Annotated in this window: 50 protein-coding genes (2 of these 50 running past the window's edge); 13 read left to right on the forward strand and 37 right to left on the reverse strand. The window is 65.2% G+C overall.

Going from position 1 to position 57671, the window contains the following annotated elements; genetic code table 11:
* Positions 1-559, reverse strand: the 5' portion of a protein-coding gene (locus VL52_RS02490; protein WP_021478731.1) for a DedA family protein. 59 nt of this gene lie to the left of the window's left edge; the window shows 559 of its 618 coding nt (coding positions 1-559); the start codon lies at positions 557-559; the stop codon falls past the left edge of the window.
* Between the two features lie 113 nt (positions 560-672).
* On the opposite strand from VL52_RS02490, the gene alr reads away from it, so the two are divergent.
* A complete protein-coding gene (gene alr, locus VL52_RS02495; RefSeq protein WP_046155560.1) occupies positions 673-1746 on the forward strand; it encodes an alanine racemase in 1074 nt (357 codons plus the stop codon).
* On the opposite strand, the gene VL52_RS23065 is transcribed toward alr, so the two are convergent.
* From VL52_RS23065 to rlmE, 6 genes are all read right to left on the reverse strand, one after another.
* Positions 1712-2248, reverse strand: coding sequence for a rhomboid family intramembrane serine protease (locus VL52_RS23065; RefSeq protein WP_052717297.1), 537 nt, complete (start codon positions 2246-2248; stop codon positions 1712-1714). The genes alr and VL52_RS23065 overlap by 35 nt on opposite strands.
* A complete protein-coding gene (locus VL52_RS02505) occupies positions 2245-4167 on the reverse strand; it encodes an ExeM/NucH family extracellular endonuclease (protein WP_052729061.1) in 1923 nt (640 codons plus the stop codon). Before VL52_RS02505 ends, VL52_RS23065 begins: the two co-directional genes overlap by 4 nt.
* Before the next feature lie 146 nt (positions 4168-4313).
* Complete coding sequence (glmM, locus tag VL52_RS02510; RefSeq protein WP_046155561.1) at positions 4314-5651, reverse strand: phosphoglucosamine mutase; 1338 nt, start codon at positions 5649-5651, stop codon at positions 4314-4316.
* Between the two features lie 87 nt (positions 5652-5738).
* Positions 5739-6575 carry a dihydropteroate synthase gene (folP, locus tag VL52_RS02515; protein WP_046155615.1) on the reverse strand — a complete coding sequence of 279 codons (837 nt, stop codon included), beginning with the start codon at positions 6573-6575 and terminating at the stop codon, positions 5739-5741.
* A gap of 100 nt (positions 6576-6675) precedes the next feature.
* On the reverse strand, positions 6676-8589 hold the full coding sequence (gene ftsH, locus VL52_RS02520; protein ID WP_046155562.1) for an ATP-dependent zinc metalloprotease FtsH: 1914 nt from the start codon (positions 8587-8589) through the stop codon (positions 6676-6678).
* A gap of 81 nt (positions 8590-8670) precedes the next feature.
* A complete protein-coding gene (gene rlmE, locus VL52_RS02525) occupies positions 8671-9288 on the reverse strand; it encodes a 23S rRNA (uridine(2552)-2'-O)-methyltransferase RlmE (protein ID WP_046155563.1) in 618 nt (205 codons plus the stop codon).
* A 155-nt stretch (positions 9289-9443) separates the two neighbouring features.
* On the opposite strand from rlmE, the gene yhbY reads away from it, so the two are divergent.
* Positions 9444-9764 carry a ribosome assembly RNA-binding protein YhbY gene (gene yhbY, locus VL52_RS02530; protein ID WP_021478723.1) on the forward strand — a complete coding sequence of 107 codons (321 nt, stop codon included), beginning with the start codon at positions 9444-9446 and terminating at the stop codon, positions 9762-9764.
* A gap of 61 nt (positions 9765-9825) precedes the next feature.
* On the opposite strand, the gene VL52_RS02535 is transcribed toward yhbY, so the two are convergent.
* The 20 genes from VL52_RS02535 to VL52_RS02630 form a co-directional block, all read right to left on the reverse strand.
* Complete coding sequence (locus tag VL52_RS02535) at positions 9826-10254, reverse strand: DUF4149 domain-containing protein (RefSeq protein ID WP_021478722.1); 429 nt, start codon at positions 10252-10254, stop codon at positions 9826-9828.
* A 68-nt stretch (positions 10255-10322) separates the two neighbouring features.
* Positions 10323-10799, reverse strand: coding sequence for a transcription elongation factor GreA (gene greA, locus VL52_RS02540; protein ID WP_046155565.1), 477 nt, complete (start codon positions 10797-10799; stop codon positions 10323-10325).
* A 142-nt stretch (positions 10800-10941) separates the two neighbouring features.
* Positions 10942-14151 (reverse strand): carbamoyl-phosphate synthase large subunit, encoded by a 3210-nt coding sequence (gene carB / locus VL52_RS02545; RefSeq protein WP_046155566.1) that lies wholly within the window; start codon positions 14149-14151, stop codon positions 10942-10944.
* 76 nt (positions 14152-14227) lie between these two features.
* Entirely contained in the window at positions 14228-14878 is a 651-nt protein-coding gene (gene leuE, locus VL52_RS02550) for a leucine efflux protein LeuE (RefSeq protein ID WP_046155567.1), read from the reverse strand.
* 15 nt (positions 14879-14893) lie between these two features.
* Complete coding sequence (carA, locus tag VL52_RS02555; protein ID WP_046155568.1) at positions 14894-16021, reverse strand: glutamine-hydrolyzing carbamoyl-phosphate synthase small subunit; 1128 nt, start codon at positions 16019-16021, stop codon at positions 14894-14896.
* A 201-nt stretch (positions 16022-16222) separates the two neighbouring features.
* Positions 16223-16972: a type II secretion system protein N gene (locus tag VL52_RS02560; protein ID WP_082113585.1), complete on the reverse strand. Its 750-nt coding sequence runs from the start codon at positions 16970-16972 to the stop codon at positions 16223-16225.
* Positions 16969-17478 carry a type II secretion system protein M gene (locus tag VL52_RS23070; RefSeq protein WP_052717299.1) on the reverse strand — a complete coding sequence of 170 codons (510 nt, stop codon included), beginning with the start codon at positions 17476-17478 and terminating at the stop codon, positions 16969-16971. The genes VL52_RS02560 and VL52_RS23070 overlap by 4 nt, the downstream gene beginning before the upstream one ends.
* Positions 17479-17480: 2 nt before the next feature.
* Entirely contained in the window at positions 17481-18671 is a 1191-nt protein-coding gene (gspL, locus tag VL52_RS02570) for a type II secretion system protein GspL (protein WP_046155570.1), read from the reverse strand.
* Complete coding sequence (gene gspK, locus VL52_RS02575; RefSeq protein WP_160298905.1) at positions 18628-19617, reverse strand: type II secretion system minor pseudopilin GspK; 990 nt, start codon at positions 19615-19617, stop codon at positions 18628-18630. Before gspK ends, gspL begins: the two co-directional genes overlap by 44 nt.
* Positions 19614-20198: a type II secretion system protein GspJ gene (locus VL52_RS02580; RefSeq protein ID WP_046155572.1), complete on the reverse strand. Its 585-nt coding sequence runs from the start codon at positions 20196-20198 to the stop codon at positions 19614-19616. Before VL52_RS02580 ends, gspK begins: the two co-directional genes overlap by 4 nt.
* Positions 20195-20575: a type II secretion system minor pseudopilin GspI gene (gene gspI / locus VL52_RS02585; protein ID WP_046155573.1), complete on the reverse strand. Its 381-nt coding sequence runs from the start codon at positions 20573-20575 to the stop codon at positions 20195-20197. Before gspI ends, VL52_RS02580 begins: the two co-directional genes overlap by 4 nt.
* Entirely contained in the window at positions 20572-21048 is a 477-nt protein-coding gene (locus VL52_RS02590; protein WP_115617776.1) for a prepilin-type N-terminal cleavage/methylation domain-containing protein, read from the reverse strand. The genes gspI and VL52_RS02590 overlap by 4 nt, the downstream gene beginning before the upstream one ends.
* A 23-nt stretch (positions 21049-21071) precedes the next feature.
* Entirely contained in the window at positions 21072-21515 is a 444-nt protein-coding gene (gene gspG / locus VL52_RS02595; protein ID WP_144410143.1) for a type II secretion system major pseudopilin GspG, read from the reverse strand.
* A 95-nt stretch (positions 21516-21610) separates the two neighbouring features.
* Positions 21611-22822, reverse strand: a complete 1212-nt coding sequence (gene gspF / locus VL52_RS02600; protein ID WP_046155574.1) for a type II secretion system inner membrane protein GspF — start codon at positions 22820-22822, stop codon at positions 21611-21613.
* The gene (gspE, locus tag VL52_RS02605) at positions 22822-24282 is read right to left on the reverse strand and encodes a type II secretion system ATPase GspE (RefSeq protein ID WP_046155575.1); all 1461 of its coding nucleotides are present in this window, start codon (positions 24280-24282) and stop codon (positions 22822-22824) included. Before gspE ends, gspF begins: the two co-directional genes overlap by 1 nt.
* A complete protein-coding gene (gene gspD, locus VL52_RS02610; protein WP_046155576.1) occupies positions 24279-26426 on the reverse strand; it encodes a type II secretion system secretin GspD in 2148 nt (715 codons plus the stop codon). The genes gspE and gspD overlap by 4 nt, the downstream gene beginning before the upstream one ends.
* Positions 26427-26435: 9 nt before the next feature.
* Complete coding sequence (locus VL52_RS02615; RefSeq protein WP_046155577.1) at positions 26436-27047, reverse strand: type II secretion system protein N; 612 nt, start codon at positions 27045-27047, stop codon at positions 26436-26438.
* Between the two features lie 294 nt (positions 27048-27341).
* A complete protein-coding gene (locus tag VL52_RS02620; protein ID WP_046155578.1) occupies positions 27342-29123 on the reverse strand; it encodes an acyl-CoA dehydrogenase in 1782 nt (593 codons plus the stop codon).
* 152 nt (positions 29124-29275) lie between these two features.
* Positions 29276-30208 (reverse strand): electron transfer flavoprotein subunit alpha/FixB family protein, encoded by a 933-nt coding sequence (locus VL52_RS02625; RefSeq protein ID WP_046155579.1) that lies wholly within the window; start codon positions 30206-30208, stop codon positions 29276-29278.
* 3 nt (positions 30209-30211) lie between these two features.
* Positions 30212-30961 (reverse strand): electron transfer flavoprotein subunit beta/FixA family protein, encoded by a 750-nt coding sequence (locus VL52_RS02630; protein WP_021479161.1) that lies wholly within the window; start codon positions 30959-30961, stop codon positions 30212-30214.
* 240 nt (positions 30962-31201) lie between these two features.
* Here VL52_RS02630 and VL52_RS02635 point away from each other — a divergent pair, with 240 nt between their 5' ends.
* Positions 31202-31618, forward strand: a complete 417-nt coding sequence (locus tag VL52_RS02635; protein WP_046155580.1) for a MaoC family dehydratase — start codon at positions 31202-31204, stop codon at positions 31616-31618.
* A gap of 2 nt (positions 31619-31620) precedes the next feature.
* On the opposite strand, the gene queG is transcribed toward VL52_RS02635, so the two are convergent.
* Positions 31621-32658, reverse strand: coding sequence for a tRNA epoxyqueuosine(34) reductase QueG (gene queG, locus VL52_RS02640; RefSeq protein ID WP_326980815.1), 1038 nt, complete (start codon positions 32656-32658; stop codon positions 31621-31623).
* Between the two features lie 37 nt (positions 32659-32695).
* Between queG and tsaE the strand changes: the two genes are divergently transcribed.
* Complete coding sequence (gene tsaE / locus VL52_RS02645) at positions 32696-33190, forward strand: tRNA (adenosine(37)-N6)-threonylcarbamoyltransferase complex ATPase subunit type 1 TsaE (protein ID WP_046155582.1); 495 nt, start codon at positions 32696-32698, stop codon at positions 33188-33190.
* Positions 33148-34389 (forward strand): N-acetylmuramoyl-L-alanine amidase, encoded by a 1242-nt coding sequence (locus VL52_RS02650; protein ID WP_021479157.1) that lies wholly within the window; start codon positions 33148-33150, stop codon positions 34387-34389. The genes tsaE and VL52_RS02650 overlap by 43 nt, the downstream gene beginning before the upstream one ends.
* A 67-nt stretch (positions 34390-34456) precedes the next feature.
* Here VL52_RS02650 and yacG read toward each other — a convergent pair whose 3' ends face one another.
* The 9 genes from yacG to VL52_RS02695 form a co-directional block, all read right to left on the reverse strand.
* Entirely contained in the window at positions 34457-34648 is a 192-nt protein-coding gene (gene yacG, locus VL52_RS02655; RefSeq protein ID WP_046155619.1) for a DNA gyrase inhibitor YacG, read from the reverse strand.
* 5 nt (positions 34649-34653) lie between these two features.
* Positions 34654-35412 carry a cell division protein ZapD gene (gene zapD, locus VL52_RS02660; protein WP_031297029.1) on the reverse strand — a complete coding sequence of 253 codons (759 nt, stop codon included), beginning with the start codon at positions 35410-35412 and terminating at the stop codon, positions 34654-34656.
* Positions 35413-35448: 36 nt separating this feature from the next.
* Complete coding sequence (coaE, locus tag VL52_RS02665; protein ID WP_046155583.1) at positions 35449-36063, reverse strand: dephospho-CoA kinase; 615 nt, start codon at positions 36061-36063, stop codon at positions 35449-35451.
* Positions 36048-36968 carry a prepilin peptidase gene (locus VL52_RS02670; RefSeq protein ID WP_046155584.1) on the reverse strand — a complete coding sequence of 307 codons (921 nt, stop codon included), beginning with the start codon at positions 36966-36968 and terminating at the stop codon, positions 36048-36050. The genes coaE and VL52_RS02670 overlap by 16 nt, the downstream gene beginning before the upstream one ends.
* Positions 36968-38191, reverse strand: coding sequence for a type II secretion system F family protein (locus tag VL52_RS02675; protein WP_046155585.1), 1224 nt, complete (start codon positions 38189-38191; stop codon positions 36968-36970). The genes VL52_RS02670 and VL52_RS02675 overlap by 1 nt, the downstream gene beginning before the upstream one ends.
* A 37-nt stretch (positions 38192-38228) precedes the next feature.
* A complete protein-coding gene (gene pilB, locus VL52_RS02680; protein WP_046155586.1) occupies positions 38229-39935 on the reverse strand; it encodes a type IV-A pilus assembly ATPase PilB in 1707 nt (568 codons plus the stop codon).
* A gap of 168 nt (positions 39936-40103) precedes the next feature.
* Entirely contained in the window at positions 40104-41225 is a 1122-nt protein-coding gene (locus tag VL52_RS02685; RefSeq protein ID WP_046155587.1) for a porin, read from the reverse strand.
* A gap of 398 nt (positions 41226-41623) precedes the next feature.
* On the reverse strand, positions 41624-41944 hold the full coding sequence (locus VL52_RS02690) for a ComEA family DNA-binding protein (RefSeq protein WP_021479149.1): 321 nt from the start codon (positions 41942-41944) through the stop codon (positions 41624-41626).
* A gap of 66 nt (positions 41945-42010) precedes the next feature.
* Positions 42011-42832: a cytochrome C assembly family protein gene (locus VL52_RS02695; RefSeq protein ID WP_046155588.1), complete on the reverse strand. Its 822-nt coding sequence runs from the start codon at positions 42830-42832 to the stop codon at positions 42011-42013.
* 111 nt (positions 42833-42943) lie between these two features.
* Between VL52_RS02695 and ffh the strand changes: the two genes are divergently transcribed.
* The 8 genes from ffh to fdnG all read left to right on the forward strand — a co-directional run.
* The gene (ffh, locus tag VL52_RS02700) at positions 42944-44299 is read left to right on the forward strand and encodes a signal recognition particle protein (RefSeq protein WP_046155589.1); all 1356 of its coding nucleotides are present in this window, start codon (positions 42944-42946) and stop codon (positions 44297-44299) included.
* Positions 44300-44346: 47 nt separating this feature from the next.
* Positions 44347-45255, forward strand: coding sequence for an ATP-grasp domain-containing protein (locus tag VL52_RS02705; RefSeq protein ID WP_046155590.1), 909 nt, complete (start codon positions 44347-44349; stop codon positions 45253-45255).
* 59 nt (positions 45256-45314) lie between these two features.
* On the forward strand, positions 45315-46685 hold the full coding sequence (gene purB, locus VL52_RS02710; protein WP_046155591.1) for an adenylosuccinate lyase: 1371 nt from the start codon (positions 45315-45317) through the stop codon (positions 46683-46685).
* Between the two features lie 268 nt (positions 46686-46953).
* Complete coding sequence (locus VL52_RS02715) at positions 46954-49119, forward strand: hypothetical protein (RefSeq protein ID WP_046155592.1); 2166 nt, start codon at positions 46954-46956, stop codon at positions 49117-49119.
* A 377-nt stretch (positions 49120-49496) separates the two neighbouring features.
* Positions 49497-52679 (forward strand): efflux RND transporter permease subunit, encoded by a 3183-nt coding sequence (locus VL52_RS02720; RefSeq protein ID WP_046155593.1) that lies wholly within the window; start codon positions 49497-49499, stop codon positions 52677-52679.
* Between the two features lies 1 nt (position 52680).
* Positions 52681-53841: an efflux RND transporter periplasmic adaptor subunit gene (locus VL52_RS02725; protein WP_046155594.1), complete on the forward strand. Its 1161-nt coding sequence runs from the start codon at positions 52681-52683 to the stop codon at positions 53839-53841.
* Positions 53842-53845: 4 nt separating this feature from the next.
* Positions 53846-55267 (forward strand): efflux transporter outer membrane subunit, encoded by a 1422-nt coding sequence (locus tag VL52_RS02730; RefSeq protein WP_046155595.1) that lies wholly within the window; start codon positions 53846-53848, stop codon positions 55265-55267.
* Between the two features lie 288 nt (positions 55268-55555).
* On the forward strand, positions 55556-57671 hold the 5' portion of the coding sequence (gene fdnG, locus VL52_RS02735; RefSeq protein ID WP_082113590.1) for a formate dehydrogenase-N subunit alpha. The gene runs 941 nt beyond the window's last position; only the first 2116 of its 3057 coding nucleotides appear in the window; its start codon is at positions 55556-55558; its stop codon lies off the right edge, out of view.

A 57671-nucleotide genomic window follows, 5' to 3' on the forward strand; every position in this document is an offset into this window, starting at 1 on the left:
ACAGCACCGCCACCACGGTGAGGATGCCCGCCTGGCCGCGATGCACCATCATCATCAGCCAGTCGCGGTTGGCCGCGCCGTAATAGCCGAGATACACCCAGACCGGCACCGAGATCAGCGCGGCGAAGCCGTCCATCATCAGGAAGCGCCAGTAGGACACGCGCCGGGTCATGCCGGCGGTGATGAAGATCGGAGAGCGCAGCCCTGGCAGGAAGCGGGCGACGAACAGCACCCAGTTGCCGTATTTCTCGAACTTCTCCTGCACCGCCTCGAAGCGCTCTTTGGTCAGGATGCGGGCGATGGGCTTGAAGCGCAGCACCTTGTGACCGAAGATGCGTCCGGCCAGGAACATGATGCCGTCGCCGACCAGCACGCCCGCCATGCCGACCACGAACATGTAGTGCACATTGGCGTAGCCCAGGCCGGAAATCACGCCGCCGGCCACCAAAGTGATGTCCTCCGGAATCGGCACGCCGAAACCGCAAATCAACAGCACCGCAAACACGGCCACGTAGCCGTAACCAGCGAAAAAGTCGAGAAGTATCTGCAGAGTATCCATCTAGTATTCCGTCCGCCGGCTTTATTCCAAATCGTCGCAATCAAGCGGCTGGGCGGCTAATGTCCATGCACGGAGGTGTATAATAGCACACCTCTCGTACACGCTTTCTTGACATGACACGCCCTATCCGGCTGGAGATTTCCCTCCCGGCCATCCGCCACAATTTCCTGCTTACCCGCCAGCACTCCCAGGCCCGCAGCCTGTTCGCCGTGATCAAGGCCAATGCCTACGGCCACGGCGTATTGGACACTGCAAAGGCGTTGGCCGATCTGGCCGACGGTTTTGCCCTGCTCAATATCGAAGACGCGGTGCTGCTGCGCGAGGCGGGCATCGATCGCCCGATCGCGCTGCTGGAAGGTCCGTTCGACGCGGCCGAGGCCGCCGCGATGGCCGACTACCGCCTCGGCGGCGCCGTCCACTCACAACAACAGATGGACTGGCTGGCCAAAGGTTCCGCCGACCGGCCGGTGGAGGTCTGGCTGAAGGTCAACAGCGGCATGAACCGGCTGGGCTTCCGCCCGGAAGACGCCGCCGCCGCCCAAGCCCGGCTGCAAACGCTGCCGGGCGCGCGGCTGACCGCCATCATGACCCATTTCGCCACCGCCGACGAAGACTACGGCGTGGCCGAGCAATGGAGCCGCTTCGAACCGACGGCCGCCGCCAGCGGCCTGAAGGTCTGCGCCGCCAACTCCGCGGCGCTGCTGCGCCACCCGCACACCCATGGCGACATCGGCCGGCCCGGCATCGTGCTGTACGGCGCGTCGCCGTTCGAGAACGAAACCGGCGCCGACCTCGGCCTGCAACCCTCGATGACGCTGTCGGCCGACATCATCGCCGTGCAGCAGCTGCAGCCCGGCGATGCCATCGGCTACGGCCGCCGCTTCGTCGCCGACCGCCCGATGCGCATCGGCGTGGTTGCCTGCGGCTACGCCGACGGCTATCCGCGGGTGGCCGCCAACGGCGCGCCGGCAGCGATAGACGGCCGACCGTGCCAACTGGCTGGCCGGGTGTCGATGGACATGCTGACCGTGGACATCAGCCATCTGCCCCAGGCCGGCGTCGGCAGCCGAGTGGAGCTGTGGGGACCGAACGCGCCGATCGAAAGGGTGGCCGCCGCCGCCGGCACCATCAGCTATGAGCTGATGAGCGCGGTCATGCCGCGGGTGCCGCGCGTCGCGCTCGGCTGAAGCCGGCCAGCAGCAGCGGCGCCAGCAAGGCGCCGCCGACATGGGCGGACCAGAGCACCGGTTCGCCGCCCGGCCCCAGGTTAGGCCACAGCCCCTGCCACGCCAGGCGCAGCAGCAGCGCTGCCGCCAGCCAAAGTCCAGCGGTCTCGCGCCGCTTCAGCCAAGCGACCGCCGCCCACCAGCCGTAGACTACGCCCGACGCGCCGAGAAACGGCTGAGGCTCGGGCAAGGCCAGCTGCTGCAGCGCGATCAGCCAGGGCAGCAACAGCGCCAGCGCGCACAGCGGCCAGGCCGCGCGCCGGCCGCCCAGGCCTGCCAGCAACAGCAGGCTGGCGCTGTTCAACGCCGCGTGCCGCCAGTCGGCGTGCACCCAGCTGGCGGTGAAGGCCCGCCACCACTCGCCGCCGGCAACGGGATCGAACAACCAGCGCCGCGCCGCTTCGCCCCAAGGCGTCAGCAGTGGCAGCAGCGCAGGCAGCAGGCTGGCCGGCGGCAGCCTCACTTGCGGCGTCGCCAGGCCAGCAGGCTCGCCAATCCCAGCATGCCCAGCGCCAGCGCATCCGCGCCGGCGATCGGCACCAGTTGCAGGTCGACATACAAGGGGTCGTGATCGGACGAGCGGTAGGCGTCGGGCGCGTAGTAATTCTGCCGCTGGGCGGCGGACTTGAACTCGCTGCTGTATTCCAGCGCGGTCGGCTCGTCGGCGTTGATGTGCCATTCGCCGGCGGCGGCCACCCACTTCGTCAGCGCGGCGTCGGCCAGCGCGTGATCGAGGTTGCCGGACTCGCCCTGGTACACATAGGAATAAGCATCCTTCTGGAAGCGCGCCAGCAGGTTGGACAAGCCGCCATCCTCGAAGACGCGGATCGGATCTTCCTTGGCGTAGGCGTTCATGTCGCCCATCACCAGCAAGCCATCCTTGGCGGATGCGCCACGCTGCTTCGCCCACCGCACGAGGTCCTGCGCCGCCTGCACGCGGGTCAGATTGCAATTGCCCTGGCCATCCCCGGTATCCGCGTCGGGCGCGCCGTTCACCTTGACCTGCTCGCAGCTGCTGCCCTTGGACTTCAAATGATTGACCACCAGCGTCAACTTCTTGCCGTCGGCGGCGAAAGTCTGCGCCAGGCTGAGGCGGTTCTTGGCCGGATCGCCCACCGTCAGCGCCTTGGCGGCGCCATCGGGCCTCACCCGCGACGGGCGGTAGAGCATGCCGGTGGTGATGGCGTCGGTGCCGATCCTGGGCAGGCCGGGATCGACGAAGCGGTACTGCTTGTCCGCGTCCTGTCCCGCGTTCAGCGCGTCGACCAGTTCCTTGACCGCCGATTGCGGCCCGAAACCGTCGTTTTCCAACTCCATCAGGCCCAGCACGTCGGCATCCAGCCGGCGGATGGCGCTGACTATCTTGGCCTTCTGCCGCAGGAAGTCGTCGCGGGTCTTGGCGCCGCGCTCGGTCGGAAAGCCGCCGCCCAGGCCGTCGCCGTTGAAGAAATTGAGCACGTTGAAGCTGGCCACCCGCAGCTGGCCGGCCTTGCGTGCCGGGGCCCCCGCGCGGGGATTGGCGGCGGAAACCTGCGGCAGATACAACGGCTGGACGCGGTAGGCGCCGTTGCTGAACGACACCACGCCGGTCAGGCCGTCCAGGCGGTCCCCCACCCGCAGGGTGTTGGCGGCGGACAGGCCGCCCGGCCCCGGCAGCCAGGCGTCGGCGTTCTGCCAGGTCTTGCCGTCGTCCAGCAGCAGGCGGTCGCGCGGATTGGCCGCGCGCAGCGCCTGAGCCTCAGCGCTGCCGGGGCGGTATAGCTGGGTCGGCACCCACTGGCGCGCCTGGCTGGACAGCGCCAGCTCGCCGTAGCGGCCGTAGTTGTAGCTGTCGACGACGAACAGCGGCTGCTTGAACTTGACGACCATGCCGGCCAGCGACTCCAGCTGGGCCGCGCCGCCGCTCAAGGGCAGCCGCAGGCTCACCGGAGCCAGCTCTCCCTGGTAGCCGCACAGCTGCACATCGGCCGCGGCCGACGGCTGCAGCTGGGTCTCGGTGCGCGCGTCGCCCTTGCGGCCGAACTCCAGCACCTTGCCGCGCACGCCGACCGCGTCGCCGGCCCTCAACGCCGGCAACGCCAGCTTGCCGGTGTAAACATAGATGCCCTCGGAAGTAGCCGGATCAGCGTCCTGATTCTGCGGCGCTTCCTGGATGAAGAAGCCCACCGGGCCGTCCTTGCCGTACAGCAGGCTGCTGACCACGCCCTGCACGGCGACGGTCTTGCCCTGCATCGGGCTCTGCGGACCGTTGCCCTGAACCTGGTGGATGCGCGCGTCGGGCAAGCTGCAGGCTGCCTGCGCCTGCAGGCCGGCCAGCGCCAGCGAAGCGGCGATGGCGGCGATGGCGGCGCGGGAAAGGGGGAATGCGGGTATTGTTCTCATCCTTTTGTCATCCTGAGTAGAGGTGCGGCAATTTTATCCACAGATTGATGACATTCAAGTTTATTATTATCGGATAGCAAATTTTTGACACAAAAAATGCCAACCTGTACAGGTTGGCATTTTTGTCGGTCCGCTGCGCGGAACGATCAGGAAGCGATCTTCTCGATCGCCGAGGCGATGGCTTTGGCCCAGGTGTCGGCCAGCGCCTTGTCGTCGGCCTCCACCATCACCCTCACCACCGGCTCGGTGCCGGACGGACGCAGCACCACGCGGCCGCGGCCGCTCAGCGCGACTTCAGCCTCGGCCAGCGGCGCGGCGGAAGCGCCTTTCCAGTCGCAACCGTTGTGACGGACATTGATCAGCGTCTGCGGGAAAGGCTGCCAGTCGGCGCAGATGTCGGCCAGGCCCGTGCCCAGCTGCTGCACCGCAGCCAACACCTGCAGGCTGGAGATGATGCCGTCGCCAGTGCTGTGCTTGTCCAGGCACAGGATGTGGCCGGAGGCTTCGCCGCCCACCTGCCAGCCATCGGCATGCAGCATTTCCAGCACGTAGCGATCGCCGACCTTGGCGCGGCCGAAGGGCACATCCTGCTTTTGCAGCGCCAGCTCCATCGCCATATTGGTCATCACGGTGCCGACCACGCCGCCCTTCAGCTCGCCGCGCGCCGCGCGCGCCTTGGCGATCACGTAGATCAGCTGGTCGCCATCGTAGATGCGGCCGGCAGCGTCCACCATGATCAGGCGGTCGCCGTCGCCGTCCAGCGCGATGCCGAAGTCGGCCTGGTGTTCCAGCACCGCCACCTGCAGCGTCTTGGGATAGGTGGCGCCCACCTTGTCGTTGATGTTGTAGCCATTGGGCTCGCAGCCGATTTCCACCAACTCGGCGCCCAGCTCGTGAAACACCTTGGGCGCGATATGGTAAGTGGCACCGTTGGCGCAATCGACCACCAGCTTCAGCCCCTTCAGGCTGAGCTCGTTGGGGAAAGTGCTCTTGCAGAATTCGATGTAGCGCTCGGCCGCGCCGTCGATGCGGCGGGCCCGGCCCAGCTCCAGCGACGGGTTGGTGGCCATAGGCTGTTCCAGCATAGCCTCGATCTCCAGCTCCAGCCCGTCGTCCAGCTTGTTGCCGCCTTCGGCGAAGAACTTGATGCCGTTATCCTGGAACGGATTGTGGGAAGCGGAAATCATCACCCCGGCTTCCAGCCGCAGCGCGCGGGTCAGATAGGCGATGCCCGGCGTCGGCAGCGGGCCGGTCAGCAGCACGTTGACGCCGGCGGCGGTGAAGCCCGCCTGCAGCGCCGCTTCCAGCATATAGCCGGAAATGCGCGTGTCCTTGCCGATCAGCACCGTGGGGCGGCTGTCCTTGTCATGGTTGACCAGCACGCGGCCGGCCGCGTAACCCAGCTTCATCACGAATTCCGGCGTGATCGGAAATTTGCCGACCTCGCCGCGCACGCCATCGGTGCCGAAATATTTGCGACTCATTCAGTATTCTCTGTATCGGTTCAGGGCCTTGGCAGGCGCGATGCCCGCCATTTTGCCACTACCGCCGGGGGGAAAACCAGCGTCAAATCAACAATCCCGCAGCGCCTGCCACAGCTGCAGCGCCTGGCGCGTCGCCTTGACGTCGTGCACGCGTATCACCGCCGCGCCGCGCCGCGCCGACTCCAGCGCCGCGGCGACGCTGGCGCCCAGCCTTTCCGACGGCGCGTCCTCGCCGGTGATCGCGCCCAGCATCGACTTGCGCGACAAGCCCACCAGCAGCGGCGCCCCGGCGATGCGCTCGATCTCGTCCAGCCGCTTGAGCAAAGCCAGATTGTGCTCCAACGTCTTGCCGAAACCAAAGCCGGGATCGACCAGCAGCCGCTCGCGGGCGATGCCGGCGTCCAGGCACAGCTGGAGACGGCGTTTCAGGTAATCGGCCACCTCGGCCACCACGTCGGCGTACTCGGGCCGATTCTGCATCGTGTCCGGATTGCCCTGCTTGTGCATCAGGCAGACCGCGGCGCGGCTGGCGGCGGCCAGCGGCAGCGCGCCCTCGTCCTCCAGCGCCGACACGTCGTTGATCAGATCCACCGCACCAAGCCGCAGCGCTTCCCGCATCACCTCGGCGCGGCGGGTATCCAGCGACAGCGGCGCGCCGATGCCGCGCAGTTTCTCCAGCACCGGCATCACCCGCGCCATCTCTTCCTCCGGGCTGACGAAGGGCGCGCCGGGCCGCGTCGATTCGCCGCCGATGTCGAGGATATCCGCGCCCTCGGCCAGCATCGCCTCGGCGCGCGCGAGCGCATCGTCGACGCGGTTGAAGCGGCCGCCATCGGAGAAGGAATCCGGCGTGACGTTGAGAATGCCCATCACCAAGGGGCGGGACAGATCGAGCGAGAAACGCCCGCAAAGCAAGGTTTTCATCATGATTCTCGTTCCTGACGCTCCTGGCCAACACAACGAGGAGCGGAAAGAAAACCGGGCAAGCCCGCGAAGGCTTGCCCGGTTATGGCGGATGCGGCGATCAGACTTCCTGGGCCGGATCGGAAGTCGCCTCGACAGGAGCGGTCGGCTCGGCCGGCTTGTCTTCCGGCTTGGCGGCGAAACTGCTGCCCGGCTTGGGCGGACGCGGCGGCTTGCCTTCCATGATGTCGTTGATCTGGTCGGCGTCTATGGTTTCCAGCTCCAGAAGCGCGGCGGTCATCGCCTCCACCTTGTCGCGGTTCTCTTCCAGCAGACGGCGCGCCAGCGCGTATTGCTCGTCGATGATGCGGCGGATTTCCTGGTCCACTTGCTGCATCGTCGCTTCCGACAGGTTCTTGTGCGTGGTGATCGAGCGGCCGAGGAACACTTCGCCCTCGTTCTCGCCGTACACCATCGGACCCAGCTTGTCGGACATGCCGTAGCGGGTGACCATGTCGCGCGCCATTTGCGTCGCGCGCTCGAAGTCGTTGCTGGCGCCGGTGGTCATCTGGTTCATGAACAGCTCTTCGGCGATGCGGCCGCCGAACAGGATGGCCAGCCTATCCATCAGGTAACCGCGGTCATAGGCGAAGCGGTCCTGCTCCGGCAGCTGCATGGTGACGCCCAGTGCGCGGCCGCGCGGAATGATGGTGACCTTGTGCACCGGGTCGGACTTCGGCAGCAGCTTGGCGACGACGGCGTGGCCGGACTCATGGTAGGCGGTGTTGCGCTTCTCCTCCTCGGTCATCACCATGCTGCGGCGCTCGGCGCCCATCATGATCTTGTCCTTGGCGGATTCCAGGTCTTCCATGTCCACCAGGCGCTTGTTGCGGCGGGCGGCGAACAGGGCGGCCTCGTTGATCAGGTTGGCGAGGTCGGCGCCGGAGAAGCCCGGCGTGCCGCGCGCGATCACCTCGGCGTTGACGTCGGCGGCGATCGGCACCTTGCGCATGTGCACGTTCAGGATCTGCTCGCGGCCGCGGATGTCCGGCAACGGCACCACCACCTGGCGGTCGAAGCGGCCCGGACGCTGCAGCGCCGGGTCCAGCACGTCCGGACGGTTGGTCGCGGCGATCACAATCACGGTGGAATTGGTGTCGAAGCCGTCCATCTCAACCAGAAGCTGGTTCAGCGTCTGCTCGCGCTCATCGTTGCCGCCGCCGAGACCGGCGCCGCGCTGACGGCCGACCGCGTCGATCTCATCGATGAAGATGATGCAGGGCGAGTTCTTCTTCGCCTGCTCGAACATGTCGCGCACGCGGGCCGCGCCCACGCCGACGAACATTTCGACGAAGTCGGAGCCGGAGATGCTGAAGAACGGCACCTTGGCCTCGCCGGCGATGGCCTTGGCCAGCAGCGTCTTGCCGGTGCCGGGAGAGCCGGCCAGCAGGATGCCGCGCGGGATGCGGCCGCCCAGGCTCTGGTAGCGGGAAGGATCGCGCAGGTAATCGACGATCTCCTTCACCTCCTCCTTGGCCTCGTCGCAGCCCGCCACGTCGGCGAACACCACGGTGTTGGCGTCCTGGTCCAGCATGCGCGCCTTGCTCTTGCCGAACGAGAACGCGCCGCCCTTGCCACCGCCCTGCATCTGGCGCATGAAGAACACCCACACGCCGATCAAGAGCAGCATCGGGAACCAGCTGATGAAGATGCTCATCAGCATCGACGGCTCTTCCTCCGGCTTGGCGGAGAAGCGCACGTTGTTCTTGATCAGGTCGTCGACCAGCTGCGGGTCATACGGCGCGAAAGTGGAGAACGCGGTGCCGTCGGTCAGTTTGCCCTTCAACCACTGGCCGCGCAAAGGATGCCCCTCGATGGTCAGGGATTGCACCTTGCCCGACTCGACATCGCTGACGAACTGCGAGTACTCGAGCTGGTTCTGGGTGTCCTGGCGCTTATTGAACTGATTGAAGACGGTCATCAGAACCAAGCCGATGATCACCCAGATGGCGATGTTTTTGCCGATATTGTTCACGAGTGGCGGACTCCTCTGTGCCCTGACTTTTTGGTTGCTTGTATTGAATGGCTACGATTGTACGCTGCGCGCCCTTTTATGTCAGCGGCGCCCCTTGCCCAGCAGATAGATTTCACTGGAACGGTCCCGCGACGCCTTGGGCTTGCGCGTCACCACCTCGTCGAACAGCTCTCGCATGGCCTTGAGATAGGACTGGAAATCGCTTCCCTGGAACACTTTGACGAGAAAATGTCCGCCGGGTTTCAAATGATCGCGCGCAAATTCCAACGCCAGCTCGCATAGCAGGAAACTCCTGGCCTGGTCGATGGCGCTCATGCCTGACATATTGGGCGCCATATCTGAAATTACAAGATCAAGCTCGCGTCCGCCCAACAATTGCTCGAATTCGCGCAAAACCTCTTCCTCGCGGAAGTCGCCCTGGATGAAATCGACGCCGGGCACAGGATCCATCTCCAGGATGTCCAGCGCGAACACCTTGCCCGAATCGCCGACGATGCGCGCCGCCACCTGCGACCAGCTGCCCGGCGTGGAGCCCAGATCGGCCAGCACGGTGCCGGGACGGATCAGCTTGTCCTTGTCGTTGATTTCCAGCAGCTTGTAGGCTGCGCGGGCGCGGTAGCCGTCCTTTTGCGCCATGTTCACATAGGGATCGTTGACGTGCTCCTGCAACCAGCTGTTGCTGCTCTTGCTTCTTGCCATACGCGGCGGTGCTTTCTGTCGGTTCAATCGTCAGGATAGCCGATGCGCGCCGGGCGGCGCGCTATCCTGTTGTTTTTCGGTTATTTCAGCCCCAAACTTTGGGCCTGGAGCCAAATTCTAGTAGAATCGCGTTTTGCTTTGAATTCCATGTTTCCATGAAAATTGACATCAAGCCGTTTCAGCGCAAGTACCTGCAGGGTCTGGCGCACGGCATCGACCCGGTGGTGATGGTAGGCAACAACGGCCTGACCGAGTCCGTGGTGCGCGAAATCGCCATCAGCCTGGACGCCCACGAACTGATCAAGGTGCGCGTGCAAGGCGACGACCGCGAAGCCCGCATCGCCATGTTCGAGCAGATCTGCGAAGAACTGGGTTGCGCCCCGGTGCAGCACATCGGCAAGCTGCTGGTGCTGTGGCGCCCCAGCGACAAGGCTCGCATCGCGCTGCCGAAGAACAAGCAGGCGATGAAGGGCTGAGCCCTCCCGCCTGGCGGATGAAAAAAAGCGGTGGCCCAGCCACCGCTTTTTTATTGCGCCGTCACTCGCTGCGCCAGATATAGGCGAGACCGAGCACGCTCTGCACCAGGTAAATCAGGCTGGAAATCGCATGCCAGGTGGCGAAGCCGCCGCCGAACAGCCCTTCGGCCGCGTGGTTCATCTGCTGCTTCAAGGTGACGATGATGGGCGCGACGCCGAACTGGTTGATCAACGTGCACGCCAGCATCCCTACGATCAGCCAGAACGCGCCCTGCTTCAGGCCCGCCACCCCGTTGCGCCATACCTGGTCGACCAGCAGGAACACCCCGCACACCAGTCCAACCCAGGCGATGGCCGCGAACAGGCGCCCCGCCACCATGCCGGCGGTCGCCGCGTCCAGAGACTTGAACAGCACCGGCGCCACGATCAGGCCGATCACCCACAAACCGCCAATCCATAAGGTCTTGGCCACTGCACGCAAGCCGTCCATTTTCACCCCCATGCTCGGCAACAGACGCGGCCGATGAAAAACGCGCGGTCAAGGCCGCGCGGTCCGGATCAGATGTATTTGACGTCGAGCACTTCGTACTCGCGGATGCCGCCCGGGGCCACTACTTCGGCCACGTCGCCCGCTTCCTTGCCGATCAGCGCGCGCGAGATCGGAGAATTGACCGACACCTTGCACACCTTGATGTCGGCCTCGTCGTCGCCGACGATCTGGTAGGTGACGCTCTCTTCGGTTTCCAGGTCCATCAGATCGACCGTGGCGCCGAATACCACGCGGCCGTCGGCGTCCAGCTCGGACGGATCGATGATCACGGCATTGGACAGCTTGCCTTCCAGCTCGGCGATGCGGCCTTCCACGAAGGCCTGGCGTTCCTTGGCCGCGTCGTACTCGGCATTTTCCGACAGGTCGCCATGCGAGCGAGCCTCGGCGATCGCCTCGATCACCGACGGGCGCTCCACGCTCTTCAAGCGTTGCAGCTCTTCCTTCAGAAGCTCGGCGCCGCGTACAGTCAACGGGACTTTGATCATTACAGTATTCTCCACAGGCGGTTGTCCGCCTTCATCAAAAGCACAAGCCGCCGTACGGGACGGCGGCTTGCGCGAGCGGGTTTGAGCGGAATTGTAACGGCAAATCGCTTCCGCATCAAAGCCTACCGGCGGCCACTCCCTTTCAGCCGGCGATCTGCGCGTGCAGCTGCTGCACGCTGTACACATCGAAGGATTCGGCGTGCTTCAGGCCCACGCACACCGCCTTGGCGGCGGACAGCGTGGTGTACTGCGGCACGCGCGCCTGCAGCGCGGAGCGGCGGATCGAATGGCTGTCCTGGATCGCTGTGCGCTGCTCGTCCACGGTATTGATCACCAGATCCACCTCGCCGTTCTTGATCATGTCGACGATGTGCGGACGGCCCTCGTTCACCTTGTTGACCACTTGCACGATCAGGCCGGCATCGGTCAGGTGCTTGGCGGTGCCCCGCGTCGCGCAGACGCCGAAGCCCAGCCGCTGCAGCTCGCGCGCCACGTCGACGACGCCATTCTTGTCGGAGTCGCGCACCGACAGGAACACCTTGCCGGTTTTGGGCAGGCGGTCGCCCGCGCCCAGCTGCGCCTTGACGTAGGCTTCGGCGAAAGTCTTGCCGACACCCATCACCTCGCCGGTGGACTTCATTTCCGGTCCCAGGATGGTGTCCACGCCGGGGAACTTGATGAAGGGGAACACGGCTTCCTTCACCGCGTAGAACGGCGGGATCACCTCCTTGGTGAAACCCTGCTCGACCAGGCTGATGCCGGCCATCGCGCGGGCGGCGATCTTGGCCAGCGGCGCGGAGGTCACCTTGGAGACGAAGGGCACGGTGCGCGAAGCGCGCGGGTTCACTTCCAGCACGTAGATGGTGTCGCCCTGAATGGCGAACTGCACGTTCATCAGGCCGACCACGTTCAGCGCGCGGGCCATCGCCTCGGTCTGGCGGCGGATTTCGTCCTGCAGCGCCGGGAACAGACTGTAGGCCGGCAGCGAGCAGGCGGAGTCGCCGGAGTGGACGCCGGCCTGCTCCACGTGCTGCATGATGCCGCCGATCACCACGGTCTCGCCGTCGGACACGCAGTCGACGTCCACTTCGATGGCGTCGTTGAGGAAGCGGTCCAGCAGCACCGGGCTGTCGTTCGACACCTTCACCGCCTCGCGCATGTAGCGTTCCAGGTCGGCCGGCTCATGGACGATCTCCATCGCGCGGCCGCCCAATACGTAAGACGGGCGCACCACCAGCGGGTAGCCGATTTCGTCAGCCAGCTTCATCGCTTCGGCCGGCGCGCGCGCGGTGCGGTTCGGCGGCTGCTTCAGGCCCAGCTCGTTCAACAGCTTCTGGAAGCGCTCGCGGTCCTCGGCGGCATCGATCATGTCAGGCGTGGTGCCGATGATGGGCACACCGTTGGCTTCCAGCGCGCGCGCCAGTTTCAGCGGGGTCTGGCCGCCGTACTGGACGATGACGCCGAACGGCTTCTCGATGCGGCAGATCTCCAGCACGTCTTCCAGCGTCAGCGGCTCGAAATACAGGCGGTCGGAGGTGTCGTAGTCGGTGGACACGGTTTCCGGGTTGCAGTTGACCATGATGGTCTCGAAGCCGGATTCGCGCAGGCTCAATGCCGCATGCACGCAGCAGTAGTCGAACTCGATGCCCTGGCCGATGCGGTTGGGCCCGCCGCCCAGCACCATCACCTTCTTGCGGTCGGACGGATTGGACTCGCACTCTTCCTCGTAGCTGGAGTACATGTAGGCGGTGTTGGTGGCGAACTCGGCGGCGCAGGTGTCTACGCGCTTGTACACCGGGTGCAGGTTCAGCGCCCAGCGCTTGGCGCGCACCGCGGCCTGGTCGGAGCCCAACAGCTCGCCCAAACGGCGGTCGGAGAAGCCCTTGCGCTTCAGGCGACGCAGCTCGGCGTAGTCCATGTCCTCGATCTGGCGGCCGGCCAGCGCCTGTTCCTCGCCGATGATGTCCTCGATCTGGGCCAGGAACCACGGATCGATCTTGCTGACCGCGTGGATGTCGTCGCGGCTCATGCCGATGCGGAAGCCGTCGGCCACGTACAGGATGCGCTCCGGTCCCGGCGCGCCCAGCTCGTGGCGGATGGCGGCTTCGTCGGAGGTCACCGAGTCGAAGCCGGCCAGGCCGGTTTCCAAACCGCGCAGGGCTTTTTGCATCGATTCCTGCAGCGTGCGGCCCATGGCCATCACCTCGCCCACCGACTTCATCTGGGTGGTCAGGCGGTCGTCGGCCTGCGGGAATTTCTCGAAGGCGAAGCGCGGAATCTTGGTGACCACGTAGTCGATCGACGGTTCGAACGAAGCCGGGGTGGCGCCGCCGGTGATGTCGTTCTTCAGTTCGTCCAGCGTGAAGCCCACCGCCAGCTTGGCGGCGATCTTGGCGATCGGGAAGCCGGTGGCCTTGGACGCCAGCGCGGAGGAACGGCTGACGCGCGGGTTCATCTCGATGACGATCATCTCGCCGGTGGCCGGATTGGTGGCGAACTGCACGTTGGAGCCGCCGGTGTCCACGCCGATCTCGCGCAGCACCGCCAAGGAGGCGTTGCGCATGATCTGGTATTCCTTGTCGGTCAGCGTCTGCGCCGGCGCCACGGTGATGGAGTCGCCGGTGTGCACGCCCATCGGGTCGAAGTTTTCGATCGAACAGATGATGATGCAGTTGTCGTTCTTGTCGCGAACGACTTCCATCTCGTATTCCTTCCAGCCCAGCACCGACTGCTCGATCAGCAACTCATGAGTGGGGGAAGCTTCGAACCCGCGCTCGCAGATCGCCAGGAACTCTTCCTTGTTGTAGGCGATGCCGCCGCCGGAGCCGCCCATGGTGAAGGACGGGCGGATCAGCGTGGGGAAACCCACCTTGGCCTGCGCCTCCAGCGACTCTTCCATGGTGTGGCAGACGAAGGACAGCGGGCAGGACAGGCCGATCTTGGCCATCGCTTCCTTGAAACGGCCGCGGTCCTCCGCCTTGTCGATGGCGTCTTCGGTGGCGCCGATCAGCTCCACTTTATATTTTTCGAGCACGCCGTGCTTGGCCAGGTCCAGCGCGCAATTCAGCGCGGTCTGGCCGCCCATGGTCGGCAGGATGGCGTCCGGACGCTCCTTGGCGATGATCTTTTCCACCACAGCCCAGCTGATGGGCTCGATGTAGGTGACATCGGCCATGTCCGGGTCGGTCATGATGGTAGCCGGGTTGGAGTTGACCAGGATGACTTTGTAGCCCTCCTCGCGCAGCGCCTTGCAAGCCTGGGCGCCGGAATAGTCGAACTCGCAGGCCTGGCCGATGACGATCGGGCCGGCGCCAATGATCAGAATGCTTTTGATGTCGGTACGCTTTGGCATGGCTTCTACTCTTTGATGACTTGTATTTTTCCGGCCGCGCCCCCTCCCCGGCGGCGCGGCATGTTTACTTTCGACCTTACAGGCTGGCCGCCGCCAGCTTGGCGCCGAACCCGACGAACACCGCGCCCACCGAGCCGCCCAGCGCCGCCGTCAGCTTGCGGCGGCGGCGGAAGGCCGCGGCCAGCTTGTCGCCCAGCAGGATCAGCATCGACAGGTTGGCGATGCTGCAGCACTGGACGATGGCGCCCAGCGCGGCGAAGGTGACCGCCGGGTGCGGGTAGGCCGGATCGACAAACTGCACGAAGAAGGACACGAAGAACAAGATGGCCTTCGGGTTCATCAGGCTGATCAGCAGCGCCTTGCGGTACGGGTGGCCGCCGGACAGCGCCGACGCCTTGGCCGGCGACTCGTCGCCGCGGCGCGCGCGGCGCCAGGCCAGGATGCCGGACTTCAGCATATTGACGCCCAGCCAGGCCAGATAGCCGCCACCGATGTACTTGACCACCGCGAACAGCGCCGGGTTGGCCTGCAGCAGGCCGGCCGCGCCGGTGGCCGCCAGCGTCATCAGGATGAAGTCGCCGCTGACCACACCGCCCGCCGCGGCGAAACCGGCGCGCTTGCCGCGTTGCGCCGCCACAGACAGCACATACATGGCGTTCGGCCCCGGCAACAGGATGACGATCAGCGTGCCGATCAGGTAGGTGGTAAGGTCGGTAATGCCCAACATGATTCGACTCCGCCCTTACTGCCGCGCGGCCATCGCGTCGATGAAACGGTCGAACAGATAAGCCACGTCCTCCGGCCCCGGGCTGGCTTCCGGGTGGCCCTGGAACGAGAAGGCCGGGCGGTCGGTCAGCGCGATGCCCTGCACCGTGCCGTCGAACAGCGAGCGGTGGGTGACGCGGACATTGGCCGGCAGGCTGGTCTCATCCACCTGGAAGCCGTGGTTCTGGCTGGTGATCATCACGCGGCCGCTGTCCAGATCCTGCACCGGATGGTTGGCGCCGTGGTGGCCGAATTTCATCTTGGAAGTGGCGGCGCCGGTGGCCAGGCCCAAGAGCTGGTGGCCCAGACAGATGCCGAACACCGGCAGTTTGGTCTCCAGGATGTCGCGGATCGCGGCAATCGCGTAGTCGCACGGCTCCGGATCACCGGGGCCGTTGGACAGGAATACGCCATGCGGATTCATCGCCAGCACATCGGCGGCCGGCGTTTGCGCCGGCACGATGGTCAGCTGGCAACCGCGCTCGGCCAGCATGCGCAGGATGTTGTGCTTGACGCCGAAGTCGTAGGCCACGACGTGGTAGCGGGTGGACGACTGCACTTGGTAGCCCGCGCCCAGCTTCCATTGCTTCTCGGTCCAGGCGTACGGTTTCTGGCAGCTGACGACCTTGGCCAGATCCTGGCCGGCCATGCTGCCGAAGCCGCGCGCCAGTTCCAGGGCCTTGGCCTCGTCGATGTCCCCGGCCATGATGCAGCCAGCCTGGGCGCCCTTCTCGCGCAGGATGCGCGTCAGCTTGCGGGTGTCGATGTCGGCGATCGCCACCAGCTTGTGCTTCTTCAGGTAATCGGACAGCGAATCTTCGGCGCGGAAGTTGCTGTGCAAGAGCGGCAGATCGCGAATGATCAGCCCTGATGCAAAAACGGCGCGGGATTCGGTGTCTTCCGAATTCGCGCCGACATTGCCGATGTGCGGATAAGTGAGTGTGACGATCTGCCTGGTATAGGAGGGATCCGTCAGGATCTCCTGGTAACCGGTGATGGCGGTATTGAATACCACCTCGCCGACCGTGTGGCCGGCGGCACCGATAGCACTACCTCTGAAAAGCGTGCCGTCAGCCAAGACAAGGATTGCGGGGAGGTTTGACACTGGCTGGCTCCTGTTGCATTGCTCGGGCGCTTACACAAAAACCGGCTGAGCCGGTTTCGTTTGCACACCCTGGGATTTTCAAAATTCTTATGTGAATAACGGGACTCGGCGCCTGCGCCTGTCCCGTTTGGTTAAACCTTTCTATAATACCGCGCATTTTGCACTTGCACAATACGACAGGCGCCATTTTTCAAAAAAACGTCACATACCCGGCTTCACCTGCCAGCTGACGCTGGTCGGGCCGGCCGGTTGGCCCAGCATCAGCATCAAGGGCTTCAACGCATCGTACTTGTCCTGCGGGCTGTCGGCTGTGCCTGCCATGTGGAAAGTGCCGCCGGCCGGCAACGCGCCCTGGCCGCTGAGCATCAGCGGCCCTTCCAGCGTCGACAGATTCAGGTTCAGCCCCTGGCCCGTGCCGGCGACATCCAGCTGGTAGCTGCCGAAGGGCAGCACCGTGGTCAACGGCGACGACGCGCCGCGCCAAGCGATCTGCACGGCGCCGCTGACGTCCTTGCCCTGGCGCGCCAGCTGCGGAATGTTCAGCTGCAGCTCGCCGCCCAGCCGCGCCGCCTGCCAAGTCTTGGACAGATCGGCCAGCGCCGCCACCGGCAGCGACAGCGCGAGCCCCCTGACCTCCTGCTTGCCGAAGCCCAGCTGCAGCATGCCCGGCTGGCCGGCGCTGTCCAGATGCCAGACCAGCAGGCCGGACAGCAAGGCCTTGGGCTGCCATTTCCACGCCAGCGGACTCATGTTGCGCACCTCGCCGGCCTGCCCTAGGTAGACCAGCTTCGCGCCGCCGTCCCAGACCGTGCCCCTGGCTTCGCTGACGCCCCAACGCCCATCGCTGTAGCGCGACACCGGCCAGGACAGCCAGCTGGCCGGCAGCGACGACAACAAGCCGGCCAACAGCAGCGCGGCCACGCCCAGCCATTTCAAGATCCGCTGTCTCATGCCGCCGCCCCCGCGTGCGCCAGCAGCGCCTTGATCTTCACCTGCCCCGGCACCGGCTGCGCCTCCGCCTTGACGTTGACCACCCGCACCTGCTGCTGCGCGGCCAGGATGCCGACGAAGCGCACCCAGTCGTCGAAGCCGACCACGCCCTCCATCGACACGCCGGAATCGCCGTCGGCGTTGAATTGCAGCCCGGCCACCGACAGGCCCTGGCTCTTGGCCGTCTGCTGCAGCAGCGGGATCAGCTCCTTGGCCGGCAGCGGCGTCTGCGCCGGTTGGCGCTTGAGCTTGGCGGCCTCATCGGCCAATGCGCTCACCGCGCCCAATTCGGCCTGCAGCCGCGCGACCGAGGCCCGGTTGCGCTGCAGGGAAGAGCTGGCCGGCTCCCATACCGCCAGATACAGCAGCGTCGCGCCCAGCACCGCGGCCATCGCCGCCAGCAGCCGCTGCTCCCGCGGGCTGCGCTGGCTCCAGTATTCGAGAAATTGTTGCTTGTAGGCTTTCATCGTCACGGCTCCCGCGCCACCACCAGTTGCTTGCTGCCGGGCTGGCTGCTCGTCGCGTCCAGCATGATCTGCCGCGCCGCCAGCAGCTTGCGCCAGCGCGCCAGGCTTTCCGCCGGCACCTCGCCCACCTGCAGCTTGAGCCTGCCGGCTTCGTACTCCAGCGTCCGCACTTGCAGCTCGCGCCCGCTGACAGCCGCCAGCGCGCCCATCAGCTCCACCAGATCGTCGCGCGCCGGCTGGCCGTGACTGAGCCTGAGCTTGTCCACCGCCCGCGTCATCGCCAGCGCGCTGCTGCCGGGCTGCGCCTGGCCGCCTATCCACGGCGTGGCCGCCGCGCGGATCTGCTGCGACAGGCTGTGCTTCCGCCACGCGTACCAACCGGACTGGCCCAGCGTCAGCGCGATCTGCGCGATCAGCAGCCCGCCCAGCAGCCAGCCGGTCTTCTTCAGCGACGGCGCCCAGTCGCGCCAGTAGCGGTTGGCGGCCAGATCGCCCTGGGCGAAGTCGTAACCCGCCTGGCGGCGGCCGCTGCGCCAGTCGTGCGCGTCGCCGCGCGCGGCCTCGCCTTGCCAGCCGGGCAGATGGGCCAGCACCTCGTCGGCGCTGTCCACCCCGTGCAAGCGCAGCCGCGCCGGCTGCCTCGCCGCCAGCAGCGAGGCGAACAGGGCGTGCTCCATTTGCCCCCCCGCCCGCGGCAGGCTGGCCGCGTACGGCGCGGCGGCGCGCACCAGCCAGCGGTCGGCCAGGCGGGTCACGCTCCAGCCGTCGGCCGGCGGCGGCGAGAGCAGGCACTCCTCGGGCACGATGCGGTCGCACAGCCGGCCCAGATTCTTGAGCATGGCCACCGCGCGCCGCAGGCCGGCCGCCTCGGTGACCGCCACCGCGCGCCGGCCGCCGGCCAGCGCCTCGCCCAGCGCGTAAAGATTGGCGCCGGGATCGTTGGCCAGCCCCTCCTCCAGCGCGAAACCCATCACGGCCGGCGTCGGCTGCTTGACCGCGTCAGGCAGCTTCACGTCGGTGAACAGCGTGCGGCCCGCCGGCAGCACCAGCTCGCACTGCTCGGCCTTGGGCCAGCCGCCGGGCGCGCTGTCTCCCTGGGCGGAGAGCTCGCCGCGGGCGTTCAGCAGGGCCCAGGGCAGGCCGGGCTCGCTATCGGGCCAGCCCGGACGCAGATAGAGTCGCAGCGTCGTCATGTTTGTCTCCACCTGGCCGCGCCTGCTGGCTGCGGCCATTGTTGCCTTCTTGTCGCCAAACCAGTTTGACGATGTTCTGATTGCTGTAAATCATCGCCCGCATCGACAGCCTGGCCTTGCCGTAGCCCGCCCGGCTGTTCAACAGGAAATAAGAGGATCCGGCGCCGATGTCCACGTCCGGAAAGACGAAGCCGCCGCCCGGCAGCCTCGCCTTGAAATCATTGGCGTCCTTGAAATAATTGGTCTGCCGCTGCTTCATCAGCACCATCAGATTGCCGTCGCCCATGCCGGGCAGCATCGCCTTCAGCACCTCGCCGGTCGCGGTGTTGACGTTGATCTGCGTCACCGACGGCGGCAGCGCCGCGATATGCGGCAAAAGCTTTTCCATCACCTCGGTCGTGTAGCCCGGCAGCCAGCGCAGCATCTCCACCCGCGTCAGCGGGCGATTGGGCTGCGGCGCCGCGGCCGCGCCGTCCCCGCTCGGCTTCTCGTCTTCGTCCTTGCCGCCGCGTAGCTCCTTCAGCAGCGGTTCCGACAGTTTGCCCGGCAAGCCCAGCGAACTGAGAAGCCTCTTGTAGAATTTCAGCTGCTTGGCGTTGGTCTGGCCATTGAGCACCAGCGAATTGATGTTGAAGCGGCCCTGCAGGTCTTCCAGCGCGCCGCTCACCTTCACGCCCTGCGCCTCGGTCTGCGGCAAGGGCTGCGCCCACAGCTGGGACAGCGCCACCACGCCGTTGCCGGCCGGACCATTGTTGAAGCGCAGGATTTCCATCGCCCAGCCCAGGCCGGCGTCGGCCACCAGCCGCAGCTGGGCTCGGCTCTTGTCGTTCTCCAGCTGGTGCCACCACAAGCCCTGCTGCCACAGCACCAGGCTGGCCGCGGTGGTGGCCAGCGCGACGATCAGCAGCGCCATGATCACCGCCATGCCGGATTGCCGCCGCCTCATGGCAACACCCATATCCGCCGCGCCTGCTGCTTGCCCGGCATTCTCACCCGCATTTCCAGCGCCCGGGGCACGCGTCCCTGGGCCGCGTCGCCCATGGGCCACGCCTCCTGCCAGCTGCCGTCGTTGAGCAGCACCCGCCAATCGACGCGCATGTCGCGCCCCAGCAGCGCGTAAACGATGGGCGACGCGCCGCCGGCGTCTCCAGCCGACCAGCTGACGCCGCCCTCGCCGCTCTGGTAGACGATGCGCTCCCGTCCGCTGGGGTAGCGGGTGGACACCGCCTCCAGCATCAGCGCCTGGCCCTTGCCGTCCGGCTGCAGAACCAGGCTGCTGACGCCCAGCGTCAGCCCCTGCTGCTGCTCGGCCGCGTTGGCCGCCGGCTGCAGGCCTCCCAGATCGCTCTCCAGCCGGCGGAAGGCGCGCGCCACGTCCACCCACTGCTCGCCGGTCTGCATCAGCCGCTCGCGGGCGATCAGCAGCGAGCCGAAAGCCTTGTAGCCCATCACCGACAGGATGGCCAACAGGCTCATCGCCACCAGGATTTCCAGCAGCGTCATGCCGCCCTGCCGCCGCGCGCTCAACCGCCGCCTCCCGCCTGCTGCCGCAGGTAGCCGGTCATCTCGGCCAGCACGTAATGCCCGGCGCCGGGCGCCAGGATGCGCACCGTCACCTTGCGGAAATTGGGATTGGGCGTCGGCGAGATTTCGCGCTCCCAGCGCCATTCGACGCCATCTTCCTTGCTTTCTCCGGCCTGCTGGCCCGGCTCCGGAAACTGCCGCAGCGCCTGCAGCATCGCGATCTGGTTCTGCGCCTCCCAGTTGGCCTGCATCCGGCGCTCCATGCCTTCCGCGTTGTCGGCGGCGAGGCCGGTGGCGCGCAGCAGCGCGCCCAGCGCCACCGCGATGATGGCCAGCGCGACCAATACTTCGAACAGGGTGAAGCCTTGCTGCCGCCTCATGAGCCGTCCGCCACCGTCACCCGGCCCAGCGGCGACTGCAGCACGCTCAGCCGCCGGCCGGCGCCGTCCAGCCTGAGCGCCAGCGCCGCCGCCCGGCCGTCCTGCCACAGCAGCAGCGGCCGATCGCCCTTCCAGGGCTTGCCGTCCTGCAGCGCGCCCTCGCCCGATATGCCGTCCGGCCACTCGTGCGCGGCCAGCAGCTCCTCGGTCACCGGCTGCCATTCGCCGTCGTCGTCCAGCCGGCTGAAGGCGTAGCCCTTGCCGTTCCAGCTGAGCGCCAGCGTGTCGCCCATCTCGGCCAGATCGCCGGCCTGCTCCAGCACGCGCGCGAAGCGGTAGCCCTCGTCATTCAGCTGGCGATGGGTGTCCGGCCTCAGGCTGAGCGTAACGGTGGTGGCGAGCACGCCGATGATCAGCATCACCACCATCACCTCGATCAGCGTGAAGCCGCGCGCGCGCGCGGCGGAAGTCACGTTGCCTCTCTCCGGACCCGGCCTTACTTGCCGCTGTCCCAGTTGCCGATGTCGGCGTCGTTGCCCTCGCCGCCCGGCTCGCCGTCGGCGCCGAAGCTCCAGATGTCGATCTCGCCGTGAGTGCCCGGATTGGCGTACTGGTAGGCGTTGCCCCACGGATCCTTGGGCAGGCGCTCCAAGTAGCCGCCTGGCTTCCAGTTCTTGGGCTCCGGCGCGGCGGTCGGCTTCTGCACCAGCGCCGACAGGCCCTGGTCGGTGCTGGGGTAGCGGCCGTTGTCCAGCCGGTACAGCTTCAGCGCCTGGCTGATGGCGCCGATGTCCTGCTTGGCGGCGACGATGCGCGCCTCGTCCGGGCGGCTCATCACCTTGGGCACCACCAGCGCGGCCAGCACGCCGAGGATGACGATCACGACCATGATCTCGATCAGGGTGAAACCGCGTTGAGCGGCGCGACGAACTGCTTTCATGTTTTCTCCCGAATGCATGCCGGGAATGCTTCCCGGCGTCTCTTCCAAATCATTGCGCCCGCCGCGGCGGGCCCATTCTCTATCCATGCGAACGCTCAATGCACCATCTGGTTCATGTCGATGATGGGCATCATGATGGCCAGCACGATCAACAGCACCATGCCGCCCATCACCAGGATCAGCAGCGGCTCCATCAGCGTGGTGAAGGTGGCCAGCTTGCGCTCCACCTCCTGCTCCTGCTGCTGGGCGGCGCGGTCCAGCATGTGGGACAGCGTGCCGCTGGCCTCGCCGCTGGAAATCAGGTGGATCAATACCGGCGGAAACTGGCGGGTGGCGTTCAGCGCGCGCGACAGCGACACGCCCTCGCGCACCTTGGCCATCGCGTCGGCCACCGCGTCCTGCATCGGCAGCATCGTCATCAGGCCGCGCGCGGTTTCCAGCGCGGTCAGCAACGGCACGCCGGACCCGACCAGAATCGACAAGGTGCTGGCCATCCGCGCGGTGTTCAGCGCGCGGAACAACCGGCCGAACACCGGCAGCTTCAGCACCCGGGCGTGGAAACGGCGCTTCAGCGCCGGCGCGCGCAAGGCGCGGACGATCAGGAAAGCCGCCGCGACAATGCCGATCAGCATGACCACGCCCCACTGGCGCAGGAAATCGCTGCAGGCCACCAGCGCGCGGGTCAGGAAAGGCAAGGTCTGCTTGGTCTGGGCGAACACGCTGACCACCTGCGGCACCACGTAGCTCATCAGGCCGCCCACCACCAGAATGGCGACCAGCGTCACCACCGCCGGGTAGGCCAGCGCCAGCGTCACTTTCTGCTGGGTGTTCTGCCGTTTGTCCAGGTATTCCGCCAGCCGCGACATCACCATGTCCAGGTGGCCGGACTGCTCGCCGGCCTGCACCAGCGAGCGGTACAGCGGCGAGAACACCCCTGGCGCCGACGACAGCGCCTGGGCAAAGCCCTTGCCCTCCAGGATGTCGCTGCGCAGGGCCGCCAGCACGGTGCGGCTGCGGGCGTTTTCCGATTGCTCGGTGACGGCGGTCAGCGCCTTCTCCAGCGTCAGGCCGGCGTTGAGCAGCGTCGACAGCTGCTCGGTGATCATCACCAATTCGGCGCGCGGCAGGCCGCGGCGCAGCACATTGCTGCCGGCGCCGCCGGTCTTGGCGTTGACGCTGTCCACCGTCACCGGCAGCAGGCCGCGCTCCCTGAGCTGCCCGCGCGCCGCGCGGGCGGAATCCGCCTCCAGCAGGCCGCTCTGCTCCTTGCCCGCCGCGTCGTAGGCGGTGTACTTGAAGGCCGCCATCAGCTCCTCGTCACCCGCAGGATTTCTTCCAGGCTGGTCTCGCCGGCCTTGACCCAGCGCATGCCGTCATCGCGCAGGCTGCGCATGCCATGGCGGCCGGCGTGGTCGCGCAGCCGGTGTTCGGAGGCGCGATCGTGGATCAGCCGCTGCATGGTGTCGTCGATCAGCATCAGCTCATAGATGCCGTAACGGCCCTTGTAGCCGGACTGGCTGCAGGCCGGGCAACCGACCGGACGGTAATGCACCGTCTCCGGCGCGTCGTCCAGCGGCACCGGATGCGGCGCCTTGCATTGCGGGCAGACGCGCCGCACCAGCCGCTGCGCCATCACGCCCAGCAAGCTGGAGGCCAGCAGGAAGGGCTCGACGCCCATGTCGGTGAGCCGGGTCACCGCGCTGGCGGCGTCGTTGGTGTGCAGCGTGGCCAGCACCAGGTGGCCGGTCAACGATGCCTGCACCGCGATCTGCGCGGTTTCCAGGTCGCGGATCTCGCCTATCATCACCACATCCGGGTCCTGCCGCAGGATCGCGCGCAGCGCCTTGGCGAAAGTCATGTCGATGCGGGCGTTGACCTGGGTCTGGCCGACGCCGTCCAGGTGGTACTCCACCGGGTCTTCCACCGTCATGATGTTGGTGTGGGCCGAGTCCAGCCGCGACAGCGCCGCGTACAGCGTGGTGGTCTTGCCGGAGCCGGTGGGGCCGGTGACCAGCAGGATGCCGTGCGGCTGGCGGATCAAGGTATCCACCGAGGCCAGCGTGTCGGCGGCCATGCCCAGCGTGGCCAGGTCCAGCTTGGCGTTTTCCTTGTCCAGAAGACGCAGCACCACCCGCTCGCCGTGGCTGGTGGGCAGCGTCGACACCCGCACGTCCACCGGCCGGCCGCCCAGGCGCAGCGAGATGCGGCCGTCCTGCGGAATGCGCTTCTCGGCGATGTCGAGATTGGCCATGATCTTGATCCGCGACACCATCGCCGCGTGCAGCGCGCGATGCGGGCTGACCACGTCGCGCAGCGTGCCGTCCAGGCGGAAGCGAACGGTGGAGCGATCCTCGAAGGCCTCGATGTGGATGTCGGACGCGCCGTCGCGCAGCGCCTGGGTGAGCAGCGCGTTGATCATGCGGATGATGGGCGCGTCGCCCTCGCTTTCCAGCAGGTCCTCCACCGTCGGCAAGGACTCGACCATCTGGTTCAGGTCCATGTCCTGGCCGATGTCGTCCACCATCTCCGCCGCCGCGCCGTCGCGGCTGGCGTAGTGCTCGGACAGGCGCTTCTCGAATTGGGAGGCCGTCAGCGTCTCCACGCCCGACAGCTCGCCGCCGTGCACCCGCAGCGCCTCGGCCCAGGCCGCCGGCCTGGCGTCCTCGCGCAGCAGCAGCACCCGGCCGACTTCGCCGTCCAGCAGGATGACCCCGTTGGCGCGGGCGAAGGGAAAGGGCAGCAGCGTCGCGAACTTGGCTTGCATCATTGCTTGGCCTTGGCGTTGTCTTCCGACTTGTTCAGCGTATCCAGCGCATTCAGCGCGCCGTGTATGCTGCCGGCCGCCGGCGCCTTCAACTGGTCGTTCAGGCTTAGCGGCAACTTGCGGTCTGCATTCCGCATCGCGTCTTCCATCACATAGCCGTAGCGCTCGCCGGCCACGGCGCGATTGCCGATCTCGTCGCGAATGATGGTGGGGCGGATGAAGATCATCAGATTGCTCTTCTTGCGCTCCTTGCCCTGATACTTGAACAGATTGCCGATGACGGGGATATCGCCCAGCAGCGGCACCTTGTCCTCGGCGTTGGTCGTGGTTTCCTGGGTCAAGCCGCCCAGCGCCACCAGCCCGCCGTCGCCGACCGTCACCACCGTGTCCAGCGTGCGGCGGTTGAAGGTCGGGCCGGCGGCCGCGTTCAGCGTGGTGGCGTCGATGGAGTCGGCCGCTTGGCTGATCTTCATGCGGATGGTGCCGCCCTCGGATATCTGCGGGGTGATCTTCAGGCCGAAACCCACCGTCTTGCGGTCATAAGTATTGTAAGGCGCGTTGGAGGTGCCGCTGGAACCCGCCGGGTAAGAGGCGCTGAGCACCCCGATCTCCTGGCCGATCACGATCTTGGCTTCCTCGTTGTCCATCGTCACCAACTGCGGGCTGGCCACCAGATTGCCTTGCGCCTCCTGCTCCAATGCCTGGGCCAGCAGGCCCAGCGTCGGGATCTGCACGCCGCCCACGGTGATGGTGTTGACGATGGCGGCGGTCAGGCCGCCTCCGGTCAGGCTGCTGACCAGCGAGCTCAGCGGCGTGCTAGGCGTACCGGAGGCGGCGCCGCTGCCGCTCGGCAGCAGGGAAGGCGAAGCCGGGCCGGGCAGGCTGTTGCCGATCAGTCCGTTGCCATGCACATTGGCCGCCCACTGCACCCCAATCTTGGTGGCGCGGCTGGCCGTCACTTCCATCACCAGCGCTTCGACGTAAACCTGGGCGCGGCGCTTGTCCAGCAGGTCGATCACGTTGCGCAGGTTCTGATACATCGGGTCCGGCACGTTGAGGATCAGCGCGTTGCTGTTGCTGTCGGCCTGGATCATCGTGCCGATGCCGGCGCCCGACGGCGCGGAGGACGAAGACGCGGCAGAGGCCGCGGCACCCGCGCCGGCGTCGGGCGAGGACACCGGGTTCTGCGCCGAGGCGCCGTTCCCCGTGCCGGCGCTGGTGGCGGAAGACATCAGGCTCGCGCCGCCGCCAGTGGTGGTCGCGGTATTGATCGTGCTGCGCGCCTGAACCGGACTGCCCTCGCTGGCCAGCAGCAGGCGCAGCGTCTTGGCCACCTCGGACGCCTGGGCGTTTTTCAAGTACACCACGCGGACATTCGAGCCGGCCTGGCTGGGCTGGTCCAGCACCTTGAGCAGGCTCTTGACCTTGCCGATCTTGCCCGGGGTGTCGGCGCGCACCATCAGCACGTTGGCGCGGGCGTCGGCCAGGATGGTGGTCTTGCCGCCGTCGGCGCCGCCCTCCTGCATCAGCTTGTTCAGCGAATTGGCCAGCTCCACCGCGGAGCCGAACAGCACCGGGATCACCACGGTGTCGCCCGCCGCCGCCGATTCCACCGATTCGATGATGGATTCGATGCGCTGGATGTTGTCGGCGTAGTCGGTGACGATCAGCGCGTTGGACTGCGGATAGGCGGCCACCGTGTTGTTGGGCGACACCAGCGGCCGTATCACCGGCACCAGCTGGTTGGCGTTGCTGTTTTTCAGCGCAAACACCTTGGTGATCAGACGGTCGCCGTCGCCGCGCGGAATGTTCTTGCTGGCCTTGGCGTGCAGTTTGGCGTCCGCTTCCGGCACGATCTTGATCACGCCGTTGCCCTCCACCGCGGAGAAGCCCTGCAGACGCAGGGACGACAACAGCACCTGGTAGGACAGCGCGCGCGGCACCGGCCGGCTGGAAACGATGTTGACCGTGCCCTTGACGCGCGGATCGATGATGAAGTTCTTGCCGCTGATCTCGCCTATCGCCTTGACCACGGTCTCGATGTCGGCATTGACGAAGTTGAGCATGACCGTATCGTTTTGCGGCGCGGCGAGCAGATTGCAACTGTAAACCAGGGCCAGGGCGGCGACGAGCTTGGAAATTCGCATTGCACTCTCTTATTGGCGAATCATCGCGGCGGGATCCACCGCGGGTTGAGGCTGGGCATCGGGTACGGCGTTCTGGCCCGGAATCGGAATGGGTACGGCGCCGGGCATGGGCTGGGCCGGCTGCACCGCGGGAGGCTGCGACGGCGCGGATTGCGGCATGTCGCCGCCGCCTGCGCCGCTCTGCCGCTGCAGCGGAACGAACTGCTCGTTGCCGCCTGAGCGCAAGGTGACGCCATTGGGCGCGACCTTGACCAGCTCCCAGCCGTCAGGCGTCTGCTTGCCCTGCAACAGCGGCTCGGGGTGGCCGTTGCTGTCGATGATGGCGAAGCCCTGCACGCCGTCGCGGCTGGGCGCGTACACGCCCAACAGCCGGACCGGCGGCAAAGCCGCCACCGGCTGCTGCGGCGCCTCGCCGAACCAATGTCCCTGCGCCGCCGCGGCCGCGGCGGCCTGCGGCTGGGCCGGAGCCAGATCACGGTAGTTTGGCGCGGAAGGCGCGAGCAGCGCGCTCAACTGCTGGCCCAGCCAGAAAGCGGCCAGTCCCAGCGCCGCGGCGGGCAGGGCCTTGTGCCACTGCCGGCCCGGCAGCCGCCAGCGGCTGAAGTCCAGCTTGCGGCGCATGATTGTCTTGTCCCCTGAAACCATCGGCCTTCCGTATCGTAAATTTGCTGAGCGACTGTCACAGCAGGCACGCTAGATTAAGCAGCAAGAGCACGATTTTGCAATAGGCTGCCTGAATATTTGATGACAGATGAAAATTTAGTCATCGTTAATATTTACAGCCGATTCCCTTGCCGCTTGATTCTCATCGCATCCGAACAAGAAATTCACATCGGGAAAAAGCAAACTTTCGGCATTTTCGCATAAAAAAACGCCGCGGCGAGGCCGCGGCGTCCGCATGTCGGCTCTAGCCGGTCAAAACTGGCTGTCATCCAGAGCAAGCGCGCTGTCGGCGCCATTCAGGATCGCCGCCGTCAGGCCGGAAACCTGCGGCAGCAAGTGATCGGCGAAGAAACGCGCGGTGATGATCTTGGCGTTCAGGAAATCGCTGTCCGCATCGGCGTCCTGCAGCTTCTCCTTGGCGATCAGCGCGGCGCGGCCCAGCTGCCAGCCGCCCAGCACGATGCCCATCAGCTTCAGGAACGGCACCGAACCGGCGGCGGCCAGCTGCGGCTGGGCGCCGAAGGTTTCCAGGATGAAGGCGACGCAGCGCTCGGCGTCGGCGATCGCTGCGGAGAGGTTGCCGGCGGCGGAATCGAACCCCGCGGCCTGCAGCTTGTTCGCCGTAGACTGCGCCTCGGCCAGCAGCGCGCGGGCGACCGCGCCTTGATCCATCGCCGTCTTGCGGCCGATAAGGTCCAGCGCCTGGATGCCTGTGGTGCCTTCGTAGATGGCGGTGATGCGGGCGTCGCGGTAGTACTGGGCGACGCCGGTCTCCTCGATGTAGCCCATGCCGCCGTGCACCTGGACGGCCAGGCTGGTGATCTCGTTGGCCTGCTCGGTGTTCCAGCCCTTGACGATGGGAATCAGGAAATTCAGCAGCGCCTGGTTGCGGGCGGCTTCGTCCGCCACCGGATGGCGCGCGGCGCGGTCCAGCGCGGCCGCGGCGTAGAAGGTCAGCGCGCGCTGCGCTTCGATCTGGGCGCGCATCGTCATCAACATGCGGCGCACGTCCGGGTGCCGGATGATGGCCACCCCGGCTGGATCGGGCGAACCGACCGCGCGGCTCTGCACCCGATCGCGCGCGTACTCCACCGCTTTCTGGTAGGCGCGCTCGGACACCGCCACGCCCTCGATGCCCACGCCCAGGCGGGCGTGGTTCATCATGGTGAACATGTAGTTCAGGCCCTTGTTCGGCTCGCCGACCAGGTAGCCGACCGCGCCGTCGTTGTCGCCGAAGCTCATCACCGCTGTCGGGCTGCCGTGAATGCCCAGCTTGTGCTCCAGCGACACGCAGCGCACGTCGTTGCGCGCGCCGAGCGAGCCGTCGGCTTTCACCAGGAACTTGGGCACGATGAACAGCGAGATGCCCTTCACCCCGGCCGGCGCGTCCGGCAGGCGCGCCAGCACCAGATGGACGATGTTCTCGGCCATGTCGTGCTCGCCCCAGGTGATGAAGATCTTCTGGCCGCTGACGCGATAGCTGCCGTCGGCGGCCGGCGTCGCCTTGGAGCGCACTTGGGCCAGGTCGGAGCCGGCCTGCGGCTCGGTCAGGTTCATGGTGCCGGTCCACTGGCCGCTGGCCATCATCGGCAGATAGACGCTCTTCAGCTCATCCGATGCGTGATGATGGATAGCCTCAACCGCGCCCAGCGTCAGCAGCGGCGCCAGCGAGAACGCCAGATTGGACGAACACCACATTTCCTCCACCGCCGCCGCCACCAGCGCCGGCATGCCCTGGCCGCCATATTCCTCCGGCGCGCGCAGGCCCACCCAGCCCGATTCGACGTACTGCTGCCAGGCATCCTTGAAGCCCGGCGCGGCAGTCACTTCGCCGTCCTTCCACTTGGCGCCCTGGTCGCCCTGCTTGTTGATCGGCGCCAGCACGCCCTCGGCGAACTTGGCGCCCTCTTCCAGCACCGCGTCGGTGAGCTCCACCGAGCACTCGCCGTAGCCCGGCAGCCCGCAGATCGCCGCCAGATCGGCCAGCTCGTTCAATGCAAATCGGATGTCTTTGATTGGGGCGTGATAAATCATCGCGCTTCTCCTCTGCTTCTCTCGCGTCGGCCCGCGCCGCGGGCCATAAAAAAAACCGGCGCTCCCTGATAGGGCGCCGGCTGCTGTTGTTGGTTCCGGCGGCTATGCTGCCTGCTCGGTCGGGGGCGCTTGCGGCCGCCCCCGGCTGTCGCTTACTTCGACAGTTCGGCGATCAGTTCCGGCACCACGGCGAACAGGTCGCCGACGATGCCGTAGTCGGCCACCTGGAAGATCGGGGCCTCCTCGTCCTTGTTGATCGCGACGATCACCTTGGAATCCTTCATGCCCGCCAGGTGCTGGATCGCGCCGGAGATGCCGACGGCGAAGTACAGCTGCGGCGCCACCACCTTGCCGGTCTGGCCGACCTGATAGTCGTTCGGCGCGTAGCCGGCGTCCACCGCGGCGCGCGAGGCGCCGACGGCGGCGGACAGCTTGTCGGCCAGCGGGCCGATCACGGCCTTGAACTGCTCTTCCGAACCCAGCGCGCGGCCGCCGGACACGATGACCTTGGCCGAGCCCAGCTCCGGACGGTCGGACTTGGTCAGTTCCTGGCCTACGAAGGCGGACAACTGGCTGTCGGCGCCGGCGGCGATGGTTTCCACCGCGGCCGAACCGCCCTGGCCTGCCGGGTCGAAAGCGGTGGTGCGCACGGTGATCACCTTGATCGCGTCAGCCGACTGCACGGTGGCCAGCACGTTGCCGGCGTAGACCGGCCGCACGAAGGTGTCGGCCGATTCGATGGCGACGATTTCGGAAATCTGGGCGACGTCCAGCAGCGCGGCGACGCGCGGCAGCAGGTTCTTGCCGAAGGACGAGGCCGGAGCCAGCACGTGGCTGTAGTCCTTGGCCAGGCCGACAACCAGCGCTGACAGGCTTTCGGCCAGGCCATGCGCGTAGTGGGCGGCGTCGGCCAGCAGCACCTTGGCCACGCCGGCCACGCACTTGGCGGCATCGGCTGCGGCGGCGGCGTTGTGGCCGGCCACCAGCACGTGCACTTCGCCCAGCTTGGCCGCGGCGGTGATGGTGTTCAGGGTGCCTGTCTTCAGGCTCTGGTTGTCGTGTTCAGCGATAACGAGAATAGCCATGTCTTACAGCACCTTTGCTTCGTTCTTGAGTTTGGCGACCAGTTCGGCGGCGTTGGCCACCTTGATGCCGGCGGAACGCTTGGCCGGCTCGGCCACTTTCAGCGTCTTCAGGCGCGGAGCGGCGTCAACGCCCAGATCGGCCGGCGTGGTCTTGTCCAGCGGCTTTTTCTTGGCGGCCATGATGTTGGGCAACTTGATGAAGCGCGGCTCGTTCAGGCGCAGGTCGGCGGTGACCACGGCCGGCAGGCGCAGCTTGACGGTCTCCAGGCCGCCGTCGATCTCGCGGATCACGTCCACGGTCTCGGCCGCCAGGTCCACCTTGGAGGCGAAAGTGCCCTGGGACCAGCCCAGCAGCGCGGAAGTCATCTGGCCGGTCTGGTTGGCGTCGTCGTCGATCGCCTGCTTGCCCAGGATCACCAGTTGCGGCTGCTCCTTGTCGGCGACGGCCTTCAGCAGCTTGGCCACCGCCAGCGGCTGCAGCTCGACATCGGTTTCCACCAGGATGGCGCGGTCGGCTCCCATCGCCAGCGCGGTGCGCAGTGTTTCCTCGCACTGCTTGACGCCCATGGACACGGCGATGATCTCGCTCACTTTGCCGGCTTCCTTCAGACGCACCGCCTCTTCCACGGCGATCTCGTCGAAAGGGTTCATCGACATCTTGACGTTGGCGATATCAACGTCGCTGCCGTCGGCTTTGACGCGGACTTTCACGTTGTAATCGACAACGCGTTTCACTGCGACTAGAACTTTCATATTCCTCCAGCAAACTTCTGTGGGTTAATCGAACGCGGAAGGCAACGACGGCCAGCAGAGCCTGATTATGCCCCAAGCAAAATTCAAACGAGCGTTTGGTTTGTACGCGCCGGCGCGGCGCGTGGTGAAAATGCAACTCGGCGTCGATAGTACGTCATTTCCCTGCGGTTTGCATTTCAGGCCAAAGCTGTCACAATGCACTGCAACATTTCCCCGTCATAAATCTCACAGGGAGTTGTCATGACCGTCTATTTCGAGGATCTGGCCGTCGGCGCCAGCGCCGAAACCGGCAAAACCATCACCGAGGCCGACGTATTGCTGTTCTCCGCCGTCAGCGGCGACAACAATCCAGTGCATCTGGACCAGACCTACGCAGCCACCACGCCTTTCGAGACCCGCATCGCCCACGGCATGCTGACCGCCAGCCTGATCTCCGGCGTGATCGGCACCCGCCTCCCCGGCTACGGCACCGTCTACCTGTCGCAGTCCACCCGCTTCAAGGCGCCGGTGCGCATCGGCGAAACCGTCACCACCCGCGTCACCGTCGAAGAGCTGATCCCGGAAAAGAAACGGGTGCGCCTCTCCACGCAATGCCGCGTCGGCGACAAGGTGGTGCTGGAAGGAGAATCGCTGGTGATCGCGCCGTCCCGCAGCTGAAATCAACAGGACTGGCCGTGCCGGGCCAGCGCCCAGCGCACCGGCTCGGCCACCAGCTCGTCGGGAAAGTCCAGCCGCCTGCGCAGCGCGGCCACCACTTCCGGCGTGGTCGGCGCGTTGCCCAGGCCCACCGCCAGATTGGACAGCCACTTGTGATAGCCGATGCGGTAGATCGGGCTGCCCGCCATCCGCTCGCGGAACTCGTCCTCGCTCCAGTCGAACAGTTCTACCAGACTGGCGCCATCCAGACCATGACGCACCGCAAAATCAGCTTCCGCTGTTAAAGCGCCGAAACGGTTCCATGGACAAAACAGCTGGCAATCGTCGCAGCCGTACACCCGGTTGCCGATCAAGGGCCGCAGCGGCTCCGGAATCGCCCCCTTCAATTCGATGGTCAGATAGGAAATGCAGCGGCGCGCGTCCACCGTGTAGGGTTCGATGATGGCGCCGGTGGGACAGACATCCAGACAGCGCGTGCAGCGGCCGCAATGGCCATCTTCGGCCTCGTCCGGCGGCAGCGGCAGGTCGGTCAATATCTCGCCCAGGAAAAACAGCGAGCCCTGGCGCTTGGTCAGCAGCAGCGTGTGCTTGCCGCGCCAGCCCAGGCCGGCCTGGGACGCCAGCGCCACCTCGGCCAGCGGCGCGCTGTCGGTGAACACCCGGTGGCCGAACGATCCGACCGCGCCTTCTATGCGCTCGGCCAGCTTCTGCAGCCGGTTGCGCAGCACCTTGTGATAGTCGCGCCCCAGCGCGTACCGCGACAGGTAGGCGCGCGACGGGTCGGCCAGCACCTGCTCAGCCGGCTCGCCCCCCGGCCAGTAGTTCATCCGCAGCGAAATCACCGACAGCGTGCCGGGCACCAGTTCGGCCGGCCGCACCCGCATCGCGCCATGCCGGGCCATATAGTCCATCTCGCCGTGATGCCCGGCCGCCAGCCAGGCTTCCAGCCGTTGTTCCGCCTCCGGCGGCAGCGCCGCGCGCGTGACACGGGCGTCGGCGAAACCGGCTTCGCGCGCCCAGGCTTTGATTTGGCGCGACAATTCGGGATAATCCGGTTTTTGAGGAGGATTCTCAGTCATGGCGATGGATGATACCAGCGTTCAAAGCGGCGGCCTGCCCGACGAGAGCGCGACCCTGGCGCTGGGCGCAGCCTTCGCCGCCGCCGCGGAACCCGGCCTGACCGTCCACCTGCTGGGCGATCTGGGCGCGGGCAAGACCACGTTCACCCGCGGCCTGCTGGCGGCGCTGGGCCACCGCGGCAAGGTGAAAAGTCCCACCTACACCCTGGTGGAAAGCTACGCCTTACCTGAATATAGTGTCCATCACTTCGACCTGTACCGCTTCGCCGATCCCGAGGAATGGAACGACGCCGGCTTCAGCGAATATTTCGGCCCGGACAGCCTATGCTTGGTGGAGTGGCCGGACAAGGCCCGCGGACTCGCGCCCGCGCCCGACATCGCGCTGGAACTTGCCGTCGACGGAGATGGTCGCACCTATCACTTTCAAGCCCTGAGCCAAACCGGACAGTCATGCCTGATTCGACTTTCGACCCAAAACGCCGCGCGCTGCTAGGCGCAGCGGCCGCCACCTTTCTGATCGCCGTCAGCCGAAAAGGCTGGGCGGCCGGCAGCCAGATCGTCGCCTTGCGCATCTGGCCGTCGTCCACGTACACCCGCATCACGCTGGAGTCCAGCGCCGCGATCCAATACAAGCAGTTCACGCTGGCCAATCCGAACCGGCTGGTGATCGATCTGCAAGGCGTGCAGCTGAACGGCGTGCTGAAGGACATCAGCGGCCAGATCGCCGCCGCGGATCCTTATATCCGCACCGCCCGCGCCGGCCAGTTCGACCCGGACACGGTGCGCCTGGTGCTGGACCTGAAGACCGACGTCAAACCGCAAGCCTTCGCGCTGGCGCCGGTGGCCGAATACCAGCACCGGCTGGTGGTGGACCTGTATCCGGCCAGCGGCCAGCAAGACGATCCGCTGCTCGCGCTGCTACAGGACTACAACAAGGGCAAGATGGAGCAGCCCCCAGCCCAGATCAAGCCCAAGGCCAAGAACAGCGACCGCCCCATCGTGGTGATGCTGGATCCCGGCCATGGCGGCGAGGACCCGGGCGCCATCGGCTTGCAGGGCAATCGCGAGAAGGACGTGGTGCTGAAGATAGGCCACCAGTTGAAACAGCTGATCGACGCCGAGTCCAATATGCGCGCCTACATGACGCGCAGCGACGACGTGTTCATCCCGCTGGGCGTGCGCGTGGCCAAGGCGCGCAAGCTGAATGCAGACTTGTTCGTCTCCATCCACGCCGACGCCGCGCCCAACCGCGCCGCGCGCGGCTCCTCGGTGTTCGCGCTGTCCGAGAAAGGCGCCACCAGCGCCTTCGCCAAGGCGCTGGCGCAGACCGAGAACAATTCCGACCTGGTCGGCGGCGTCAAGATCGGCAGCAAGGACAAGTATCTGGCGCACACGCTGCTGGATCTGACCCAGACCGCCACCATCAACGACAGCCTGAAGCTGGGCAAGACCGTGCTGGGCCAGCTGGGCGGCTTGAACAAGCTGCACAAGAACGCGGTGGAGCAAGCCGGCTTCGCGGTGCTGAAAGCGCCGGACATCCCATCCATCCTGGTGGAAACCGCCTTCATCTCCAACCCGGAAGAAGAGCAGCGCCTGATCACCGCCGAGTTCCAGCAGCAGATGGCCAACGCCATCTTCAGCGGCGTCAAACGCTATTTCGCCTCCGGCGCCGCGCTGGCCGCGCGCGCCTGAACGGCCAGCCGCCAAAACAAAACCGCCGGGCAGCTTGGCCTGGCGGTTTTTCGTTTGCCTGCGCGCTTCAGTGCGTCGACGGCGTTTCTCCGGGCGGAGAGTCCTCCTCCGCCGGCACCCGGTAGGTCTCGCTGGCCCACTGCCCCAGATCGATCAGGCGGCAGCGCTCGCTGCAGAACGGACGGTAACGGCTCTGCGGCTCCCAGCGGACTTCGGCTTTGCAGGTGGGACAGGCGACTATGCGTACGGATTCGGACATGATGCTCAAAACTTGCAATTGGTCAGTTGGAACTCCACATCCTGCTCGGTCTGGCGCGGCCGGGTCTCGCCGGTCACCGCGTTGACGAAGCGGATGTTGAGCGCGTACTTGTTGGCGGACAGCTCGGGCAGCAGTTCCAGATTATCGTCGTAGGCGACCTGGATCAACTGCACCACCTTGCCGCCGGACATCTGCTGGAACGCGCCCTTGCGGGCAACGTAATGATAGGTCTTGCCGCTGTCGCGCAGCAGATGCAGCAGGATTTCGGCGGCGTCGGCGGTAGGCATCAGCGGCGCGGCCCAGCGGCGCAGATCCTGGCGCCGGACCTCGGCGGAGCGCTGCTGCCACAAATGGTAGGACGGCAAGTCGAACTGGCAGGTGCCGCCGGGAATGCCGGCGCGCTGCTTGATCGCCATCAGCCACTCGTTCTCGCGCAGGTTCTGCCCGAACTTGCCGGTCAGCGCCAGCAACTGCGACGACGCGCGTTCGATCTCCTCCAGCACGCCTTCCAGCGTTTCCTCCGCCACATTGGGATTGTCGCGCAAGGCCTCCAACATCTGCTTCTGCCGCTCCAGCTCCTGCAGCAGATCGGCCTTCAGGTCGGCGCGGGACGCCGTCTCCATCAGCTCGAACAGAACCTGCAGCGCGGCGTGATGATCATGCGGGTGATCCTTGCCGATAAAGTAGGCCAACCGCCCGTACAGATACTCCAGACGGAGCAGAATACGGGTGCGCTCGGTGACAGGAAATTCGAAACTGATCACGGCAGATCTGCCCTTCTCCACGGCTTGCAGCAAGCCTTATAACAATGCTTTGACAAGATTTGCCAGATAATAACTGTGTTTGGCATCAACTTGAAGCCTCAATTCTGCCAAGCCGCCGCTATTGTCGATGACATCGTCGGCGCGGCTCAGCCTCTGCTCGCGCGGCAGTTGCGCGGCCATGATCGCACGCACCGCCTCCGCGCTCAATCCGTTGCGCCGCATCACCCGTTCCACCTGGACCTCTTCGCGGCAATCCACCGCCAGCGTCCGCGCCAGCAAGGGCAGATAACGATTGCTTTCAAACAGCAGCGGCACCACCAGCACCGCGTAATCCCCGGCAGCGGCCTCCAGCCGGCTCAAGCTTTCCGCGTGGATGGCCGGATGCAGGATGGCCTCCAGCCGATGCCGCTCCTCCGGATCCGCGAACACTCTCGCCCGCATCGCCGCGCGGTCCAGCGAACCATCGCCGGCCAGCGCCGACGGGCCAAACGCGCGCTCGATCGCCGCCATCGCGGCGCCGCCCGGCCCGGTCAACAGATGGGCGATGCTGTCGGTGTCCACCACCGGCACGCCCAATTCGGCGAAGCGATCCGCCGCCGCGCTCTTGCCGGAGCCTATGCCCCCGGTCAATCCCACTACCGGGATAGCCATGCCAAATATCCATTCATGATCTGCGGCCCCCACACCAGCGCGATCCAGCCTGCCGTCGCCAGATAGGGGCCAAAGGGAATCTGCTGCCCGCCCCGGACTTTGGAAACCGCCATCAGCGCGACGCCGAACAACGCGCCCACCAGCGACGACAACAGGATGATCAGCGGCAACATGCTCCAGCCCAGCCACGCGCCCAGCGCCGCCAGCAACTTGAAATCGCCATAGCCGAAACCTTCTTTGCCGGTCAGCAGCCGGAATCCGTGGAACACCAGCCACAGCGACAGATAACCGAATACCGCGCCCCACACCGCGTCGCTCAGTGGCACCAGGCCTGTCTGCAGGTTGAACAGCAGGCCGCCCCACAGCAACGGCAAGGTCAGGCTGTCCGGCAACAGCTTGGTGTCGAAGTCGATGAAGGCCAATGCCAGCAGACACGCCGTCAACGCCAAAGCGCCGGCCAGCGGCCAGCCCCAGCCCAGCTTCCAGGCCAGAAAGCCGAACAATGCGCCGCTCAGCAGCTCCACCAGCGGGTAGCGCCAGGCGATGCCCGCGTCGCATTCGCCGCAACGGCCGCGCAACAACAGAAAACTCAGCAGCGGCACATTGCGCCAGGGCCGCACTGGCGCATGGCAAGCCGGGCAATGCGAGGCGGGCCGCCACAAATTGTAGCCCTTCCCGTCGTCAAGCTCATTCCTGGCCTGCTGGGCGGCCAGCCGCAGCGCGGACGATGCGCCGTCTTCTGCAAGGTATTCGACGCTATCCGCCAAAAACTCCCGCTCCAGCATCTTGGGCAGGCGATGGATCACCACATTCAGAAAACTGCCCACCATCAAGCCCAACAGCAGCGCCGCGCCGGTCAACCAGGCAGGATGGGTGGCCAACAGCCATGTCATGTCGTCCAGCATCAACCCACCACCTGGCCCATCTTGAAAATCGGCATGTACATTGCGATCACCAACCCGCCTATCAATATACCCAGTATCACCATGATCGCCGGCTCCAGCAGACTGGACAACGCGGCCACCGCATTATCCACTTCTTCCTCGTAAAAGTCGGCCACCTTGTCCAGCATCTGGTCCAGCGAGCCCGACTCCTCGCCGATCGAGGTCATCTGCAGCACCATATTGGGAAACAGATCGGTGCGCTGCATCGAATAGCTGAGGCTGGAGCCGGTGCTGACGTCGGACTGGATGCGCCGCGTCGCCTCGGCGTAAACCTGGTTGCCCGCGGCGCCGCCGACCGAGTCCAGCGCCTCCACCAGCGGCACCCCGGCGGAGAACAGCGTCGACAACGTGCGCGCCCAGCGCGCGATGGTGGCCTTGCGTATGATGTCGCCGATCACCGGCAGCCGCAGCAGAATGCGGTCCATCTGCTCCTGCATCTTGGGCGTGCGCTTGAACGCGTAGAAAAAGGCGAAAATCGCGCCGAACAGGGTGCCGAAGATCAGCCACCAGAAATGGACGAATTGATCGGACAGCCAAATCACGAACAGCGTCGGCGCCGGCAGGTTGGCGCCGAAGCTGGAAAACAGGTCCTTGAACGCCGGGATCACGTAAATCATGATCACCGCGGTGATGATGAAGGCGGTGCCGACGATGGCCGAAGGATAGATCATCGCCGATTTGATCTTGGACTTGATGGCCATCACCTTTTCCTTGTAGGTGGCCAGTTTGTCCAGCAAGGTGTCCAGCACGCCGCCCGCCTCGCCGGCGGCGATGATGTTGCAGAACAGCTTGTCGAAATACAGCGGACGCTTGCGGAACGACTCCGCCAGCGACAGGCCGGTTTCGACATCCGCCCTCACTTCCAGCAGCATCCGCGTCACCGCCGGATTGCTGTGCCCTTTGGCCGCGATGTCGAAAGCCTGCAGCAGCGGCACGCCAGCCCGCATCATCGTCGACAACTGGCGGGTGAACAGCGTGATGTCCTTCTCGGTGATTCTCTTGCCGAAACCGCTGCGACGGCGACGGATCTTGGCGACATTGATGCCCTGCCGCCGCAGTTGGGTCTTGGCGACAGTCTCGGACTCGGCGCGCAGTTCGCCCCGTATCATCTTGCCGGACTTGTCCTTGCCTTCCCATTCCCAGATGTAGCCTGGATTCGCTTTCTTGGCCGCCGTGGTCGCCATCGCCCCATTTCCTCTAATTAACGCCGTGGGTCGCCGTTCAATCGTTGGTCACCGCCTCGACCTCGGCCAGCGAGGTCATGCCGGCAATCACCTTCAGCAGGCCGGCGCGGCGCAGATCGACCATGCCCTCCTCCCTGGCCAGATCGGAGATGTCCACCGCAGTGCCGTTCTTCATGATCAGCCGCATCATCGCATCGCTGATCGGCATCACTTCGAAAATCCCGACGCGCCCCCTGTAGCCGGTGTTCCGGCACTCCTCGCAGCCGACGGGCCCGTAGGGGTGCCAGCCGCCGGCCAAGTCCTCCTTCAAGAAACCTGCGCGCAGCAGTGCCTCCTCGGGAATCTCCACCGGCTGCTTGCAATGGCTGCATAGTTTGCGCGCCAAGCGCTGCGCCATGATCAGCAACACCGAACTGGCGATGTTGAACGGCGCCACGCCCATGTTCAGCATCCGCGTCAAGGTGGACGGCGCGTCGTTGGTATGCAGCGTCGAGAACACCATGTGGCCGGTCTGCGCGGCCTTGATCGCGATGTCGGCGGTCTCGAAATCGCGAATCTCGCCCACCATGATCACGTCAGGATCTTGCCGCAGAAAAGCCTTCAACGCCGAGGCGAAGGTCAACCCCGCCTTTTCGTTGACGTTGACCTGATTGATGCCGGGCAGGTTGATTTCCACCGGATCCTCCGCAGTGGAGATATTAGTGTCCGGCTTGTTCAAAATGTTCAGACAAGTGTAAAGCGATACGGTCTTGCCGCTGCCGGTAGGCCCGGTCACCAGCACCATGCCGTAAGGCCGGGCTATCGCCCTCAACAGATGCGCTTTTTGCTCCGGCTCGAAGCCCAGCTGCTCGATGTCCAGCGAGGCCGCCGACGAATCCAGGATACGCATCACGATTTTCTCGCCGAACAAGGTGGGCAAGGTACTGACGCGGAAATCTATCGCCCGGGTCTTGGAAATCACCAGCTTCAGCCGGCCATCCTGAGGCAGCCGCTTTTCCGAAATATCCAGCCTGGAAATCACCTTGATGCGGGAAGCGATCTTTTCCTTCAGCAGCAAGGGCGGCTGCGCCACCTCCTTCAATACGCCATCCACCCGGTAGCGGATGCGGTAGTACTTCTCGTATGGCTCGAAGTGGATGTCGGACGCGCCGAGGCCTATCGCATCCAGCAACATCTTGTGGATGAACTTGACCACTGGAGCATCGTCGACCTCGGTCTGCGGGCCGTTGTCCAGCTGCGCCTCGGGATCGGCGAATTCCAGATCGCCGAAATCCTCGCTTTCCAGCTCTTTCAGCGCCGAAGTCGAATTGTCCTGATATCGCCCGATCAGCTTGGACAGCTTGTCTTCTTCCACCACGACCACTTCTACCGTCAGGCCGGTCTTGAAAGTGATCGCATGGTAGGCGGAGGTCTGGGTGGGATCGGAAGTGCCGATGTAAAGCTTGTTGCCGCGCTTGAGCAGCGGCAGCAGCCGGCGGCTGGCGATCACCTCGTCGTCCACCAGCCCCTTGGGTAGTTGGTCGGTATCCAGCGAAGCCAGATCCAGCAGCGGATAGCCGAACACTCTGGATGAAAACATCGCGATGTCGCGCGCGGCCATCTTCTTGCTCTGGATCAGCTGCTCGACAAAGCTGAGATGGGAAATCATCGCCTGTTTCGAAATGGCGTCCGCATCCTGCTGCAACAGCATATTGTGCTGGACCAGGGCCCTGCCCAGGCCGGAAATCCCTGCCGTAGCTTCCATAAGCGAAATCGATCCGGTTCGGACCTTGCGGTCGTGATCAGGTATAGGCTGTGACGCTATTATATGTGAATCGCACCGGCAAATCCCTGTCGATCAGGCTTTTCAAGCCTAGCGGACAAAAAAAGAGCTGCCGAAGCAGCTCTTTTTCGAAATGAAACGAATCTCGGCTTAGAAGCGGTGAATCAGACCCAGACCGAAGGAGCTTTCGTTATCCGTACCAGGATACTTCCACTTCACGTGGCCATAGGAGGTATACACATCGGTACGCTTCGACAACGCGTAATCCAGGCTCAGCACGAACTGGTCATAACCGGAATCGTTGATGGTGGAGCCGCCCAGAGTCGCGTTATAACCCTTGGCATAGGACAGATAAGGCGTGAACGCACCAAAGGTATAGCCCCCGGTCAATGCCAATTCTTTGGTCTTCAACTTCGAAGTATTGACTGCCAGCTGCGAGGCTGCAGCGCTATTACCCGCGGCAACAAGCCCAGCGACAGCAGCATTATTAGCCAAAGTCCCCAAAGTGCCATTATAGAACGAGCCAAAACCATAACCTTGGATTTGCTGGTAGCCAAACGCCAAATAAATATTATTGGCGTTATAACCCGCCTCCAGACGATGCCAGTCTTTGTTGCTACCCGCGACATTGGACGCATCGCCCCAACTAGCAAAGCTGTATTTGCCGAAGTAGCCCGCGTTTTCATAGCTGAGGCCGATGTTGACGAACTGCTGGTTGGCGCGCGACCCATCCAAGCCCGTTACCCGAGCCTCATCGAAGCCCCACAAAGCCATGTAGCTAAAGCCATACCAGTTCGGGCTGTCATAGCGAATAGCGTTGTTCACGCGGCCATCCAGACGAGTGAACATGCCGAGGCCGCCTACGCTTTGGGTGCTGTAATAGCCGGGATCGACTTGCTCCATATCCAGATTAGGGTAGTTGGACAGCTTGCCCAGACGAATCTGCCCCCATCCGTCACCTGCCAGACCTACGAAGGTATCGCGGGTGCCAAAGCCGGTCGAATTGGTGCCATCCACGCTGATGGCGCTTTCCACCTGCCAGATCGCCTTCAGGCCATTCCCCAGGTCCTCGCCGCCCTTGAAGCCCAGGCGCGAAGTCCAGTCGTTGACCTCGGAGCTGCCTTGCGGCTTGCCGTTGGCATCCTTGCTCAGAGTGGAACTATAGGTTTTGTTGTATTCGTAACCACCACGGATCTGGCCGTAGAGGGTCACGTCGGCCATGGCCGCCGCAGGCAGGGCAGCCAACGCCAAAGCGATGAGCTTCTTGTTCATTGCAAATCCTTTCAAGTCAGTTGATTTTGTCCTGTGGGCTTCCCGGCGAAACCGTTTGCCTGGACATTTATGTGCCGACGGTATGTTCCGTCGATCGCTGTAGCCAATATAAGACTGGCGTTGCAAAAAAACAAAGACAGCCCCGTCATGACAGGTAAAAATCAGCAAAAAAACAACAGGACAGTGCTCTCTACTTGTTTACAAAATACTTGTCACCGCCCGCACAGCGCCAAGAAGACGCGCAAAAACAACAAAACCGTCACATTGTTGCCAATTAGCAACAAAGAACTCCCCGCATCAATCAAATCGGCAAATTAAGAAAATCCGCGAAAATGAAAAACCGCCATCCAGAACGGCATGGCGGTTTAAATGCGGCGCCGGCTCTGGCCGGCAGGCGCTTACTTGGCGGCGGGCTTGGCAGCTGCCGGCTTCGCGTTCGCGGCGGCGGGCTTAGCGGCCGGCGCGGCGCCGCCGACGGTGACTTCCTTGCGCAGGCTTTCCAGCGTCTTGTCCCCGATGCCAGAAACCTTCTTCAGATCGTCGACAGTCTTGAACGGGCCGTTTTTGGTCCGGTAATCGACAATGGCCTTGGCTTTGGCCGGGCCAATGCCCTTCAAGGCTTCCAGTTGTTGCGGCGTCGCGGTGTTCAGATTGACGGCGGCCCAGGCGAGATTGCACAGCAACAGCAAACCGGCAAAGACAGCGAACAGCTTCTTCATGGCAAGCTCCTAATGAAAGTGCAGTCGTGAAATGTATTGGTATGCGTCAGCGCGAGGCGAGCGGACTCACCCGCGCTGCAGGATCAATTCTAAGACCACCTTGCTGCCCACGTATGCCAGCATCAATGACAGGAAACCGGCCAGCGCCCAGCGTATCGCCACCTTGCCGCGCCAACCCTTGAGGCGGCGCCCCACCAGAAGGCCGGCGAAAATCAGCCACGAAATCACGCCGAACACCGTCTTGTGGGTCAGCGCGGCGGCCTGGCCGAACACTTCCTCGGAAAACAGCACGCCGGTCAGCAGCGTCAGCGTCAGCAGCAGGAAACCGACGGCGATCACCTGGAACATCATCTTTTCCAGCGTCAAAAGCGGCGGCAGCTGCTTGGCCAGCATCGACACCCGCCGGTGGTGCAGCGCACGCTCCAGGATCAGCATCAGCACCGCGATCAATGCGCCGATCGCGAACAGGCTGTAGGCCAGCATGGACACCAGGATGTGCAGCACGAAGGCGGGATTGGACAGGTCGCTGACCATGTGCCGGCCCGGGAAGGCGATGGCGAAGGCCAGCGCGGCCATGGCCAGCGGCATCATGAACAGCTGCAGGCCTTCCACCTTGTAGAAGAAGCTGCAGGTCCAGTAGATCAGCAGCATGATCCACACCACCACGCTCAGCGCGTGGCCCACGCCCAGCGACAGGCCGCCGCTGGTACTCAGCGGCGCCACGACGACGAAGGCCTGCACCAGCAGCAACAGCCCCAGCAGGCTGTGCTCCAGCCGCGGATTGCGCGGCCAGCGCGCCGCGCCTTTCCAGTTGGCCAGGTAATGCCAGGTGAAGGCCCCGTAGGACAGGATCAGGAGCAGGGACAGAACGAGCAGTAGGCTGGTCATATTAGGTATGTGATCAAATCCGGGCGCGGCCCGGGCGGCTCGTGGTAAAATCGATGGATTTGAAAGTCTACACCAAGCTGCCGTTCGTTGGCAGAGAGTAAGGACAGCACCATGCTAGACAACTTGACCAGCCGCCTGTCCGGCGTGATGAAAACCCTGCGCGGCAACGCGCGGCTGACCGAATCCAACATCCAGGACGCGATGCGCGAAGTGCGCATGGCGCTCTTGGAAGCCGACGTGGCGCTGCCCGTCATCAAGACCTTCATCGCCCAGGTGAAAGAGCGCGCGCTGGGCCAGGACGTGATGGGCAGCCTGACCCCGGGCCAAGCGCTGGTGGGCGTGGTGAACGAAGAGCTCGTCAAGCTGATGGGCGAGAAGAACGACGAGCTCGACCTGGCCGCCGTGCCGCCCGCCATCGTGTTGATGGCCGGCCTGCAGGGCGCCGGCAAGACCACCACCGTCGGCAAGCTGGCCAAAAGGCTGAAGGAAACCCAGAAGAAGAAGGTGCTGGTGGTGTCCGCCGACGTCTACCGTCCGGCCGCCATCGAGCAACTGAAGCTGCTGGCCTCGCAAGTGGGCGTCGAATGGTTCCCGTCCGAGGCGTCGCAAAAGCCGGTCGACATCGCCCGCGCCGCGATCGACCACGCCCGCCGCCATTTCTTCGACGTGCTGCTGGTGGATACCGCCGGCCGCCTCGCCATCGACGAAGCGATGATGGAGGAGATCAAGGCGCTGCACGCCGCGATCAACCCGGTGGAAACGCTGTTCGTCGTCGACGCGATGCAGGGCCAGGACGCGGTCAACACCGCCAAAGCCTTCAACGAGGCGCTGCCGCTGACCGGCGTGGTGCTGACCAAGATGGACGGCGATTCACGCGGCGGCGCGGCGCTGTCGGTGCGCCACGTGACCGGCAAGCCGATCAAGTTCATCGGCGTCGGCGAGAAGGTCTCCGGCATCGAGCCATTCCATCCTGACCGCATCGCCAGCCGCATCCTGGGCATGGGCGACGTGCTGTCCCTGATCGAGGAAGTCCAGAAGGGCATCGATCAGAAGGAAGCCGAAGCGATGGCCAAGAAGTTGAAGTCCGGCAAGGGCTTCGACCTCGAGGACTTCAAGGCCCAGATGCAGCAGATGAAGAAGATGGGCGGCATGGCCAACCTGCTGGAAAAAATGCCAGGCCAGCTGGGCGAGATGGCCAAGGGCGTCCAGGGTGCCGAGGCGGAGAAGTCGATGCGCCGCGTCGAGGGCATCATCAACTCGATGACCATGGAAGAGCGCCGCAAGCCGGAACTGCTCAAGGCCAGCCGCAAGCGCCGCATCGCCGCCGGCTCCGGCGTCACGGTGCAGGAGGTGAACCGCCTGCTGAACCAGTTCGAGCAGATGCAGAAGATGATGAAGCAGTTCTCGTCCAAGGGCGGGATGATGAAGATGATGCGAGGCATGAAGGGCATGATGCCCGGCATGTAAGCGGAAACAAACGGGCGCCAGTCGCCCGTTTCTTTTGAGATAAAGACATGTTGTTCGACGTCGCGGTGCTGACAGACAGCCGCCAGCTGGAACATAAGCCTGAGGACTGGTACAGCCGCCAGGTGCATCATGAGGATGGCTTGGTGCTGGACGCGCTGCGCGACGCCGGCCTGACAGTTTGCCGCCTCGCCTGGGACGACGCCGGTTTCGACTGGCGCCAGGCACGCTCGCTGCTGTTCCGCACCACTTGGGACTATTTCGAGCGCTTCGGCGAATTCTCGCCCTGGCTGTCGCGCGCGTCCCGGCAATGCCGGCTGTTCAACGCCGCCGAACTGATCCGCTGGAATCTGGACAAGCGCTACCTCGTCGAACTGCAAAATAAGGGCGTGGCCGTGGTGCCCACCCTCTACATTGAAAAAGGCGAGCGGCGCACCCTGGCGCAACTGGCCGACACCAGCGGCTGGAATGAGCTGATCCTCAAGCCGGCGGTGTCCGGCAATGCCCGCCACACCTACCGTTTCGACGCCGGCGACAGCCAGCGCCTGGAGTGCGCTTTCGGCGATTTGATCGAACGCGAAGCGATGCTGCTGCAGCCCTTCCAGCGCCAGGTGCTGGAACAAGGCGAGCTGTCGCTGATGGTGGTGGACGGCCGCTACAGCCACGCGATACGCAAGACGCCCAAGCCCGGCGACTTCCGCGTGCAGGACGACCACGGCGGCAGCGTGCACCCGCACCAGGCCAGCGCCGAGGAAATCGCCTTCGCCGAAGCCGCCGTGCGCGCGGTGCCGTTCGACGTGCTGTACGCGCGCGTCGATCTGGTCCGCGACGGACAAGGCCGCCTCGCCGTCATGGAGCTGGAAATGATAGAGCCCGAGCTGTTCTTCCGCTTCCGCCCCGAAGCGGCCGGCCTGTTGGCCGCCGGCCTCAGGCGCAGGCTGGCGGACAACGCGGCCTGAAACGAATCTGTACTAGCAACCCGCCGCAGTTTGGCAAACCACGTTTGGAAATACTCAGCATGAATCTGACTACGTTGACCGCCCTCTCCCCGCTGGATGGCCGCTACGCCGCCCAAGTAGAAGGCCTGCGCAACCTGTTCTCCGAATTCGGCTTGATGAAGTGCCGCGTCAAGGTGGAACTGGAATGGCTGAAGATGCTGGCCGCCGAGCCGGGCATCGAAGAGGTCAAGCCGTTCTCCGACGCCACCATCCGCGAGATCGACGACGTGATCGCCAACTTCAGCGTCGAGCACGGCGAAGAGGTGAAGGCGATCGAAGTCCGCACCAACCACGACGTCAAGGCTATCGAATACTGGCTGAAGGAGCGCCTGTCCGGCAATCCGGAAGTGATGGCCGCCAGCGAGTTCATCCACTTCGCCTGCACCTCCGAGGACATCAACAACCTCAGCCACGCGCTGATGCTGAAGACCGCGCGCAACACCGTGCTGCTGCCGATGCTGGACGAGGTGATCCACAAGCTGCAAAAGCTGTCGCATGAACTGGCCGACGTGCCGATGATGTGCCGCACCCACGGCCAGCCGGCCACGCCGTCGACGATGGGCAAGGAACTGGCCAACGCCGTCTACCGCCTGAAGCGCCAGCGCGAGCAGCTGGTGCACCAGGAAATCCTGGGCAAGATCAACGGCGCGGTCGGCAACTACAACGCCCACCTGGCCGCCTATCCGGACATCGACTGGGAAAGCCTGTGCGGCCGCTTCGTCACCGGCCTCGGCATCACCTTCAATCCGTACACCATCCAGATCGAGCCGCACGACTACATGGCCGAGCTGTACCAGGTAGCGATGCGCGTCAACACCATCCTGATCGACCTGAACCGCGACATCTGGGGCTACATCTCGCTTGGCTACTTCAAGCAGAAGGTGAAGAAGGACGAAGTGGGCAGCTCCACCATGCCGCACAAGGTCAACCCGATCGACTTCGAAAACTCCGAAGGCAATCTGGGCATGGCCAACGCCATCATGGGCCACCTGGCGGAGAAGCTGCCGATCTCCCGCTGGCAGCGCGACCTGACCGACTCCACCGTGCTGCGCAATATGGGCGTCGGCTTCGGCTACACCATCCTGGGTCTGAAGTCCTGCCTGAAGGGCCTGAACAAGCTGGAGATCAATCCGGCCCTGATCGCCTCCGAACTGGACGCCGCCTGGGAGCTGCTGGCCGAGCCGGTGCAAACCGTGATGCGCCGCTACGGCATCGCCAATCCGTACGAGCAGCTGAAAGAGCTGACCCGCGGCAAGGGCGGCATCACCCGCGAAACGCTGCACGCCTTCATCCGCAGCCTGGAGCTGCCGGACGCGGTCAAGGCCAGCCTGCTGGAGCTGACCCCGTCCAACTACCTGGGCAAGGCCGAGGAACTGGCGCGCCGCATCTGACCGCCATCCACGCCGCATCCCTCCGCGCCGCCCTCCCGGGCGGCGTTTTTCTTTCCGCCCCCCGTCAACGCCCCACCATTGCGGCAAGTTAGCCGCACCTTGCCTTTCCCCCACCATCCATTACACAGAATTTAGTGGTCAAAATGCCAATTGGACCTGACAATGGAATGTGAATAACACCAAAACACCATAAGCACGCTGCTGACAGGAACGGCCGGCCGCTCCGGCCCGACCGCCCGTACCAAGGGTAACCTTGAAGAGAGAATGGATGATCATGCAATCTATGTACGACCAGTCCTCGAATCCCCCGACAACCCCCGACGAGCCGGCTCCCGCCACCCCGCAGGCAGCCACCACGCGCCAGTTGCTCAACCTCAACGAACGCGGCCAGAACGGGTTGTATCAATACTTCATCGAGCACGACACCAACCGCATCCTGCAGCATCTGGACACGCTGCGCGGCATGGCCTTCACCCGCGATGCCGAAGACGGCCAGATCGGCCCGCCGGAAAAGCCCTTCCCCTCGGTCTGCCTGATCGGCCTGGGCCGTTGCGGCTCCAATATCGCGCTGGACGTGGCCACCCTGGTGTACAACGCGCGCAAGTTCTACCTGAACGAGTTCAACCAGGACGACAAGAGCACGCCCGAGCAGGAGCAACGGCCGCGGCGCTGGATACGCCGCAACCTGCTGTCGCAGCACAAGGAGGCCAAGCCGGCCTTCCTGATCGAGCCAATGGTGATGCTGGGCGACCTGGACAAGGACATCAAGGGCCGCATCCGCTTCTCCCGCCGCGGCGAGCAGGGAGACTTCATCAACAACTACAACAAGCTGAAGATCATGGACCTGGCCGAGGTCCACGCCGGCGGCGCCGGCAACGCGCCCATCCTGGGCCAGTACCTGGCCAAGATCATCCTCAACAAGGACACGCTGAGCTTCTCCGACCCGGACTGGACGCTGATCCACTCCTACCTGGTGGACTCCTGCGGCATCAAGGCCAACCAGTCGCGGCTGTATTTCTACATCTTCAGCGCCGGCGGCGGCACCGGCTCGGGCATGGCGTCCGAGTTCGGCCTGGCCCAGCAGTACGCCTACATGAGCAAGACCTTCGAAACCCGCAACGAGGGCAAGGGGGATCAGGGCGACGACTACGGCTTCGTGTTCGAGCCCATCTTCACCAGCGGCATCTGCATCCTGCCCAACATCTCCGGCCAGCACGCCGAGGGCTCGGAAGCGCTGCACATCAACGCCGGCCGGCTGCTGTGCAAATACCTGTCCGAGGAGTGGGACTTCTCCTACAACTTCGACAACGAAGAGGCCGGCGCCGAGAGCGTGATGCGCCGCATCCGGCCGTGGAACGCGATGATGCTGATCTCCAACGACATCATGCGCTACGCCGAGGAGAGCGAAGGCGGCAACATCGAGCATCTCGACGTCAACGCGATGGAGCGCCACGCCAACCAGTACATCTCGCAGCAAATCTTCAACATCCTGACCGCGCAGGCCGTCACCAGCGACTACGACGAGAACTACTTCCTGCGCGCCGGCATCGACATGGGCGAGACGATACGGCTGGACGCCAACGACCTGTTCATGAGCCTGGCCGGCCCGGTGGCGGTGGCTTACGCCGAATCGGTGGTGTCCGATCCGCTGGGCTCGGACGGCTTCGTCAACAAACTGGACATCGACGACCTGTTCTACCGTTCGATCGACCTGCCGCACTTCAACCAGCAGACCCAGGCGATAGAGGGCATCAGCCTGCTGCCGATCGAGTCGGCCAACTATCGCGCGGCGCTGGCCGACTACAAGCAGTCCGGCTACTCGGCGGACAAGCTGAACCAGCTGTTCTTCTTCCAGAACTGCTCGTCGGTAGTGGCCATCCTGTCGCTGCCCAAAGGCTACAAGCTGTCCTACCTGGACCTGAACCGGCTGAAGCGCCACTTGAACGACCTGTTCCCCAGCACCACGCTGAAGCGCTACGCGCTGGTGATCGGCGCGTCCACCAACCTGTCGCTGACCACGCTGGTGGCCAAGAGCCCCTGCCTGAGCGACGACTTCCTGACGCTGATCGTCGCCTACATCAAGCGCTGCTTCGCCCACGGCAACCACCGCTTCGACGACAGCCTGGACAACGTGATCCTGGACCTGATCACCGCCGACACCTTCGACGAGACAGTGCTGGAGCGCTTGTTGAACGAGTACGAGAACCCGGCCAAGATCCTCGACACCAACTGGTTCGCGATCAAGCCGATGTACGAGAAGAAGTACCGCGAGCTGATCCGCGACAGCAAGAAGTTCGTGTCGATCAACGACATCCGGCTGACCCGCGAGCACGTGCAGAAAGCGGTGTGCTACCTGCGCGAGATCTACCGCCACCGCATCGGCAAGACCCGGGTGGTTTCGCTCAACAGCTACGCGCGCAAGCACCACGCCTGAGCGCGCTTTCCCCCGTCTCCAACCCCGCCCCGCTCTGCGCGCGGCGGGGTTTCTACTGGCTAAAATAGTAAAGTAGATTATTTTTTTACTACCCGGCCGAAAAGTGTCAACGCCATGGCCGCTTGGCCAGTTAATCCTGCTTGAACGCGGCGAATATGCCAGCGCGCTGCGCGCGTCGGCCTCGCATCACTCATTAACAAAACCCGATCGCAACCAAGCACGATCCGCCCACAGAACGCCTTCAAGCTGGCATAAGCTGCAACAAGGCATGGCTCGGATCGCAACAACCGCGCCGCCGAGCCGCCCGGACCGGGACCTTCGCGCCGGAAATCCGCCGCCCGGGCGCGGCAATCTGAAGAGAGGACGCACCGTCCAATATGTGGATCGTCGAAACGGCCCTGAAACGGCCCTATACCTTCATCGTGATGGCCATCGTCATCCTGCTGGCCACCCCGCTGGCGATCATGCGCACGCCGGTCGACGTGCTGCCGGAAATCGACATCCCGGTGATCAGCGTGATCTGGGGCTACGGCGGCCTGGCGCCGCAGCAGATGGCCGACCGCATCACCCAGACCCATGAGCGGGTGCTGACCACCACCGTCAACGACATCGAGCATATCGAGTCGCAGTCGCTGGCCGGCATCGCCATCATCAAGATCTTCTTCCAGCCCAACGTCAACATCCAGACCGCCATCGCCCAGGTGGTGTCGGTGTCGCAGGCGGTGGTCAAGCAGATGCCGCCCGGCGCCACGCCGCCGCTGGTCATCAAATACACCGCCTCCAGCGTGCCGGTGATCCAGATCGGCCTGGCCAGCAAGTCAATGTCGGAGCAGGACGTGTTCGACGCCGCCATCAACACGCTCAGGCCCCAGCTAGTGACGATACCCGGCATCGCCATTCCCTACCCCTACGGCGGCAAGGTGAGGCTGCTGTCGGTGGACCTGGACACCCGCGCCATCGCCGCCAAGGGCCTGACGCCGGCCGACGTGATCAACGCGGTCAACAGCCAGAACCTGGCGCTGCCCTCCGGCACCGCCAAGATCGGCGGCGCCGAGTACAACGTCGAGCTGAACGGCTCGCCGGACACCATCGCCGGGCTGAACGACATCCCGGTGCGGTCGGCCAACGGCGCCACGGTCTTCCTGCGCGAAGTGGCCCACGTCCGCGACGGCTTCTCCCCTCAGACCAATATCGTCAAGCAGAACGGCCAGCGCGGCCTGATGATGTCCATCTACAAGAACGGCGGCGCGTCGACGCTGGACGTGGTCAACCATCTGAAGGACAAGCTGCCCGGCCTGCTGCCGTTGCTGCCCAAGGGCCTGCGCGTCAGCCTGCTGGCCGACCAGTCCATCTTCGTCAAGACAGCGGTGGAAGGCGTGGTCCACGAAGCGCTGGTGGCCGCCGCGCTGACCGCGGTGATGCTGTTGCTGTTCCTCGGCAACTGGCGCACCACCTCCATCATCGCCGTCTCCATCCCGCTGTCCATCTTCTCGTCCATCGTCGCGCTGCACATGGTGGGCGAAACCATCAATGTGATGACGCTGGGCGGTCTGGCGCTGGCGGTGGGCATCCTGGTGGACGACGCCACGGTGACCATCGAGAACATCGAGCGCCATCTGCACATGGGCTCGCCGCTGTACACCGCCATCCTGGACGGCGCCGGCGAGATCGCCATTCCAGCCTTCGTCTCCACGCTGTGCATCTGCATCGTGTTCGTGCCGATGTTCTTCCTGGAGGGCGTGGCGCGCTATTTGTTCGTGCCGATGGCCGAGGCGGTGGTGTTCGCGATGCTGGCCTCCTACGTGCTGTCGCGGACGCTGGTGCCGACGCTGGCGCTGCTGCTGATGGGCCATCGCCACCACGACGGCCGCGCGTCGGCGTGGATACACCGCGTGCACCAGGGCTTCAACGCCCGCTTCGAACGGCTGCGCGAATGGTACGTGCACCTGCTCAGCCACCTGCTGACGCACCGCAAGGGCTTCATCGCGGTCTTTCTCGGCTTCTGCCTGGCCTCCTGCGGCCTGTATCTGCTGCTGGGCCGCGACCTGTTCCCCGAGGTGGACACCGGCCAGATCAAGCTGCACGTGCGCGCACCCACCGGCACCCGGATCGAGGACACCGCCGTTCTGGCCGACCAGGTGGACGCCGAGATCCGCAAGGCGATCCCGCCGGGCGACCTGGACTCCATCATCGACAACATCGGCCTGCCTTACAGCGGCATCAACCTGTCGTACAGCAACTCCGGCACCATAGGCACGCTGGACACCGACGTGCTGATCTCGCTGAAACCCGGCCACCAGCCGAGCGCCGACTACATCGCAGCGCTGCCGGCGAAGCTGGAGCGCCGCTTCCCCGGTGTGGAATTCTTCTTCCAGCCGGCCGACATCATCACCCAGATCCTGAATTTCGGCTCGCCGGCCGCCATCGACGTGCAGATCTTCGGCAAGAACTACGCCGCCAACGCCGCCTTCGCCGGCCGCCTGCTGTCCCGGATCAAGGCGATTCCCGGCGCCGCCGACGTCCACGTGCACCAGCGGCTGGACGCGCCGGCGATCAAGCTGAACATGGACCGCGCGCGGTTGCAGGGCATGGGCATCGCGCCGTTCGACGTCGCGCAAAACCTGCTGCTGCCGCTGTCCGGCAGCCAGCAGACCCAGCCGGCGTTCTGGCTCAATCCATCCAACAGCATCGTCTACAACCTGCAGGCGCAAGCGCCTCAGTACCGGATCGGCAGCATGGACCAGCTGCTGCAGCTGCCGGTCAACGCGCCGGGCAGCCGCGGCGCCGGCCAACAAACGCTGGGCAATCTGGTCAGCGCCGCGCCCGGCCGCGAAGCCGCCATCGTCACCCGCTACAACATCCTACCGTCTATCGACATCTACGCCAGCGCGCGCGGCCGCGACCTGGGCTCGGTGGCCTCGGCCATCCAGAAGGTGATCAACGAGGAAGAGGCTCATCTGCCCAAGGGCAGCCATGCCGCGCTGCGCGGCCAGGCGGAGACGATGCGCTCGTCCTACATCGGCCTCGGCGTCGGCATTCTCGGCGCCATCGTGCTGGTCTACCTGCTGATCGTGGTGAATTTCCAGTCCTGGCTGGACCCCTTCATCATCATCAGCGCGCTGCCGGCGGCGCTGGCCGGCATCGCCTGGATGCTGATCGTCACCGGCACCGATCTGTCGGTGCCGGCGCTGACCGGCGCCATCATGACCATGGGCGTGGCCACCGCCAACAGCATCCTGGTGGTGTCGTTCGCTCGGCATCGGCTGCAGGACGGCCTGCCGCCGCTGTCGGCGGCGCTGGAGGCCGGCGCCACCCGGCTGCGGCCGGTGCTGATGACGGCGCTGGCGATGATCATCGGCATGATCCCGATGGCCATCGGCATCGGCGAAGGCTCGGAGCAGAACGCCCCGCTCGGCCGCGCCGTGATCGGCGGCCTTCTGTTCGCCACCGTATCCACCCTGCTGTTCGTACCGGTGGTGTTCGCCAGCTTCCACCGCTACCTGGCGCAACGCAAACAACACGCGGCCGATGCCCCCGCGGCTCCCGCACAGGACGCTTGAAATGACCGACCCACGCCATGACCGCCAGGGCCTGCCCGAACTCCACCTGCACCACACCCGCCGCGGCGCGGTGGTGCGCAAGGCGCGCGTCGCCGCCATCGTCGCCGTCGCGCTGCTGCTGATCGGCCTTGGCCGCACGCTGCTGGTCCGCCACGCCGACGCCGAGACGCTGGCCCGCGAAGCCGCCCGCCATGCCGCGCTCACCGTCAGCGTGGTCACGCCGCGCCAGGGGCACGGCGAAGCCATGCTTACACTGCCCGCCACGCTGCAAGGCATGGCCGAGGCGCAGATCTACGCCCGCACCAACGGCTACATCAAACGCTGGTACAAGGACATCGGCCAGCCGGTGAGGAAGGGCGAGCTGCTGGCCGAGCTGGACATCCCCGACATCGACAAGCAGGTGCAGGAAGCCCAAGCCAATTTCGGCCTGGCCAAAACCGCCTACCTGCGCTGGAAGGCGCTGCGCGCGCAGGACGCGGTGTCGCAGCAGGAATTCGACGAGAAGCAGGCCGCCTACCGACAGACCGAGGCCGAGTTGAAGCGGCTGCGCGACCAGCAGGACTTCGCCCGCGTCGTCGCGCCGTTCGACGGCATCGTCACCCGCCGCAACATCGACACCGGCAGCCTGGTCAACGCTGGCAACGGCGGCAGCGCGCAGGCGCTGTTCGCCACCGCGCAGATCGACAAGCTGCATCTGTACGCCTACGTGCCGCAATCGCGCGCGGCCGCCATCCGCGTCGGCCAGACCGTGGACATCGTACGCCAGGAAGCGCCAGGCCAGCCGGTCAAAGGCAAGGTGGCGCGCACCGCCGGCGCCATCGACCCGGCCACCCGCACACTGCAGGTGGAGGTGACGGTGGCCAACGCCGACCACGGCCTGATGCCCGGCCAGTATGTCGACGCCTCGTTCAAGCTGCCCGCCGGCGACAGCCTGACCCTGCCCACCAACACCCTACAGTTCGGCGCCAAGGGCAGCCGGGTGGCGCTGGCCGGCGCCGACGGCAAGGTCCATCTGCAAGCGGTGGCCGTCGGCACCGACTACGGCCACGAAGTGGAAATCCGCGCCGGCCTGAAGCCGAACGACCGGGTGATCGTCAATCCGCCGGATTCGATCAACGACGGCCAGCCGGTCAGCGTCGTGGCTCCGGCCAAGGGAGAGTAAGCCGATGCGCGCGCTCTCTCTGCTGATCGCCGCCGCCTTGAGCGGCTGCGCCGTCGGTCCCGACTACCAGCGCCCGGCCAGCGAATTGCCGGCGCAATGGAAAAGCGACGCCGGCTGGCTGCCGGCCGCGCCCGCCGATGCTCTGCCCAAGCGCGACTGGTGGCGGATATTCGGCGACGAGGACTTGAACCGGCTGGAGGCCGACGCCCTGGCCCGCAGCCCGACGCTGCAACTGGCGCTGGCCAAGCTGGACCAGGCCCAGGCGCAAAGCCGCGTCCACGGCGCCGCCGCGTTGCCCGCCGTCAGCCTGGGCGCGGCGGCATCGCGCAGCCGCGTCTCAGCCGATCGGCCCCAGTCCGCCTACGGCGCCGGCAACAACGGCACGGTGCAGAGCGATCTGAAACCCATGCTCAGCGTCAGCTACGAGATCGACTGGCTGGGCCGGGTGCGGCGCGACATCGAAAGCGCGCGCGCCGGCGCCGAGCAGGCTGCCGCCGACCGCGCCAACGTCGAGCTGCTGCTGACCGCCCAGTTGGCCAGCGCCTACCTGCAGCTGCGCCAAGAGGACGAGGAAATCCGGCTGCTGGACGGCATCCTGGACGCTCAGCAGCGCGTGCTGGAGCTGACCCGCATCCGCCACCGGGCGGGCCTGGCCTCCGCCGGCGACGAAGCGCAGCAGGCGGCTTCCGTGGCCGCCAACCGGGCCCAGCGCGAATTGCTGCTCAACCAGCGCCGCGCCGGCGAGGACCTGCTGGCCACGCTCAGCGGCGTACCGGCCGCCTCGTTTCGGCTCGCTCCCGGACAACTGCCCGCCGCCTTGCCCGCTTTGCCGGCCGGCGCGCCCAGCGATCTCTTGCAGCGACGCCCCGACATCGCTTCCGCCGAGCGGGCGATGGCCGCCGCCAATGCCCAGATCGGCGTAGCCAAGGCAGCCTACTTCCCGCAGCTGACGCTGGCGCCGGCCTATATCGGCAGCGAATCGACCAGCCTCGCCAATCTGTTCTCCACGCCGGCGCTGATCTGGGGCATCGGCCTGCAGGCGACGCAAACCTTGTTCGACAACGGCAAGACCCGCGCCGGCGTCGACTACGCCGAGGCCGGCTACCGCGCCGCGCTGGCCAGTTATCGCCAGACCGTGCTGCAGGCGGTGCAGGAGGCGCAGGACGCGCTGAACGCCTTGCACGGACTGGACGCCGCGCGCCGCCAGCAGGACGAGGCGGCACGCAACCAGGACAAGGCTTACGCCGTCAGCCAGCTGCGCTACCGCGAAGGCCTGGACAGCGCGCTGGCGCTGGCGGCCTCTCGCCAGAGTCAGTTGGCGGCGCAACGGACGCTGGCGCAGCTGCGCGGCGGCCAGCTGACAGCCAGCGTCGGCCTGCTCAAGGCGCTGGGCGGAGGCTGGCTTGCCGATTCGCCCGATAAGTAGTTCTAATCAATAAACTGCAAATAGCAATAAAACTGCTACAAATAACAGAACGGGCCGGCGGGGGATCCCCCCGCCGCCTGCCGGTTTGCCGCAGCGGTTTGGTTCCATTCGCGCCGTTCATCGCGCAGCCTCCCCGCCCTGGGTTCCGGCTTGCCCCGCAAAAGCCATGTCAATAAGATGGTCATTACCCCTTCATCGGAGTAGCATAAAAGAATAAAGATTCATAAATAAAATCCATTTGGTTTATCCGTTCGCCTCCGGTAGCGCGGGTACTCTGGAGGAAAGACGATGCAAGTCACTCGACGCCAGCTGTTCAAGCTGACCGCCGCGCAGCTGGGCGCATCCAGCCTGGTCGCCATGGGCTTCGCGCCACAGTTGGCCTTGGCCGAAGTGAGGCAGTTCAAGCTGATGGGCGCGCGCGAAACCCGCAACACCTGTACCTACTGCTCCGTCGGCTGCGGCCTGATCCTGTACGGACTGGGCGACGGCGCCAAGAACACGCACGGCGAGATCTACCATATCGAGGGCGATCCGGACCATCCGGTCAGCCGCGGCTCGCTCTGTCCCAAGGGCGCCGGCCTGCTCGATTTCATCCACAGCCCCAAGCGGCTGAAATACCCCGAAGTGCGCGAGGCCGGCAGCGGCGAGTGGAAGCGCGTCAGCTGGGACGAGGCGATTTCCCGCATCGCCCGGCTGATGAAGGACGACCGCGACGCGCATATCGCAGAAAAAAACGCCGCCGGCGTGCCGATCAACCGCTGGCTGTCCACCGCGATGCTGACCGCGTCGGCCGGCTCCAACGAAACCGGCATCATCTCGCAGAAATTCATCCGCAGCCTGGGCATCGTCGCCACCGACGCCCAGGCCCGCGTCTGCCACGGTCCGACAGTGTCGGCGCTGGCCTCCACCTTCGGCCGCGGCGCGATGACCAACAGCTGGGTGGACATCAAGAACGCCGACTTCATCCTGGTGATGGGCGGCAACGCCGCCGAGGCCCACCCGGTGGGCTTCAAATGGGCGATCGAGGCGAAAAAGACCCGCGGCACGCGGCTGATCGTGGTCGATCCGCGCTACAACCGCACCGCCTCGGTGTCCGACCTGTATCTCCCCATCCGCGTCGGCTCCGACATCGCCTTCCTGGGCGGCGTGATCAACTGGCTGATCAAGCACGACAAGATCCACTGGGACTACGTCAAGGCCTACACCAACGCCGCGCTGATCGTCCGCGACGACTACCGCTTCGACGAAGGCCTGTTCTCCGGCTACGACGCCGCCAAGGGCAAGTACGACAAGAGCAGCTGGAACTATGAGCTGGGCGACGACGGCTACGCCAAGACCGACCCCACGCTGCAACACCCGCGCTGCGTCTGGCAGTTGTTGAAGCAGCATTACGCGCGCTACACGCCGGAAGTGGTCAACAACATCTGCGGCACGCCGGTGGACGGCTTTTTGCAGGTGTGCAAGGAGCTGGGCGAGACCGCCCGCCCCGACAAGGCCGGCACCATCCTGTACGCGCTGGGCTGGACCCAGCACACCACCGGCTCACAGAACATCCGCACCATGGCGATGATCCAGCTCTTGCTCGGCAATATCGGCATGCCCGGCGGCGGCGTCAACGCGCTGCGCGGCCACTCCAACATCCAGGGCCTGTCCGACCTGGGCCTCTTGTCCACCAGCCTGCCCGGCTACCTGACGCTGCCGAGCGAAGCCGACCATCCCGACCTGGCCACCTATCTCGCCAAGACCACGCCCAAGACCCTGCAGGCGAACCAGTTCAACTACTGGAGCAACACGCCCAAGTTCTTCGTCAGCCTGATGAAATGGATGTGGGGCGACAACGCGAGCAAGGACAACGACTGGGGCTACGACTGGCTGCCCAAGTGGGACAAGATGTACGACGTGCTGCACATGGCCGAGCTGATGTACCAGGGCAAGATGAACGGCTTCATCGTGCAGGGCTTCAACCCGCTGGCCAGCTTCCCTGACGCCGCCAAGGTGACCGAGGCCTTCTCCAAGCTCAAGTACATGGTGATCATCGACCCGATCGCCACCGAGACCTCCACCTTCTGGCAGAACCACGGCGAGGCGCATGACGTCGACCCGGCCAAGATCCAGACCACGGTGTTCCGTCTGCCATCGACCTGTTTCGCCGAGGAGGACGGCTCCATCGTCAACTCCGCGCGCTGGCTGCAATGGCACTGGAAAGGCGCCCAGCCGCCGGGCGAGGCCAGAGGCGACAACGAGATCATCGGCGAATTGTTCGTCGCCATCCGCGACCTCTACCGCAAGGAAGGCGGCAAGCTGGCCGAACCGATCCTGAAAGTGAACTGGAACTACCGCGACCCGAAGGCTCCGACGCCGAGCGAGCTGGCGATGGAGATGAACGGCAAGGCGCTGGCCGACC

The organism is Chromobacterium vaccinii (genome assembly GCF_000971335.1).
Classification (GTDB): domain Bacteria; phylum Pseudomonadota; class Gammaproteobacteria; order Burkholderiales; family Chromobacteriaceae; genus Chromobacterium; species Chromobacterium vaccinii.

Coding starts and splice junctions, on each gene's coding strand:
- alr (WP_046155560.1), top strand. CDS start 673: ATGACACGCCCTATCCGGCTGGAGATTTCCCTCCCGGCCATCCGCCAC.
- VL52_RS02505 (WP_052729061.1), bottom strand. CDS start 4,167: ATGAGAACAATACCCGCATTCCCCCTTTCCCGCGCCGCCATCGCCGCC.
- glmM (WP_046155561.1), bottom strand. CDS start 5,651: ATGAGTCGCAAATATTTCGGCACCGATGGCGTGCGCGGCGAGGTCGGC.
- folP (WP_046155615.1), bottom strand. CDS start 6,575: ATGAAAACCTTGCTTTGCGGGCGTTTCTCGCTCGATCTGTCCCGCCCC.
- rlmE (WP_046155563.1), bottom strand. CDS start 9,288: ATGGCAAGAAGCAAGAGCAGCAACAGCTGGTTGCAGGAGCACGTCAAC.
- yhbY (WP_021478723.1), top strand. CDS start 9,444: ATGAAAATTGACATCAAGCCGTTTCAGCGCAAGTACCTGCAGGGTCTG.
- VL52_RS02535 (WP_021478722.1), bottom strand. CDS start 10,254: ATGGACGGCTTGCGTGCAGTGGCCAAGACCTTATGGATTGGCGGTTTG.
- greA (WP_046155565.1), bottom strand. CDS start 10,799: ATGATCAAAGTCCCGTTGACTGTACGCGGCGCCGAGCTTCTGAAGGAA.
- carB (WP_046155566.1), bottom strand. CDS start 14,151: ATGCCAAAGCGTACCGACATCAAAAGCATTCTGATCATTGGCGCCGGC.
- leuE (WP_046155567.1), bottom strand. CDS start 14,878: ATGTTGGGCATTACCGACCTTACCACCTACCTGATCGGCACGCTGATC.
- VL52_RS02560 (WP_082113585.1), bottom strand. CDS start 16,972: ATGAGACAGCGGATCTTGAAATGGCTGGGCGTGGCCGCGCTGCTGTTG.
- VL52_RS23070 (WP_052717299.1), bottom strand. CDS start 17,478: ATGAAAGCCTACAAGCAACAATTTCTCGAATACTGGAGCCAGCGCAGC.
- gspL (WP_046155570.1), bottom strand. CDS start 18,671: ATGACGACGCTGCGACTCTATCTGCGTCCGGGCTGGCCCGATAGCGAG.
- gspK (WP_160298905.1), bottom strand. CDS start 19,617: ATGAGGCGGCGGCAATCCGGCATGGCGGTGATCATGGCGCTGCTGATC.
- gspI (WP_046155573.1), bottom strand. CDS start 20,575: ATGAGGCGGCAGCAAGGCTTCACCCTGTTCGAAGTATTGGTCGCGCTG.
- gspG (WP_144410143.1), bottom strand. CDS start 21,515: ATGAAAGCAGTTCGTCGCGCCGCTCAACGCGGTTTCACCCTGATCGAG.
- gspF (WP_046155574.1), bottom strand. CDS start 22,822: ATGGCGGCCTTCAAGTACACCGCCTACGACGCGGCGGGCAAGGAGCAG.
- gspE (WP_046155575.1), bottom strand. CDS start 24,282: ATGATGCAAGCCAAGTTCGCGACGCTGCTGCCCTTTCCCTTCGCCCGC.
- gspD (WP_046155576.1), bottom strand. CDS start 26,426: ATGCGAATTTCCAAGCTCGTCGCCGCCCTGGCCCTGGTTTACAGTTGC.
- VL52_RS02615 (WP_046155577.1), bottom strand. CDS start 27,047: ATGCGCCGCAAGCTGGACTTCAGCCGCTGGCGGCTGCCGGGCCGGCAG.
- VL52_RS02620 (WP_046155578.1), bottom strand. CDS start 29,123: ATGATTTATCACGCCCCAATCAAAGACATCCGATTTGCATTGAACGAG.
- VL52_RS02625 (WP_046155579.1), bottom strand. CDS start 30,208: ATGGCTATTCTCGTTATCGCTGAACACGACAACCAGAGCCTGAAGACA.
- VL52_RS02630 (WP_021479161.1), bottom strand. CDS start 30,961: ATGAAAGTTCTAGTCGCAGTGAAACGCGTTGTCGATTACAACGTGAAA.
- VL52_RS02635 (WP_046155580.1), top strand. CDS start 31,202: ATGACCGTCTATTTCGAGGATCTGGCCGTCGGCGCCAGCGCCGAAACC.
- tsaE (WP_046155582.1), top strand. CDS start 32,696: ATGGCGATGGATGATACCAGCGTTCAAAGCGGCGGCCTGCCCGACGAG.
- VL52_RS02650 (WP_021479157.1), top strand. CDS start 33,148: ATGCCTGATTCGACTTTCGACCCAAAACGCCGCGCGCTGCTAGGCGCA.
- yacG (WP_046155619.1), bottom strand. CDS start 34,648: ATGTCCGAATCCGTACGCATAGTCGCCTGTCCCACCTGCAAAGCCGAA.
- coaE (WP_046155583.1), bottom strand. CDS start 36,063: ATGGCTATCCCGGTAGTGGGATTGACCGGGGGCATAGGCTCCGGCAAG.
- VL52_RS02670 (WP_046155584.1), bottom strand. CDS start 36,968: ATGCTGGACGACATGACATGGCTGTTGGCCACCCATCCTGCCTGGTTG.
- VL52_RS02675 (WP_046155585.1), bottom strand. CDS start 38,191: ATGGCGACCACGGCGGCCAAGAAAGCGAATCCAGGCTACATCTGGGAA.
- pilB (WP_046155586.1), bottom strand. CDS start 39,935: ATGGAAGCTACGGCAGGGATTTCCGGCCTGGGCAGGGCCCTGGTCCAG.
- VL52_RS02685 (WP_046155587.1), bottom strand. CDS start 41,225: ATGAACAAGAAGCTCATCGCTTTGGCGTTGGCTGCCCTGCCTGCGGCG.
- VL52_RS02690 (WP_021479149.1), bottom strand. CDS start 41,944: ATGAAGAAGCTGTTCGCTGTCTTTGCCGGTTTGCTGTTGCTGTGCAAT.
- VL52_RS02695 (WP_046155588.1), bottom strand. CDS start 42,832: ATGACCAGCCTACTGCTCGTTCTGTCCCTGCTCCTGATCCTGTCCTAC.
- ffh (WP_046155589.1), top strand. CDS start 42,944: ATGCTAGACAACTTGACCAGCCGCCTGTCCGGCGTGATGAAAACCCTG.
- VL52_RS02705 (WP_046155590.1), top strand. CDS start 44,347: ATGTTGTTCGACGTCGCGGTGCTGACAGACAGCCGCCAGCTGGAACAT.
- purB (WP_046155591.1), top strand. CDS start 45,315: ATGAATCTGACTACGTTGACCGCCCTCTCCCCGCTGGATGGCCGCTAC.
- VL52_RS02715 (WP_046155592.1), top strand. CDS start 46,954: ATGATCATGCAATCTATGTACGACCAGTCCTCGAATCCCCCGACAACC.
- VL52_RS02720 (WP_046155593.1), top strand. CDS start 49,497: ATGTGGATCGTCGAAACGGCCCTGAAACGGCCCTATACCTTCATCGTG.
- VL52_RS02725 (WP_046155594.1), top strand. CDS start 52,681: ATGACCGACCCACGCCATGACCGCCAGGGCCTGCCCGAACTCCACCTG.
- VL52_RS02730 (WP_046155595.1), top strand. CDS start 53,846: ATGCGCGCGCTCTCTCTGCTGATCGCCGCCGCCTTGAGCGGCTGCGCC.